The following is a 56,634-nucleotide window of genomic DNA, read 5'->3' on the forward strand; positions in this document are numbered from 1 at the left end:
TCTTTGAGAAAACCACACTAGATCAGGCTTTCGCGGGCGGTGGACAACTCTTAGAACAGACGGACTTTTCTAACCAGCTAAATTTGTTCGACTTTTAACCGGACACTACTGATTCGAAGCCTTGGCTAAACAACGCGGCCTCCATGTGTTCGCGCGCATCGATCATGCGGCAGGCGCGGCCAAAATCGGCAAAACATTGCGTCCTACCCAGGTGATTGTTTTCGGTAACCCGCAAGGCGGCACACCCTTCATGGAATGCGCGCAGACCGTGGGCATCGACCTGCCGCTGAAAGTGCTGGTGTGGGAAGATTCATCCGGACAGGTATGGCTGGGGTACAACGACCCGGAATATCTGGCAACGCGCCATGAAGCAGGGCAGTGCGCCGTGGTCGGCAATCTGCGCAAGGCGCTGGACGGGCTGGCAGGGGCCACGGTCGCGCCTTAAGACGAGGATCGTTGACGCTGTGTCCCCATTATTTTCAAGCCATCGTCGGCACCAGTCATTGAGGGCGGGAATACGGAACCGTCCGCGGTTGTCTCATGGCCTGGCGTTTTTCTGCGTTGGCGGACTCAGTACGCTACCGTATGGGTCGCGCGCGCAGCTCCCGCTCAATTTGATCCAAGGTATCTTCCACCGATACCTCGAGCTGACTGGTGATGTCCAATTGCCGATCTTCAAAGACATCCTCGCCGGGATGTGCCGCCGCCCATGCCCAGACGGTTGTATCGCGCTGTTTGAGCAATGCCTCGATATGCGGGCGAAAGAGCACGAACATCGCGCTAATCCAGCGATTCACCGGCCACGATGGGAATGCATGGTCGATGACGAAGCCATCCAGCATCTGGATCACCTGATCGGCGGGATACCACGCCTCGGCGGTGACCCAGCGATTGGTCGTGAATAGGCCGGTGGGATAACCGAAACGATCCATGGCGATGGCGACCAGATGTGATAGCGCTTCATCGCCTTGTGGCCACGGGTCGGTGGCTGGATAGTCGATGGGTTTTAAACCTTGCGGCATTCCCTGGGGGCGCAGGAAACAATGGAAATGCCCATGCTCGCCCACCTCGCCGCGATGGGCGTGGTAGTAATACTGTGCGTGACTATCTTCGTCATACACATCGTCATTGGGATAGTGATTGAATTCGTAGAATGTTTCGCCCCTGTTCAGGGTGTCGCGCAGAACTTCGCCGACCGGATTCAGACCGGCTTTTTTGAGGATACGGTAAATTTCAAGAATTTCCCGCCCCGCCTGTTGCATGGTTTGCAACTGGAGCAACGAAAGATTTTCAAAGGGCGGAACCGCCACCGGCTCCGTTGCAGAACCGGTGGCGGCGACGGAGGCTGTCCTTACCACTTCTTTCCGGCGCAGGGGTTTTTCATGGCGCAGGGATTCTTCATGGCGCAGGGATTCTTCCCGGCGCAGGGGTTCTTGGCGGCACACGGATTTGACTTATTTTTCTTTTGCTTGGCGCCGCACGGATGCTTGGCCATACAGGGGTTTTTCCCCTCGCACGGATTTTTACCGGCGCAGGGATTGGTGGTGGCGCTCTTGTGCGAACGGGCGGCACAAGGATTGGCGCCACAAGGAGCTGCCATGGCGGCACCGCTCATTGCGGCGGCCAAAGCGCCGGAAGACAGCAGGGTTTTGGCGATCTGATTGAAATTCATGGTGTTTCTCCTTGGTTGAGTGGCATGGCCGAAATGGCGGATGCAGGCCTTGGTCGTGCCAGTTCAGGGCATCTTACAGGCTCGGGAATCTTTTTAGATGCTGCGCCGGGAGCGGCCTGGCGGGTATTTTCAAAACTGGCAGGTGGCCACCGCGTCGGTCGAACCAATTTTGCCGTGTGCTATGCTTCAACGAAGCACATTCCTCCATGTCCCTCATGCCGTTGCTCAAATTTCTGCTGCTGTTGTTGCCGATGCTGGCCTGGGCGGGCGAGGCGGAGGATTTCATGGCCGCACGCGCCGCATTCGTCAATGCGCAAGAGGATAAATTGAGCGTGATTGCGCAGCGTTTGCAGGATTCTCCATTCGAGCCTTATGTGACGTATTACCGTTTGCGCCTGCGTTGGGACGATCCCGACAGCACACTCATCCGCGCATTTTTCGCGCGTGAGGAAGACACGCCGGTCATCGATCAATTCCGGGGCGAATGGTTGAAGCGGATGGCCAAACAGCAACGCTGGGCTGAGTTTGCCTCGGAGTATCCCAATCTGGTCGAGACGGATGCGGAGCTGACCTGTCATGCCTTGCAGTGGCAGCGCCGGGAAGATGAAGACCAGGCGCTGCTCGGCGCGCGTGCATTGTGGTTTACGGATGTCGCGCAGGCCGAAAATTGTCTGCCGCTGTTCGAGGCGGCCATGCAGCGCGGATTCATCACACCAGACAATGTCCAGCAGCGCATGCGGTCAATGCTTGAGGCGGGCAAGTTGACTCAGGCAAAAAAGCTGAATCGTTACCTGACTGCAGCCCAACGCTGGCCGGTTGCCGAGCTGGATGCGGCGGCACGCAATCCGCAACAATACTTGCACAAGACTTCGTTTGTGTCTGCCGGCGATGGCCGTCGTGCGGTGGCGCTGTTTGCCCTGCAACGATTGGCGCGGCGCTCGGTCAATCTGGCGCATGCCGAATGGCAACACATCGTTGCAGAGTTCACGCCAGGCGAGCGCCAGTATGCGTTTGCCCTGCTCGGTTATGCGGCAGCGCTGGAGCATGACGAGCGGGCGTTGGGCTGGTATGAGGCGGCCGGCGATGCCGAACTGAACGAAAAGCAGTTGGCGTGGCGGGTGCGTGCCGCCTTGCGCGTGGAAAACTGGCCCGAAGTGCGGATCGGCATCGAGGCGATGTCGCCGCAGCAGCAGAATGAAGCGGCGTGGCGCTACTGGAAGGCGCGCGCGTTCCAGGCGCTGGGACTGGCCGCCGAAGCGCAGGCGCTGTTCGCTTCGCTCAGCCATGAGTATCACTATTACGGCCAGTTGGCGGCGGACGAACTGGGCATAGCGCCGGACTCTGGCATGGCAGAGGTGAAATACGAGCCCACAGAGCAGGCGGTGGCAGCGATGCAGGCACGACCGGAGGTGCAACGCACCATTTTGCTTTATCGGCTGGGGCTGCGCGTGGAGGCGGCGAAAGAATGGGACTGGGCGCTGCGCGGGCTGGACGATCGCGAACTGCTGGCCGCCGCCGCGGTCGCCCAACGCAACGAAATGTATGACCGCTCGATCAATGCCGCCATGCGCACGGTCGAGCTGCATGATTTCAATCTGCGATATCCCGCGCCCTACCGCGAGGCATTGCAATCGCCGTTGCAGGAACACGCGCTGGAAGAGGCCTGGGTGTATGGCCTGATGCGGCAGGAAAGCCGCTTTGCGACCCATGCGAAATCAGAAGACGGTGCTGCCGGATTGATGCAGGTGATGCCGGAAACGGCACGCTGGGCTGCGCGGCGTCTCGGCCTGAAAGGCTATCGCAAGGGCATGATCCACCAGCTCGACATGAACCTGCGCCTGGGCACCTATTACATGAAAAATGTGTACAGCCGCTTCGACGACAGCCCGGTGCTGGCCTCCGCAGCCTACAACGCGGGCCCGACGCGCGCGCGCAAATGGCGCGCCAGCCGGCCCCTGGAAGGCGCGATTTACATCGAGACCATTCCTTTCGACGAGACCCGCGACTATGTGCGGAAAGTGATGAGCAACACGCTCTATTACGCAAAGCTGTTCGGGCAACGGTCGGAATCGCTCAAGCAGCGACTGGGGGTGATCGACAGCAAAACGCCCGATGTTGCCGCCGATGAAAGATAGTGGCCTGAAAATCTATTGCGTCGGCGGCGCGGTGCGCGACCGCCTGCTCGGACTGCCGGTGCAGGACCACGACTGGGTGGTGGTGGGCAGCACGCCGGAAGCGATGGCGGCGCGCGGTTTCAAGCCGGTCGGCAGCGACTTCCCGGTGTTTCTGCATCCTGAAACGCATGAGGAATACGCGCTGGCGCGCACCGAGCGCAAAACCGCCGCCGGCTACAAGGGTTTCAACATCTACGCTTCACCCGACGTCTCGCTGGAGCAGGACTTGCTGCGCCGCGACTTCACCGTCAACGCCATCGCCGAGGACGCCGACGGGAACCTGATCGACCCCTACGGCGGCCAGGCCGATCTGAAAGCGGGCGTGTTGCGCCATGTGAGCGAAGCCTTCGCCGAAGACCCCGTGCGTATCCTGCGCGGTGCGCGCTTCGCCGCGCGCTTCGGCTTCAGCTTCGCGCCGGAGACGCTGGCGCTGATGCGCAAGATGGTGGACAACGGCGAAGTGGATGCGCTGGTGGCCGAGCGCGTGTGGCAGGAACTGGCGCGAGGCCTGATGGAGCAACAGCCCTCGCGTTTCTTTCTCACCCTGCGCGAATGCGGCGCGCTGAAAAAAATATTGCCGGAAGTGGACGGTCTGTTCGGCGTGCCGCAACCGGCGCACTACCATCCCGAAATCGACTGCGGCGTGCACGTGATGATGGTGCTGGACGATACCGCGAAACTGGAGCGATCGCTCGAAGTGCGCTTTGCCGCTCTCGGCCATGACCTCGGCAAGGCCGCCACGCCGCAAGACACCCTGCCGCGCCATATCGGCCACGAGCAGCGCAGTGTCGATCTGCTGAAAAAACTGTGTGCGCGCCTGCGCGTGCCTGGCGAGTGCCGCGACCTCGCCTTGCTGGTGGCGCAATACCACAGTCACGTACACAAGGTGCGCGAACTGCGCGCCGACACCCTCGTCAAGCTATTCGACCACTGTGACCTGTGGCGCAAACCGGAACGCTTCGGCTTGATTTTGCAAACCTGCGAATCCGATGCCCATGGCCGTACCGGCCACGAGAACGACGCTTACCCGCAATCCCGCTACATGCTGGAATGCGCCCGCGCCGCGCAAGCCGTGAACGCAGGCGACATCGCCCGTGCCTGCGCCGACAAAAGCCTCATCGCAGACCAAGTGCGCAAAGCGCGCATAAATGCGGTCGACACGTTCATCAAACAGCACGCGCTGTCCGATCGCCAATAGCACTGTGAAGGTTGGGTTATCGCCCATTTCTTGCCCGGAGTTGAGGGGTTCGTTCCATGATAAAATGCGCGCCCTTTTCCGTTTCCCCCTTAATTTGGAAGGCTTGTCATGTTCTCGCGTAAAAATACCCTCGCCGTCGTCGATCCCGATCTGTGGGATGCGATTCAAAAAGAAAACGCCCGTCAGGAAGATCATATCGAGCTGATCGCCTCGGAAAACTACACCAGCCCGGCGGTGATGGAAGCGCAGGGCAGCCAGCTCACCAACAAGTATGCCGAGGGGTATCCCGGCAAGCGCTACTACGGCGGCTGCGAATTCGTGGATGTCGCGGAACAGCTCGCGATCGATCGCGCCAAGGCACTGTTTGGCGCGGAGTATGTCAACGTGCAGCCGCACTCCGGTTCGCAGGCCAACCAGGGGGTTTATGTTTCCGTCCTGAAACCCGGTGATACCATTCTCGGCATGAGCCTGGCGCACGGCGGCCATTTGACCCACGGCGCCTCGGTGAATATCAGTGGCAAGCTGTACCACGCGGTGCAGTACGGTCTGAACGACCAGGAAGAGATCGATTACGACCAGGTGCAGAAACTGGCGAACGAACACAAGCCGAAGATGATCGTGGCCGGCGCTTCGGCCTATTCGCTGGTGATCGACTGGAAACGCTTCCGCGAGATCGCCGACAGCGTCGGCGCCTATCTTTTTGTGGACATGGCGCACTACGCCGGGCTGGTGGCGGCGGGCGTCTATCCGAGCCCGGTCGGCATCGCCGACTTCGTCACCACCACCACCCACAAGACCCTGCGCGGCCCGCGCGGCGGCATCATCATGGCCAAGGCGGAGCACGAGAAAGCGCTGAATTCGGCGATCTTTCCCGGCATCCAGGGCGGCCCGCTGATGCACGTCATCGCGGCCAAGGCCGTGGCGTTCAAGGAAGCGGCGAGCAAGGAGTTCAAGGTCTATCAGAAACAGGTGGTGGACAACGCGCGCGTGATGGCCAAAGTGCTGACCGAACGCGGGTTGCGGATCGTTTCCGGGCGCACCGACAGCCATGTGTTCCTCGTCGATCTGCAGGCCAAGCACATCACCGGCAAGGACGCCGAAGCGGCGCTGGGTCGCGCCCACATCACGGTCAACAAGAACGCCATTCCCAACGATCCGCAGAAACCCTTCGTCACCTCCGGCATCCGCATCGGCAGTCCGGCGATGACCACGCGCGGGTTCAAGGAACTGGAGGCGGAGCAACTGGCGCATCTGGTGGCCGACGTGCTGGACGCGCCGAACGACGAGGCCGTGATTGCGCGCGTGGCCGGCGAAGTGAAGAAGCTGACCACCCGGTTCCCGGTGTATGGCTAGGAACCAGGAATCGGGAACCGGGGATAATCCTTTCCAGCGCCCGAATCCTGATTCCAAGATCCCATGAAGTGTCCGTTCTGCAAACATCCCGTCACGCAAGTGGTGGACACGCGCGAGAGCGACGAGGGCGACAGCATCCGCCGCCGCCGCCGCTGCGTTTCGTGCGACAAACGTTTCACCACCTACGAGATCGTGGAGCTGCGCATGCCGCAGGTGGTGAAGCAGAACGGCATGCGCAGCGAGTTCGACCCGGACAAGTTGCGCACCAGTTTCAAGCGGGCGCTGCACAAACGCCCGGTATCCACCGAGATGGTGGATGCGGCCATCGATCATGTCACGCAGAAAGTGTTCGCGTTCGGCGAGCGCGAGATCGGTTCGCGCCAGATCGGCGAGCTGGTGATGAAGGAATTGCTGAAGCTGGACAAGGTCGCCTATATCCGCTTCGCCTCGGTGTATAAAAGTTTTCAGGACGTGGACGATTTCACCGATGCCGTGGACGCGGTGCGCAAGCCCTCGGCCCGCCGGCGCAAGACGGACTGATGGCAGACGCCGCCGACAGCCGCTGGATGGCGCGGGCGCTGCGACTGGCGGCGCACGGCCTAAACACGACTTCGCCCAATCCGCGCGTCGGCTGCGTGCTGGTCGAGGGCGACGAGATCGTCGGCGAAGGCTGGCACGTTCGAGCCGGTGAGCCGCATGCCGAGGTGCATGCCTTGCGCACCGCCGGCCATGCAGCGCGCGGCGCGACGGCATATGTGACGCTGGAACCGTGCAGCCATCACGGGCGCACGCCGCCCTGCGCCGATGCGCTGATCGCAGCCGGCGTGGCGCGCGTGGTGTGCGCGATGCAGGACCCCAATCCGCAAGTGGCCGGGCGCGGCATGGACAATTTGCGTGCCGCCGGTATCACGGTCGAATGCGGGTTGATGGAAGCGGCGGCGCGCGAACTGAACATCGGCTTCGTCTCGCGCATGACGCGCGGAATGCCTTTCGTGCGCAGCAAGATCGCCGCCAGCCTGGACGGGCGCACCGCGCTGGAGAATGGAACGAGCCAATGGATCACCGGCGCGGCGGCGCGGCAGGACGTGCAACACTGGCGCGCGCGTTCCTGCGCGGTACTGACCGGCATCGGCACGGTACTGGCGGATGATCCGCAACTGAATGTGCGCATCGCAACCGGGCGGCAACCGCTGCGCGTGGTGCTGGACAGTGCGCTGCGCATGCCGCCTTCGGCGCGCATGCTGCAAAGCGGCAAGGTGCTGGTCTGTACCGCATCGCAGGATGCGGCCAGACAGGCAACACTGGAACGACAGGGCGCGGAAGTGCTGCGGCTGGCCGATGCGGCCGGGCAGGTCGATCTGCCCGGCGTGCTGCGCGAACTGGCGCGGCGCGGGATCAACGAGGTGCTGTTGGAGGCGGGCAGGACGCTGAACGGCGCGCTGCTGCAGGCCGGTCTGGTGGATGAAGTGCTGCTGTATCTGGCCCCGCAACTGCTGGGCGATGCGGCGCGCGGCATGGCAAACCTGGGCGTGCTGACGCAACTGGAGCAGCGGGTGGAGCTGGTTTGGCAAGAGGTGCGTCATGTGGGGCAGGACCTGCGAATTACAGCGAAAGTAAAACATGTTTAGTGGAATCATTGCCGATGCCGGTCTGATTAAATCCGTGCAGGATCGTGCGGGGGGCTTGCGCCTGACCGTGGCGACCGAAATGCTGGGGATGGACGATGTGAAGCTGGGCGACAGCATCGCGGTGAACGGCGTGTGCCTGACGGTGATCGCGGTTGACGGCAACGATTTCACGGTCGATGTCTCGCGCGAGACGCTGGATTGCACGACCGGTCTGGACAGGCAGGGCGCGCACGTGAACCTGGAAAAAGCGATGCGTCTGTCCGACCGCATCGGCGGCCATCTGGTCAGCGGCCATGTGGACGGCGTGGGCGAGGTGGTGGCGTTCAACGACATCGGAGAAAGCTGGCGTCTGGTGGTGAAGGCGCCGCAGGCGCTCGCCAAATACATCGCCGTGAAAGGCTCCATCACCCTCAACGGCGTGAGCCTGACGGTGAATCATGTGGTCGGAGACGAGTTCGAGGTGAACCTGATCCCGCATACGCTGGAAGTGACGACATTGGATGAACTTAAAAAAGGAGCGCGCGTGAATCTGGAGATCGATCTGATCGCGCGCTATGTGGAACGCATGATGCAGGCAGAGAAAGAACAGAACACATGACAGACGTAGCACCGATCCACGAGATCATCGAAGAGATACGCGCCGGGCGCATGGTCGTGCTGGTGGACGAGGAGGATCGCGAGAACGAGGGCGACCTGGTGTTCGCGGCCGAATTCGCCACGCCGGAAATGGTCAACTTCATGGCGAGGCACGGTCGCGGCCTGATCTGTCTGACGCTGACGCAACCGCATTGCAAACAACTCGACCTGCCGTTGATGGTGCGCGAGAACGGTCTGCCGTTGGCCACCAATTTCACCTTGAGCATCGAGGCAGCCAGCGGTGTCACCACCGGCATCTCCGCGGCCGACCGCGCTCGCACCATCCTCGCCGCCGCGAACAAGGATGCGAGGCCGCAAGACATCGTGCAACCCGGCCACATCTTCCCGCTGATGGCGCGCGAGGGCGGCGTGCTGGTGCGCGCCGGGCATACCGAAGCCGGCTGCGATCTGGCACAACTGGCCGGACTAACCCCCGCCGCGGTGATCTGCGAGATATTGAAAGAGGACGGCGAGATGGCGCGCATGCCCGACCTGATCCCGTTTGCGCAGCAGCATGGCCTCAAGATCGGCACCATCTCCGACCTGATCGAATACCGCTCCCATAACGAGACGCTGGTCGAGCGCGTCGGGCATCGCAGCATTCAGACCGCCTACGGTGAATTCGAATTGTTCGTGTATGCCGACCGGAGCACGCAGCGCACCCATCTGGCGCTGGTGCGCGGCGAGATCGACCCGCAGTTCGAGACGCTGGTGCGCGTGCACGAACCGGTATCCGTGATGGATTTCATGGAGCACAGCAGCTACAGCGGGAGCGTCAGCGTGCATGACGCCCTGCGCCAGATCGGCGCGGCTTCGTGCGGCGTGCTGGTGTTGATGCACCAGGACGAGACTTCCGCCAACCTGCGCGCGCGCGCGCTGGAGCAGGCCGCCACGCACGCCCCGCACAAGTGGGATTCGAAAAGTTACGGCATCGGCGCGCAAATCCTGCGCGATGTCGGCGTCGGCAAGATGTGCCTGATCGGAACGCCGCGCAAGATGCCGAGCATGGCCGGCTTCGGGCTGGAGATCGTGGGTTATTGTTCTGCCAAAACGCATGAATGAACGGTGTCCCGTCGTTCGGCTGGTGCGCTGCCCCCTCCCCAGGGGAGAGGGGGCGACCGGATCGCACCGCGATGATTTTGAATACTGAGGATAAAAAATGAGAGAGATCGAACAGAACCTGAACGGCAGCGGCATGCGCATCGGTATCGTGCAGAGCCGCTTCAACCCGGCCGTGTGCGCAGGATTGCTTGCCGCCTGCCATGCGCAACTGCTCAAGAGCGGCGTGGCGGATGACGACATCGTGCTGGCCACCGTGCCCGGCGCGCTGGAGATTCCGCTGGCGCTGTGGGCAATGGCGGAGAGCCACGATTACGACGCGCTGATCGCACTGGGCGCGGTGATCCGCGGCGACACCTACCACTTCGAGATCGTGTCCAACGAGTCCGCGCGCGGCGTGGGCGAAGTGCAACTGGCGACCGGCATCCCCATCGCCAACGCCATCCTCACCACCGACACCGACCAACAGGCCGAAGCGCGCATGAGCGTCAAGGGCGCGGAAGCGGCGGTGGTCGCCATCGAGATGGTCAATCTGGCGCGGGAACTGGCATGACGGAAGCGAAGAAAAGCGCCGTCAGCCCGCGCCACCGCGCGCGCGAACTGGCCCTGCAGGGACTCTACGAGTGGCGCCTGTCCGGCAGCAGCGCGACGCAGATCGGCCGCAGCACCGGCGACGACAAGAGCCTGGGCCGCTACGACAGCGCGCTGTACCAGCAGTTGCTGCGCGGCGTCATCGCGCAACAGGAAGCGCTGGGCGCGCTGATCGCGCCGCATCTGGATCGCGCGCTGGACGAATTGAGCCCGGTCGAATTTTCCGTGCTGCTGCTCGGCACCTACGAGCTGGTGCACCAGCCGGAAGTGCCCTACCGCGTGGTCATCAACGAGGCCGTGGAACTGGCCAAGACCTTCGGCGGCAGCGACGGGCACAAGTTCGTCAACGGCGTGCTGGACAAGCTGGCGGCGCAAGTGCGCGCGGCTGAAGTTAAGTCAAAATAATTGCAGCCATGGAAGAACGCGGATAACACAGCAGTTTTATCCCGCCTGATCCGTTAGTTGGCGGGAGTTCGATTTATCGGGCTTCCGCACGACACAACGAATGGGAAATTCCGGTTTTATCCGTGAACATCGGTGTCTATCCGTGGCTGTTTTTTGTAGAGCAAACTCCATGTCCGAATTCGATCTCATCGAGCGTTACTTCACCCGTCCCGCACCGAGTGCGGCATTGGGAGTGGGCGACGATGCGGCGCTGGTCGCCGTTGGTGCGGGCAAGGAGCTGGCGGTCTCCAGCGACATGCTGGTATGCGGCACCCACTTCCTGGCGGATGCCGATCCGTTCCTGCTCGGACACAAGACGCTGGCGGTGAATCTGTCTGACATGGCGGCGATGGGTGCCGTCCCGCGCTGGGCGACCCTGTCGCTCGCGCTGCCACAGGCGGACGGGCCGTGGTTGCAGCGTTTCAGCGACGGCTTTTTTGCGCTGGCCGACGCGCACGGGGTGGAACTGGTGGGCGGCGACACCACGCGCGGGCCGCTCAATTTGTGCGTCACGATCATGGGCGAAGTGCCGGCCGGACGCGCCCTGCGCCGCGACGGCGCACAGCCGGATGACGACATCTGGGTATCAGGCACGCTCGGTCGCGCCGCGCTGGGCCTGGCGCATCTGCAGGGCAGGCTCCGGCTCTACGATCAGGTGCGGGAAGACTGCCTGCAGGCGCTGCATCAGCCGATGCCGCGCATCGCGCTGGGTCTGGCCCTGCGCGGCATCGCCCGCAGCGCGATCGACATTTCCGACGGCCTGTATGCCGATCTGGGGCATATCCTGCAACGGTCGGCGGTTGGCGCAGAACTGGAAATCGCGGCCTTGCCCTGCGTCGAGACGGGGGTGGAAGCAGAACGGGCGCAACAGTGCGCGCTGGGCGGCGGCGACGATTACGAACTGTGTTTTACCGCGCCTGCGGCGGCGCGCGATACGCTCACGGCATTGGCCGCGCAACTCGATCTGAACCTGACCCGCATCGGCAAAATCAGGGCGGGGCGCGGCTGTGTCGTGCGCGATGCGGCGGGCATGGAAATGAAAATCGAAAAGGCGGGCTATGACCACTTCGCATGACGAACTGAAGGTGCAACCCGGCTGGCGCTTCCTGTTCAGCCATCCGGCGCATCTGCTGTCGTTTGGTTTCGGCAGCGGGCTGGCGCGCAAGGCACCCGGCACCTTCGGCACGCTGGTCGCTTTCCCGTTCTACTGGTACCTGGCGCCGCGCCTGTCCGACATGCTGTTCCTTCTGGTGCTGATCTGGGCGTTCGCCATCGGCGTATGGGTGTGCGACATCACCGGCCGTGCGCTGGGCGTGGCGGATTACGGCGGCATCGTGTGGGACGAAGTGGTGGCTTTTCTCCTCGTGCTGTTCTTCACGCCGAACGAGCCGGCCTGGCAACTGCTGGCATTCCTGCTGTTCCGTTTCTTCGACATCGTCAAGCCGCCGCCGATCCGCCATTTCGACCAGCACTGGCATGGCGGGCTCGGCGTGATGTTCGACGATCTGCTCGCGGCGGGGTATGCCTTGCTCTGTCTGGCCATTCTCAAGACCGTACTGGCATGAAGAGGTGGTGCGGCCTGTTATTCTGCCTGGTGTTCAGTGCCCAGGCGGAAACCTTCGATGCCAAAGTGATCGCGGTGCTGGACGGCGACACCGTGCTGGTGTTGCGCGATCAACAGAAAATCAAGGCGCGACTGCTTGCCATCGATGCGCCGGAAAAGACCCAGCCCTACGGCAGGCGTTCGCGCCGCTCTTTGTGCGAACTCGTGTGCAAGCGCGATGTGCGGCTTGAGACGCAGGCCGTCGACCAATATAAGCGGCTCCTCGCCACGCTGTATGTGGACGGTCGCAACATCAACCAGGAACAGGTGCGGCGCGGCATGGCGTGGGAATATTCGCACCATCATGCGGATCAGACATACCTCGCCCTGCAACAGGAAGCGCAACAGGCGCGCCGCGGCCTGTGGGCGGATGCCGAACCGACGCCGCCCTGGCAGTGGCGGCGCGCGCATCCGTGGCAACCCAAACCGGCAGCAGGCACCCCATGAAGCTGTCCGGTCTGGCCGAGCGTCGTCTCGCCCGTATCACCGCCGCGCAGCCCATCGAGTATCCCGCTGATCTGCCGGTGGTCGCGCGCCGTGATGAACTGGCAGAGGCGCTCGAAAAAAATCAGGTCGTGATTGTCTGTGGCGAGACTGGCTCCGGCAAGACCACGCAACTGCCAAAGATATGCCTCTCCATCGGGCGCGGGGTCAAAGGCGTGATCGGCCACACGCAACCGCGCCGTGTCGCCGCGCGTTCGGTGGCCGCGCGCATCGCGCAGGAATTGAAGTCGGAGCTGGGCGGGCTGGTCGGCTACAAGGTGCGCTTCAACGACAAGGTGTCGCCCGATTCCGCCATCAAGCTGATGACCGATGGCATCCTGCTGGCCGAGATCCACAGCGACCCGCTGCTGAAACAGTACGACACGCTGATCATCGACGAAGCGCACGAACGCTCGTTGAACATCGATTTCCTGCTTGGCTATTTCAAACAACTGCTGCCCCGACGTCCCGACCTGAAGCTCATCATCACCTCGGCCACGCTGGACGCGGAGCGGTTTGCAAAACACTTCGACACCAGTCCCCTCTCCCAAAGGGGGAGGGCCAAGGAGGGGGAGAAGCTTGAGTTTCATGCCGCACTACCGGAAACGTTGCTCACCCATGCTCGACTCCTGCGCAAGAATGCGACTGATGCCGAGCAGCTGTTATGGAAGCTGCTCAGGGATCGTCAATTGCTGGATGCAAAATTCCGCAGGCAGCATCCATTGGGCGCATACATCCTGGATTTTTATTGCCATGAAGCTAAGCTTGCAGTCGAGCTAGATGGTGGACAGCATGCAGAGGATAAGCAGTCACAACATGATGAGAAACGCAGTGTCTGGCTGAATGCACAAGGCATCACAGTGCTGCGCTTCTGGAATCATGACGTGCTGAAAAATACAGAAGGCGTACTCCAGAAAATATTCGACTGGTTAAGTGAGGCTGCCCTCACCCCAACCCCTCTCCCGAAGGGCGAGGGGCTAGTGACGCAGCGGGGCTCTGGCTCCCTCTCCCCCGGGGAGAGGGGTGGGGTGAGGGAACGCGCTGTTGAGAACAATGCATCGCAACTCGCTCCCGTCATTCAAGTCTCCGGCCGCACCTATCCAGTCGAGATACGCTATCGCCCGCCGCAAAAAGACGAGGAAGGCGAGATGCAGGATGTGCCGCAGGCGATCTGTTCAGCGCTGGATGAACTTTCCATTGGCGGCTTGCGCGGCGATGTGCTGGTGTTCCTGCCGGGCGAGCGCGAGATCCGCGAAACGGCCGAAGCCTTGCGCAAGCATCAGCACAAGGGCATCGAAATCCTGCCGCTGTTCTCGCGCCTGTCCACGGCGGAACAGGATCGCGTGTTCAAGGTCGGCCACCAGCGCCGCGTGGTGCTAGCCACCAACGTTGCCGAGACCTCGCTCACCGTGCCCAACATCGGCTATGTGATCGACACCGGCGTGGCGCGCGTCAACCGCTACAGCATCCGCCAGAAGGTGGAACAGTTGCACATCGAGAAGATCGCGCGCGCGGCGGCAAACCAGCGCGCCGGCCGTTGCGGTCGCGTGATGAGCGGCATCTGCATCCGGCTGTATGACGAGGAGGAGTTCGCGCAGCGTGCCGAGTTCACCGACCCGGAGATTTTCCGCGTGTCACTGGCCACCGTCATTCTGCGCATGAGCGCGCTCGGTCTGGGAGATGTGGCCGAATTCCCGTTCATCGAGCCACCCGGTTCGCGCGCCATCGCCGACGGCTACCAGTTGCTGACAGAGTTGGGGGCCATATCCGAGAGTGTTCCCCCGCCCCAGCCCTCCCCCGGAGGGAGAGGGAGTCGAGCACTGACGCCCATCGGCCATCAACTGGCAAAGCTTCCGCTCGACCCCAAGATCGCGCGCCTGCTGCTCGCCGGCAAGCAATACCACTGCCTGACCGAGATCGTCATCATCGCCAGCGCCCTGTCCTTGCAGGACCCGCGCGACCGCCCGGCGGAGCGACGCGAGGCGGCCGATGCCGCGCACCAGCGCTTCAACGACGAGCGTTCGGATTTCCTGGCCTATCTCAAGTTGTGGGACTGGTTCAAGAAGGGCGTGCAGCACAAGAAGAGCAACAAGCTGTGGGCGACCGAATGCCGCGACCACTTCCTGTCGCCGCTGCGCCTGCGCGAATGGCACGAGCTGCACCAGCAACTGCATGCACAGATGGCGGAGATGAACATGCGCCTTAACGAGCAGCCCGCGAGTTACGAACAGATTCACAAGGCACTGCTCACCGGACTGATCGGCAACATCGGCACGCGCGCGGTGAACGAGCCGCACTACCTCGGCGCGCGCGAGACCAAATTTTTCATCGCGCCCAATTCGGTGCTGGCGAAGAAGGGCGCGAAGTGGGTGCTGGCGGCAGAGCTGGTGGAGACCACGCGCCTGTATGCGCGCTGCGTGGCGCGCATCGAACCGCAATGGCTGGAGGAGGTGGGCGACCACCTGATGAAGCGCAGCTACTTCGATCCGCACTGGGAGAAGAAGGCGGGGCAGGTGGCGGCGTGGGAGCGCAGCACCCTGTTCGGCCTGCTCATCAACCCGAAGAAGCGCGTGCACTACGGGCCGATGAATCCGGAAGAGGCGCGCGCGGTGTTCATCCGCACCGCGCTGGTGGAGGGCGAGTTCAACACCCAGGCGCCATTCTTCGCGCACAACCAGAAACTCATCGCCGACATCGAGGCACTGGAACACAAGGCGCGCCGTCCCGACGTGCTGGTGGACGATGAATTGATCTTCGCCTTCTACGATGCGCGCATTCCGCCCGGTCTGCACAACGCTGCGGATTTCGAGAAATGGCGCAAGGAAGCGGAGCGCGAACAGCCGAAGCTGCTGTACCTGAAGAAGGACGACCTGATGCGCCACGAGGCGGCGGGCATCACCACCGAGCACTTCCCGCCGCAGTTGCAGATGAACAATGTCAGCTACGCGCTGGCCTACAACTTCGCGCCGGGCAAGCACGACGACGGCGTCACGCTGACCGTGCCGCAGGCGCTGCTCAATCAGGTGCAGCCCGCGCGCTGCGAATGGCTGGTGCCGGGCATCCTGGCGGAGAAGGTGGCGCAACTGCTGAAGTCTCTGCCGCAGAAGCTGCGCCGTCATTGTGTGCCGGTGCCGGAGTTTGCCGCCGCGTTCTGTGCGGACGTGAAGCCTTCCGATGTCCCGCTGCTGCAAGCCATCGCGCGCTACCTGCGCGAGCAGAAGCAGGTGGACGTGCCGCTGGACGCGTTCCGTTTGGAACAACTGCCGCCCCATCTGCTGATGAACTTTCGCGTCATTGAAGAACACGGGCGGCAACTCGGCATGGGGCGCAACTTCATGCAGCTGCGCGGCGAGTGGGCGCCGACACTTTCCCTCACCCCAGCCCTCTCCCGGGGGGAGAGGGAGCAAGGGCGGTGCGCTGAATCTAGCCCCTCGCTCTCCGGGAGAGCGGTTGGGGTGAGGGAAGACTTGCAGCGCCACACCACCTGGGATTTCGGCGACTTCGCCGCGACCGCGCAAGTGCCGCGTGCCGGTCAGCAAGTGACGGTGTTCAACGCGCTGCACGACGAAGGCGATGCGGTGACGCTGCAGGCTTTCGATACTGCAGACGAAGCGCAAGCCGTGCACCGTGCCGGCCTGCGCCGCCTGTTCATGCTGGCGCTGAAGGAGCAGGTGAAGTTTCTGGAAAAGAACCTGCCCGACTTGCAGAAGATGGCGATGCTGTTCCTGCCCTTCGGCAGCCAGCAGGACTTGCAGGAGCAAATCCTTTCCGTGACCTTCGACCGCTGCTGCCTGAACGATCCGCTGCCAGACGGCGAGAAGACATTCAGCGCGCGCTGCAAGGACGCCAAGTCGCGCCTCAATCTGGTGGGGCAGGAGATCGCGCGCCTGGTCGGTACGGTACTCACCGAACATCAGACGCTGCAAAAAATCTTGCCTGCCTTCAAGTCGAACGGACAAGCCACGCAGGACATCCGCCAGCAACTGGAAGGGCTGCTGGGCAAAGGCTGGATCGCCCGCACCCCCTACGAGCGCATGCAGCACCTGCCGCGCTACCTGAAGGCGATCAACGTGCGGCTGGAAAAGCTGCGCAGCAATCCGGCGCGCGACGCCACCAGTCTGGCCCAGTTGCTGCCCTTGCAGCAGCAATGGCAACGCCGCCTGCAAGCGCAACAGGGCGCGCGCGACAAGCGGCTGGAGGACTTCGGCTGGATGTTGCAGGAGTTGCGCGTGTCACTGTTCGCGCAGGAGCTGAAGACGCCGGTGATCGTGTCGGCGAAGCGTTTGCAGAAGATACTGGACGAGATGAACCGTTAAACCCCAATCGAGAGAACAGAATGTCGAACAAGAAAGTGGATGTGTTGCTGGTGGGGGCGGGTGTGATGAGCGCCACGCTGGGCAGGTTGCTGGCGCTGCTCGATCCGTCGCGCACGATCATGCTGGTGGAGCAGTTGTCGAAAACGGCGCAGGAATCTTCCCATCCCCTGCACAACGCCGGCACCGGCCATGCCGGTTATTGCGAACTGAACTACACGCCGCAAAAGAAAAACGGCGAGATCGAAATCGCGCGCGCGCTGAAGATCAACGCCGACTTCGAGCAGTCGTTGCAATTCTGGGCGCACCTGGTCGAGCGCGGCGACATTGCCGATCCGGCCCGTTTCATCAACCGCGTGGCGCACCAGAGTTTCGTCGCCGGGGCGGACGATGTGGATTTTCTGCGCCGCCGCCACGCGGCGCTCGCCGCACACCCGCTGTTCGCGGAAATGGAATACAGCACCCGCCATGCGCGCCTGTCCGACTGGATGCCGCTGGTGATGGCGCAGCGCGGCAGCCATGAAAAGCTCGCCGCCACCTATGTCGCGCACGGCGCGGATGTGGATTTCGGCGCACTGACCCGCAAGCTCATCCATGCCACGGCAAAGTCGGACGCCTTCGAGCTTCACCTGTCGCATGCGGTGACCGGCATCAAACGCCATGCCGACGGCTGGCACGTGCGCATCGAGGATGCGCACACCGGCGCGCGGCGCACCGTGGTGGCGCGCTTCGTGTTCATCGGCGCCGGCGGCGCGGCGCTGCCGCTGCTGCAAAAGGCCGGGGTGGAAGAAGCGCGCGGCTATGGCGGATTCCCGGTCAGCGGGCACTGGCTGGTGTCGCGCGCGCCGCATCTGGTCCAACGCCACGCCAGCAAGGTCTATGGCAAGGCGCCGGTCGGCGCACCGCCGATGTCGGTGCCGCACCTCGACCTGCGCGTGATCGGCGGCGACAAGGTGCTGCTGTATGGGCCGTTTGCCGGCATCACCACCAAATTCCTCAAGCAGGGGTCGCGCTTCGATCTGGTCGCTTCGCTGCGCGGGGGCAACCTCGCGCCCATGCTGGCGGTGGCGCGCGACAATCTCGACCTGATGCGTTATCTCGCGGCGCAAGCCATGCAGGGATTCGACGACCGCGTGGATGCCCTGCGCGGTTTCATGCGCGATGCGGACGGCAAGGACTGGCAACTCGCGCCCGCCGGCAAGCGCGTGCAGATCATCAAATCCTGCGCCGAACGCGGCGGGCGGCTGGAGTTCGGCACCGAGATCGTCGCCACCCGCGACGGTTCGCTGGCCACCCTGCTCGGGGCCTCCCCGGGTGCTTCCACCGCGGTCTCGGCCATGCTGGAAGTGTTGCGGCATGCGTTCCCGCAGGAAATGAAATCGGCTGCCTGGCAGCGCGTGCTGCACGAGATGATTCCCGCCCTCGGGGTCAAGCTCGACACGCACCCGCGCGAACTGGACGCGGTGCGCCGACACACCCGCCGCGTGTTGCGGCTGGAGCCGGCCGGTCAAAAATAGTGGTTGAGTAGCAACTGTTCGAACTCGTGCGCGGGAATCGCGCGGGAATGCAGAAATCCCTGGGTGAAGTCGCACCCCATCGCCGTCATGATGTCCAGCTGCGCTTGCGTTTCCACGCCTTCGGCAATCACCTGCAGCCCCAGTCTGTGGGCCATCATGATGATGGCCTCCACCAGCGCCGTATCATTCTCGTTGTGCTCCAAATTGCGAATGAACGACTGGTCGAGCTTGATGTAAGCGACATCCAGTTTTTTCAGATAGTACAAGGCGGAGTAGCCGGTGCCAAAGTCGTCGATGGCGAGCTGGATACCCGCCTCGCGGTAGGCAGACAGTTCCGCCCTGACGGTGGCCGAGTTGCCCAGCAATACGCCTTCGGTGATCTCGATCAACAGGTTGCGACCGAGGGTTTTGTTGGACTCCAGATGGGGCTGCCATTTGCTGTGGTTCATTTTGGACTGGATTTGCAGCGGGGAGGCGTTGACGCTGATCTGGAAGTCGAGGCTGTAGCGCGAGGCCCATTCGCGCGCCTGCCGTGCCGCCTGCGCAAACACCCACGCTCCGATCTCGTGGATCAGCCCGGATTCTTCCGCCTGCGGGATAAATTCCGCCGGGTTGATCAGACCGCGCTGGGGATGGAACCAGCGCAGCAAGGCTTCCGCCTTGTGAATCCGGCCGCTGCGGGTCTCCACAATCGGCTGGTAATGCACCTGGAACTGCTGTTCGGACAGTGCGGTGCGCAAATCGTGCTGGATTTGCAGGCGAAACAGCGCGGCATCCTGCATGGCGCTGGTGAAATAGCTGAAACGGTTGCGCCCCGCGTTTTTGGCGACATACATTGCCTGGTCGGCATTCTTCAGCATGTCGTCGAGACTGACGGCATCCTCCGGGAAGAGCGTAATGCCGATACTGGCGGAGACATAGGCGACCGCCCCATCCAGCTTGAATGGGCGTGCCAGCGCGGTCAGGATCGCGATTGCGATTCGCTCGGCAATGGTGCGATCCTCCAGTTCGGACAGAATGAGCGTGAATTCGTCGCCGCCCAAACGGGCGACCGTGTCGGATTCGCGCACGCAGGTGGTGATGCGCTGCGCCGCTTCAACCAATAGCGCATCGCCCTGGCCGTGGCCCAGCGTATCGTTCACCTCCTTGAAGTGATCGAGGTCAAGGAACATCAGCGCCAGTTTCGTCTGGCCGCGGTGTGCCTTTTTGATGTCTTGCGCCAGACGATCGTAGAACATGCGGCGGTTGGGCAGGCCGGTCAGCTGATCGAAGTTGGCTTGCTTCCAGATCAAATCTTCCGATGCTTTTCTTTCGGTGATGTCCTGCGCCGTTCCCATCGACCGGACGGGATTCCCTTCCGGATCAAAGTGGGTTTCGCACTGTTCTTCAACATACTTGATTGTCCCATCGGGCATGCGTGCGCGGTGGGTGATGCGACACGGTTCTCGCGCTTCCATGGCGCGCATGAAGGTGTCATGCACCGCGGCACGATCCTCCGGGAAAATGGCCGCCATGAATTCTTCGTACGTTTCCGGCGGGCTGGCCGCGTCCCATTGAAAAATGTTGAAGACTTCATCCGACCATGACATTTTGTTGGTGCCCAGTTCGAGTTCCCAGTGGCCGATCCGGGCAATGCGCTGGGCATTGTTCAGGCGCGCCTGATGGCGGCGCAGTTCTTCTTCAGTCGTTTTGTATGGGGTGATGTCATGGATCACCGCGACCACTTTCTGCGGGCGGCCGTCCGCGTCCAATTTGACCTGGCCACGGTCCTCGATCCAGCACACCGTTGCGTTGATCCGCACCCGGTAGATGGCATGGTAGTCATGGCCGCCGGTTAGCGCCTGTTGCAGCGCGCGTAACGGGATCTCAGCGTCTTCCGCCACAATGGACTGCAGGAAAAATTCTTTGCTGGCCTGCCCGGCCTCGAGACCGAGGTAGCGGAAGATTTCTTCCGACCAATGCATCCTGTTCGTCGCGAAGTCGTATTCCCACACCCCCATATGCGCAGCCTCCAACGCCAGGCGGAGGCGTTGATCGCTGCTGCGCAGTGCGTCCTGCAATTGTTTTTGCTGGGTGATATCGCGCATTGTGCTGATCACGTGCGCTGCGCCGTTCAACCGGGTGACCACCGCGAACAGCGATCCGCGAACGGTTTGGCCGGCGCGGGTCTGGAACGTGGTCTCCAGGTTTTCGCAGCGGCCCCGGCGGGTCAGCTCGTGCACCATGCGTTCGCGGTCGGCCCCGTTCGTCCACAGGTTCAGATTGAGCGTGGTGTTGCCGATGGCTTCTGCGCGGCTGAAGCCGGAAATTCGCACGAACGCCTCGTTCACGTCGGTGATGCGGCCGTCGGCGAGGCGGCTGATCAGCATCAGATCGGGATTGGCCTCGAAGATCTGCTGCAGGCGCGCGGAGGTTTCCTGTACCTCAATTTCGGCTTGCTTCTGCGGGTTGATGTTGAGCGTGCCGCCCTCGGCGAGCAACGGCGTCCCTGCCGCATCGCGCCGGGTGATGCGCCCCCGGGTTCTGACCCAGCCCCAGCCGCCGGTGTGCTGTGCGATCCGGTAGGCCAGGTTGAAATCGGGTGCGCCGGGCGGGAGTGCGGCCTGGAACTGTTGCAAAAACGGGCCTCGGTCGTCCGGGTGGACCAGTTTCAGCCAGTCGTCAACGCTATGCGCTTCGATCAAATCCGCGCCGAGCCAGGCCATCGCTCGCCCGTCGTAACGCAGTTGCCCGCTGCTCAGGTCGAGTTGCCAGAACACCATCTGTGCTGTGTCAATGGCGGAGGTCAGGTCGTTTTTCAGGGCTTGTTGTTCGATGCGGGCGAGTTCCGCCAGCAGGCGTTCTACGAAGTAAAGGCTGGCGGGGGCGGCCAGGCCGGCGGCGACGAGCCCGGTCAGCAGGTACTCGGCACTGACCTGTCCGTTCAGCAACAGGTCCATGCCGGACACGATCAGCTCGACGGCAAGCAGGACGGCCAGCGAGACCGGTACGATCAGGCGCCAGCCGCGCAATCGACGCAAGGTAAGCAGAAGACTGTCATTCACGACAGGCTTCGGGCAAGCGAACGGATGAACGAGGGGCACACATTTTCTTTCTGCGTTAATTTTGTGAAAGATGCAGCCGGGCCGCGTCATTCTCCCAGACTTCCACGGGAGGCGCCAACGGTTGCTGCTTCGCGCCTCGGCAAGCAGGGCGCTGGTCTATAATCGGCACCGTTTTTACAAACTTTAGAGGTCATCGTCATGGATACCCAGATTCGCGAAGCGGCCCTGCAATATCACCGCCAATCCCCGGCGGGCAAGATCACGGTCAATGCCAGCAAGCCGCTGCATACCGCGCGCGACCTGGCGCTGGCGTATTCGCCCGGCGTGGCGGCCGCCTGCGAGCTGATCGTGGCGAATCCAGCCGAGGTGCGCAACATGACGTCGCGCAGCAATCTGGTCGCGGTCATCAGCAACGGCACGGCGGTGCTGGGGCTGGGCAATATCGGCCCGTTGGCGGCGAAGCCGGTGATGGAGGGCAAGGCGGTGCTGTTCAAGAAGTTCGCCGGCATCGACGTGTTCGACATTGAGATCGCCGAGAACGATCCGGACAAGCTGGTGGAGATCATCGCCGCGCTGGAGCCGACCTTCGGCGGCATCAATCTGGAAGACATCAAGGCGCCCGAGTGTTTCTATGTCGAGCGCAAGCTGCGCGAGCGCATGCGCATCCCGGTGTTCCACGACGACCAGCACGGCACGTCCATCATCGTCGGCGCGGCGCTGATCAACGGGCTGAAAGTCGTCGGCAAGAAAATCGAAGAGGTCAAGCTGGTGGCGAGCGGGGCAGGCGCAGCGGCGCTGGCCTGTCTGGACATGGCGGTGGCGCTCGGGGTGCGGATGGAAAACATCATCGTCACCGACATCAAGGGCGTGGTCTATACCGGCCGCACCGAAGAGATGGATGACAACAAGGCGCGTTATGCGAAGGACACCCGGGCGCGCACGCTGGGCGAGGTGATCGCGGATGCGGATATTTTCCTGGGGCTGTCGGCCGGCAACGTGCTGAAACCGGAGATGGTGAAACAGATGGCGCGGCAGCCGCTGATTTTTGCGCTGGCAAACCCGGTGCCGGAGATTTTGCCGCAACTGGCGCTGGCAGCCAGGCCGGATGCCATCCTGGCGACGGGGCGCTCCGATTTCCCCAACCAGGTGAACAATGTGCTGTGTTTCCCCTATATCTTCCGCGGCGCGCTGGATGTGGGGGCGACCACCATCAACGAGGCGATGAAGAAAGCCGCGGTGTATGCCATTGCGGCGCTGGCCGAGGCGGAGCAGTCGGAAGAAGTCGCCGCCGTGTACAGCGAGGAGAGCCTGAGTTTCGGGACGCAGTATCTGATTCCGAAACCGTTTGATCCGCGCCTGATCTCCAAGGTCGCGCCCGCCGTGGCGCAGGCGGCCATGGACAGCGGCGTGGCGACGCGCCCGATCGGCGACATGCACGCCTATGTCGAACAGCTTTCCGGTTTCGTCTATCACTCCAATCTGCTGATGAAGCCCGTGTTCGAGATGGCGAAGAAGCTGCCGCACCGGCTGGCCTACGCCGAGGGCGAGGACGAGCGCGTGCTGCACGCGGTGCAGACCGTGGTGGACGAGGGCATCGCGCGGCCGATTCTGGTGGGCCGGCCCGCCGTGATCGAGGCGCGTATCGCCCGGCTCGGGCTGCGTATCCGCGCCGGCCATGATTTCGAGCTGGTCAATCCGGACGACGATCCGCGCTACCGCGAATACTGGACGGAATATCACCGCCTGATGGCGCGCAAAGGGGTGACGCCGGAAGTGGCGAAGCGCGAGATGCGCCGCCGCAGCACGCTGATCGCCGCGATGCTGGTGCGCATGGGGGCGGCGGATGCGATGCTGTGCGGCACGGTGGATCAGCCGCTGTATCACCTGCGCTATATCGACGAGGTGATCGGGCACCGCCCCGGTGGGAGCGTGTACGGCGCCATGAACATTCTGCTGCTGCCCAAGCACACCCTGTTCATCTGCGACACGCACGTGAACCTCGACCCCGGCGCGGAAGAGATCGCCGAGATGACCTTGCTGGCGGCGGAGGAGGTGCGTTACTTCGGCATCACGCCGAAGGTGGCGCTGCTTTCGCATTCCAACTTCGGCAGCCATCGGGATGCCTCGGCGCGCAAGATGGCGCGCGCGCGGGAGTTGCTTGAGTTGCAGGCGCCCGAGCTGGAAGTCGAGGGCGAGATCCACGGCGATGCGGCGCTGTCGGAAACGATGCGCGGCGGGATATTTCCGGCGGCGCGCCTGAAGGGACAGGCGAACCTGCTGGTGATGCCGAATCTGGATGCGGCCAACATCGCCTACAATCTCCTCAAGATGACGGCGGGCGATGGCATCACCATCGGCAGCATCCTGCTGGGGGCGAACAAGTCGGCGCATATTCTGACTTCGACCGCGACGGCACGCCGCATCGTGAACATGAGCGCGCTGGCAGTCGCCGGCGTCAAGACAAGGAGCGAGTGATGAACAAGCAGGAAGTCGAGTTGTTGAGCCAGGAGATCGAGCTGCTGATGGCGGAGCGCGCGCGCCTGCTCCGGGTGGTGGGGGCCGCGGCGGTGCTGGTGGCCAATGTCGAAGTCGGCCTGTTGCAGCCGAAAGCGGTGGAGCCCGCAGAGAAGATCTCCGAGTACCTCAATGCCTTGCCCGAGGAAACCCTGCGCGATGCGCTCGAAGCGGTAAAGGCGCGCGGATAAACCAGCGGCATGGACGATGTCTAAACAGAAGATCGGACTCATCCTCACCGGCGGCGGCGCGCGCGCCGCCTATCAGGTCGGGGTGCTGAAGGGGCTGACCGAGTTCACGTCGTATCGCGCCAGGCTGCCGTTCGATGTGGTCTGCGGCACGTCTGCCGGCGCCTTGAATGCAGTGACGCTGGCGGTCAATGCGCGCCATTTTCGCAAGGGCGTGCGCTACCTGCTCAACATCTGGAACAACGCGCGCGTGACCGACATCTATCGCGCCGACACGCTGGGGGTGCTCGACAATAGCGTGCGCTGGCTGCTGGGTCTCCTGTTGAGCATGTTCGGCAGCAATCGTCTGAACCGTGTTTCGCTGCTGGACAATTCGCCCATGCGCACGTTCCTGGAACGCGTCCTGCCGTGCGAGCTGATCCAGCGCCAGATCGACGACGGCGTGTTGCATGCGCTGGGGATCACGGCGTCCGGCTACGGTTCTGGGCATTCGGTGACGTTTTATCAGGGAGTGCCGGAGATTGCGCCGTGGAAGCGCGCCCGCCGGGTCGGCGTCCCGACCCACATCGATATCCAGCATCTGCTCGCCTCTTCGGCCATCCCGTTCATCTTCCCGGCAGTGCATGTCAATCGCGAATTTTTCGGCGACGGATCGATGCGCCAGGTCGCGCCGATCAGCTCGGCCCTGCATCTGGGGGCGGAGCGGGTGCTGGTGGTCGGGGTCGGCCAGCGCGCGGCGGACGAGGGCGACCAACGCACCAAGATCGAGCACTATCCGTCGCTGGCCGAGATTGCCGGACATGCGCTGGACAGTATTTTTCTCGACGGGCTGGGGGTGGATCTGGAGCGTCTGCAGCGCATCAACCATACCGTGAGCGCGATTCCGGAGGCGCTGCGTTCGCAGTTCACGCTGCGCAAAATCGATGCGCTGGTGATCACGCCCAGTCAGCCGCTGGAAAAAATCGCTGAGCGCCATGTTGCGCATCTGCCGTGGACGATCCGGGTGCTGTTGCGCCTGCTCGGGGTGCGGCGCGGTTCCGGTGCCAATCTGGTCAGCTATCTGCTGTTCGAGAAGGAGTATTGCCGTGCGCTGATTGAACTGGGGTATCAGGACACGCTGCAACGGCGCGCCGAAATTACCGAGTTCCTGCAACAGGGCGGGGCGCCGCTCTGTACCGATCTGGCGCAATGAATCCCGTGCCGCAAAATCCGCTGCGCCCGAGGACCTTCGCCCTGCTGAGATGTCTGGCCGACGGCGAATTCCATTCCGGCGAGGCGATGGCCGGACAGCTGGGCCTGTCGCGGGCTAGTGTGCATAACGCCTTGCAGGAAGTCGGCGCGTACGGCCTGGACTTGCATCGCGTGCGCGGACGCGGGTACCGCCTGGCGCGTCCCTTGTACTGGCTGGATGCGGCCGCCATCAAAGAACAGATGGCCGGGGCGGGGGCACTGCAACTGGAGATCATCGATCATGCGACGTCAACCAATGCCATGCTGTTGCAGCGCGCGGCACTGGGCGCGCCATCGGGCAGCGTGCTGGCGGCGGAATGGCAGAGCGCCGGTCGCGGGCGTCTGGGGCGGGCATGGCATGCCGCGCTGGGCGATGCGCTGACCTTTTCCGTGCTCTGGCGCTTTGCCTGCGGCCTTGGTGCGCTGTCGGGCTTGAGCCTGGCGGTTGGGGTTGCTGTGTTGCGCGCGCTGCACGAATTGGGGGTGGGGGAGGCCAGCCTGAAATGGCCCAACGACATCCTGTTGCCCGAGGGGAAATTGGCCGGTATTTTGCTTGAGGCACAGGGCGATATGCTGGGGCCAAGCGCGGTTGTGATCGGCGTCGGACTCAATCTGAACTTGAGCGAAACCGCCCGCGCGGCGATCGATCAGCCGGCGGGCGCGCTTGCCGCCGTGCCATTGCGTGATCGCAGCCGCGTGCTGGGCATCCTGTTGCGCCATTTGTGGCAGGTGTTGCACCTATTCACGGCGCACAGCTTCGCCGCGCTGAAAGCCGAATGGGAACGCGGCCACGCGTTTCAGCAGCGCGAGGTCAGGCTGTCGTTGCCGGATGGGACGACCTGCGCGGGGCGGGTGCTGGGGGTGACCGACGAAGGGGCGTTGCGCGTGGCAACGGCAGCGGGCGAACGCGTGTTTCACGCGGGCGAGATCAGTTTGAGGGGAGGCTGAATGTTGCTGCTGGACGTGGGAAACAGCCGCTGCAAATGGGCGCATGTCGTGGCCGGACACTGGGCGCAACGCGGCGTGATCGAGAATGCCGCCGTCGAATCGCTGCTACCGGTATTCGCCGGCTTGCCGCCACCGTCACGGGTGCTGGTGTCCAACGTGGCGGGCGCCAGCATGACCGCACGCCTGCGCACGCTGCTGTCACTCTGGTCATGCGAACCCGCCTTCATCACGGCTGCGGCGGAACAGTGCGGCGTGCGCAATGGCTATCGGTCGCCGCAGCAGCTCGGCAGCGACCGCTGGGCGGCGCTCGTCGGCGCATGGCAGCAAGAGCGCGGGGCCTGTCTGGTGGTCAATTGCGGCACTGCCACCACCCTGGATTCCCTCTCCGGCGAGGGCGAATTCATGGGCGGGGTGATCGTGCCTGGCATGGCCCTGATGTGCGAAAGCCTGTCGAACCGCGCGGCGCAATTGCAGGCCGGTGACGGAGCGGTGCGCGATTTTCCACTGAATACCGCAGATGCGATTGCCAGCGGCGCACTGCGCGCAACTCAGGGCGCGATCATGCAGCAGTTCGGCCTGCTGCAGCAGCGCTGCGGGCTTGCACGCTGCATCGTCAGCGGCGGCGCCGCCGAGCCGGCCGTGGCGCAACTGACCGTACCCTATCTGTGGGTGGATGAACTGGTCCTGCGCGGTTTGCAGGTGATGGGAGAAAACGAAGCATGAGCCGCGTATGGTTGATCCTGTTGTTGCTGGTCAATGTACTGTTCTTTGCCCTGCTGCGCTGGGGGGCGTTGCTGGCCGAGGTGCCGGACGTCTTGTTGGCGCAGGCAGAGCTCAATGCCGAAAAGATCACGTTGCTGGATACGACGGCCTTGCGCCTGCAGGCCGAGTCTGAAGCCGCCAGCGCTGCTGCGGTCAGCGCGCAGGACGCGCGCGCCGAGATCGTTGCCGCGCCGGCCTCGCGCCTGAGTCCGGAGTTGGCCGCTCCCCCCCGAGCGGCCCGCTGCCTGGCGTGGGGCGAGTTCTCCGGCGAGAATCTGGCACGGATAAACGCTGCACTGGAGGCGTTGCAGCTGGGCGACAGGTTGCAGCGGCGCACGGTTGAATATGCCGGCGGCTACTGGGTGTACATGCCGCCACAGAAGAATATCGATGGGGTAAATAAGAAAATTGATCAGCTCAGGAAACTGGGGGTGAATGACTATTTTGTGGTGCAGGAAGCAGGCGAGTGGCTGCATGCCATTTCGCTCGGCGTGTTCCGCACCGAGCAGGCTGCCCGCAATTTCCTGGAAGTGCTTAAAACAAAAGGGGTGCGCACCGCCAAAGTGGGGGAACGGCAGAGCAAACTCAAATTTACCGTGTTTGAAATGGGCGGGATTGATGCGGCAACCGAAGAAAAACTGCACCAGATGCAGCGCGATTTTCCCGATAGCGAGCTGAAATCCGCAGACTGCAATTGACAGATGTCCCCTAAATCAGCAAAATGCCGCCCTCTTTTTGACCGGACGCTGTCCCGTCGAAACGCTTCCTGGTGATATAGCTCAGTTGGTTAGAGCACAGCACTCATAATGCTGGGGTCGGTGGTTCAAGTCCACCTATCACCACCAATCAATCCTCTCGAAAATTCCGAAGATGTATGAAACTTCGCAGAGTTAACCCCCGATTGTCAACGAGCAATATCATTCCCCGCTAATGGATCATCCGGGTTGAATTTGAGGTTCTCATGTTAGACATACAAGCTTTGCGCAACGATCTGGCCGCGACGGCCACACGCCTGGCGACCCGCGGTTTTACCCTGGATACGGCCAGATTCGAGCAATTCGAAGCCGAGCGCAAGACCCTCCAGACGCGCGCGCAGGAGTTGCAGGCCAAGCGCAACGCCACTTCCAAACTGATCGGCCAGGCCAAGGCCAGGGGTGAGGATACGACAGCCATCATGGCGGAGGTGGGCGCGCTGGGCGAGGAGTTGAAGCAGCTCGAAGCCAAGCTGCCGCAAGTGCTGGCCGACATGGACGCCTTCCTCGCCGTGATCCCCAATGTGCCACACGCCAGCGTGCCGGTCGGCAAGTCCGAGGCGGATAACGTGGAGATGCACAAGTTCGGCGAGCCGCGTCAGTTCGACTTCGAGGTGCAGGACCATGTCAGTATCGGCGAAGGTCTGGGCGGACTGGATTTCGAGACCGCGACCAAAATTACTGGGGCTCGCTTCTCGTTGTTAAAGGGGCCGTTGGCGCGCATGCATCGTGCACTTGCACAGTTCATGCTGGATACGCATACCGACAAGCATGGTTACACCGAGACCTATGTGCCATACATCGTGAACTCGAAGTCGATGCGAGGCACAGGTCAATTGCCTAAATTTGAAAAAGATTTATTCCAAGTTAGCTTTGGCGGTGTCCAAGGGAAGGCGGCCGAAGTAAACATTTACACTAATGAGGAAGAAACCGAGTTTAAGACCGAGTTTGAAAATTGGTATCTGATTCCAACGGCCGAAGTCCCGGTGACAAACATGGTGCGCGACGAGATCGTGCCGCTGGAAAAGCTGCCGCTGAAGTTCGTGGCGCATACGCCGTGCTTCCGCAGCGAGGCGGGTTCCTACGGGCGCGACACGCGCGGCATGATCCGCCAGCACCAGTTCGACAAGGTGGAACTGGTGCAGATGGTGCATCCCGACACCTCCTACCAGGCGTTGGAACAATTGCTCGGCCACGCCGAAACGATTTTGAAAAAACTGGGCTTGCCCTACCGCGTGGTGAAGTTGTGCACCGGCGACATGGGTTTCTCGTCCGCCACCACCTATGACATCGAGGTGTGGCTGCCGGCGCAGAATACCTACCGCGAAATTTCTTCCTGCTCCAACTTCGAGGCATTTCAGGCGCGGCGCATGCAGGCGCGTTTCCGCAACGCGCAAGGCAAGCCCGAGTTGCTGCATACGCTGAACGGCTCCGGTCTGGCGGTGGGCCGCACGCTGGTCGCGGTGCTGGAGAATTACCAGAACGCCGACGGCAGCGTGACCATCCCCGACGTGCTGCGCCCGTACATGGGCGGCATGGAGAAGTTGTCCAAGTAAGGTGCGCAGATGAGTGTCGTCCATCTGCTCGGTATCGCCGGCGTCGCGGAGCGCGAGACCGCTACCGCCCGGCACTGGGCGCGCCGCCTGGAATGGCCGATGGTCGGCGTGGCGCTGTGGATCGTGCTGCAGTGGTATCTGGAAGAGACTGGCGGCCTCTCCCACGGCGTCGCACGCATCGCCGACTGGCTGGTGTGGCTGGCCTTTCTGCTGGAGACCCTCATCCTCACCGTGCAGGTGCGCGACAAGCGCGCTTACCTGTTCGGCAACTGGCTAAACCTGCTCATCATCACTGCGGGCTTTCCGTATTTCTGGCAGTTCGCGCCGCTCATCGGCATGCTGCGCAGCGTGCGGCTGCTGCTGGTGGTGGCGCTGCTGTTGCGCATGTCAAAATCCGCACGCAAGCTGCTGTCGCAGCACAGGCTGGGTACCACCCTCATCGTCGCCTTCGTCGCCATGGTGCTGTCCGGCATCATCATGTCGCGCGTCGATCCCTCGATCGGCGACGTGTGGGACGGCATGTGGTGGGCCTGGGTCACCATGGCCACCGTCGGTTACGGCGACGTGGTACCGCATACCGGCGCGGGCCGTCTGTTCGCCTCGCTGGTGGTGCTGTTCGGGGTGGTGCTGATCTCCTTGCTCACCGCCAATCTGGCCGCCTTCTTCATCGGCGGCGATGTGGAGAAGATTGAAGTGGAAGAGCGCGAATCCGACCGGCTGCTGAAGGATATCTCGGCGCGGCTGGAGCGCGTCGAACAGATGCTGCAGGAGCAACGCGGGCGCGACTGAATGCCGGGCGTGCCAGGCGGTCGGAGGGGTGCGGTCAGTTGGCAGAGAGGAAGGGAAAAAGCAGTGCATCCGGCAGTTTCCCCTCCGCATCAAGCCGCTTCAGCATGTCGTGATAGAGCCGCACCGTCTCGACGTGCACCACCGCTTCGCCGCCGCGCGCCCGGCCGAATTTGGTGTTCTGGGCATATTCCGGGCGCGAGAGCAGCGGCATTACGCGCTTTACGTCCGCCCACACATCCGGGTCCAGTCCGCGCTGCAGAGTCATGATGCGCGCGTCTTCCAGATGTCCCATGCCCTGGTTGTAGGCCGCGAGTGCCATCCACAAACGGTTTTGTTCGGTGATGCGCAGGGGCAACTGTTCTTTCAGCAATTGCAGGTAGCGCGCGCCGGCCATGATGCTTTCGCGCGGATCCAGCCGGTTCGCCACGCCCATGCGGTCGGCGGTCGATTCGGTCAGCATCATCATGCCGCGCACATTGGTATAGGAGGTGGCGTTGGGATCCCAGCGCGATTCCCGATAGGCCAGGGCGGCGAGCAGACGCCAGTCGATCCCGGTCAGACCGCCCGCATCCTCGAACCATTGCCGATAGCGGGACAGCACATCGCGCACATCGGCGATGAAGGCGGTGATGTCGATGGCGTTAAGGCGGTCGTTATGGCCATAGTAGCGGTCGATTGCATGCTGCAGTTCCCGGCTGTTGCGGATTCCCGCGAAAAAGGCGTTGGCCTCTTCCAGCAGGGACTGGTCGCCCTCCGCGCTGATGGCCCAACTCAATTCGGAATCGCTGTTCAGGCTCAAGCCGCTGCCGAGATCGGGGAAATAGTTGCGCAAGGTGGCGAGCTGTTCATCGTTGGCGACGGTGCAATCGATCTCTCCTTCCGCCAAAGCCTGCAACAATTGGGTGGCCGTGGTTTCCCTGCGCGATTCCCACACCAGTTCGTCGTACTCCTCGCGCACCTTGCGCAAGGCCCACTCCTGCGCCGATTCGCGGGCAACCACCAGTTGCCGGGCATACAGCCCGCCGATGCTTCTCGGCGTGCGTTCATCGCACACCACGCGTTCATCCAGCCGCTGGTAGGACGTGCTGTAGCGCAGCGAGGGATTGGAATGCGAGCGGAACCCCGCGGCCAGGTGCGCGCGCCCCGCGAGCAGGGCGGCGACCGCCTCGTCGGGCGGCAACTTGAGCAGTTTGACGCGAAGATTGAGATGCTTGCCAAACAGCGCCAGCAAATCCGACTCGAAGGCCGAATCGGTGACCATGCTCTTGTCCGGTACCACCGCCACCAGTTCGCCGCTGCGCCAGTCCGGCACGGGGGGCGAGCTCATGGCCTTGATCGCCAGCCAGGCAAACAGGCCGATCAGCACGATCACTCGCAAGGGGTACAGGCTGCGCATTGTGGGCTGTCATGCAGTTCCGGATGAAGGTGAGCAACATTCTGCCCGAAATCGCAACCTTGCTGGTAAAATGCGCGCCCTTCGCGGATGGCAAGGCGCAACTGGCGCGACTTGAAGCGAAGCGAGTCTCGGAGAGGTGGCAGAGTGGTCGACAACACGGCTGCGAAGCGGACGTGTTGCGGTGAGGCTAACCTGCTTGCAGGTTAAGTCGCGAAGCGACGGCCGGAACCAATGTACCTGACCAGGTACATCTCGGGACAAAGCAGCAAATATTGCATCATCAGCAGTACCGAGTTACGGAGAGGTGGCAGAGTGGTCGAATGTACCTGACTCGAAATCAGGCGTACGGTAACCCCGTACCGAGGGTTCGAATCCCTCCCTCTCCGCCAAACACAAACCGCCCCGCGTGGGCGGTTTTTCAGTCGCAAGAATGTGGGTTTCCCAGGGCGCGGCAAACCGCTTGCGTTCGAAAAGATGAGATGGGTGTTGCCAGCACTGGAAATGCAAAGCAAACGGGGCGGTTGCCGGTCAATGCGGGCGCAGCGGGATGCGCGAGCGGTCTGGAAGCTTCTCCCCTGTCTTGTCTGCGATGCGGTGCGTCATCGCGCCGGTCATTCAGTGGTACATCGCTCCTGTCACAACCGAGTTCCGTTCATTCCATGCCCGCCGGCTTTGCCCGCATCTTGGCCGTGATGTAATCGGCCTGCGAGAGGTGCAGCAGTTCGGTCATCCGGCGCATCAGGTGGTTTTCGTGGGCGCCGAGGTGGCGGTCGGCATAGGCGACTTGCCACATGTATTCGGCGATGCGGACCTTTTCTTCGCGAGACAGTTCGCGGTTGAGCAGCGAGGTGAACTGGTAAAGATCGCTGGCGTGCCGCGCGGTCTCTTGGCCCAGCGCAGAGAGTCGCTGCCCTTCACTATCGCTGAGCTGGAATCGTTCCTTGAGGGCGCGCATGACGGTGGCCAGCTCGGCCTCGCTGCTCGCGGCATCTGCGCGCATGACTTCTACCAGCAGTACGGCGGTGGCGAGTTGCAGGGTGTGGGTGGGTTGCTGCGCATCCTGGTTCGGGGTGATCAAGTGGGCGAAGAATTCGTTCAGTTTGCTGAGCATGATGTTTGAGTTGCGATGTTGAAACGAGTACGCGTTGGTTAATAGTGGGGCGGTCTTTCGTTAGCGGTGGGGCCTGTGTTGCCGGCTTCTGCAAGCGCGCGGAACTGGGCGGCGAGCTCGCGGCAGCAGTCTTCCAGTCGTTCGATCTTTTGTTGTTGCTGGTAGATCGTCTTGTTCAGTTCTTCGATCAGGTCTTCCTGGAAGGTGATCTTTTCTTCGATGTGGATGAGGCGTTCGTCAGTCATGTGCGTGTTCGGGATATGAAGCAGTGGGTCGGGGCGCATTGTAGCGCGGTACGGCGGTCTGCAATTTGGGTATGATTGCGCGCGTTATGCGGTTGCAGGGTTCGTCAGGCAACCACGATGGATTTTTTCACACTCACTATGTCACCAGCGCGGCACCTTTCCATCCGTCTGCTTGCTGCCCACCTCAAACACGGCGGGCTGGTCGCTTATCCCACCGAGTCCTGCTACGGCATCGGCTGTGATCCACGCAATCGGCGGGCGGTGCAGCGCATCCTGAAGTTGAAGCAGCGGCCGCAGCACAGGGGGCTGATTCTCGTCGCGTCGCACTATCATCAAGTCGCCTCTTTCATCCAGCCGCTCAAGGCTGCGGAGCAGTTGCGTTTGCAGCAGGAAGGCGCGCAGGCGGTGACGTATCTGATGCCGGCGAAATCTTCCTGCCCGCGCTGGTTGCGCGGGGGGCATGACACGCTGGCGGTGCGGCTGACGGGTCATCCTTTCGCCAGGCAGTTGTGCCGCAGCGCGGGCAGCGCGCTGGTTTCCACCAGCGCCAACCGCAGCGGCATGCGTCCCGCAAAGACCTATGCCGAATGCCGGCGCCTGTTCGGAAAAAAAGTGTGGGTTCTGCGCGGGCGCGTGGGAAAACGCAGGCAACCTTCGACGATTCGCGCATGGGGCGATGGTAGAATCCTGCGAAAATAATTTTTAACTCATCATTCCCGTGCGCAGGTATGTAGGTCGGGTTTCAAACCGACATGTCGGACTGAAGTCCGACCTACAAGTGTCTGCGCGGGAAGGACGGCAACACCGGAGAGCATATGAGCGACATCGATTCAAACCCCGTCAAGACCTTTTTGCTCGACTTGCAGGATCGTATCGTGCAAGGGCTGGAGGCCGTGGATGGCAAAAAATTCCTGCGCGACAAGTGGACGCGCGCCACGGGCAGCGGCGGCATCGGCAAGGGTGAGGGCATCAGCTGCATCATCGAAGAGGGCAATGTGCTGGAGCGCGGCGGCGTGGCGTTCTCGCATGTGCAGGGCGACAAGATGCCGGCTTCGGCCACGGCGCACCGCCCCGAGTTGGCGGGATGCCGTTGGGAGGCGCTGGGCGTGTCGCTGGTGATGCATCCGCGCAATCCTTACGCGCCGACCTCGCATGCCAACGTGCGCATGTTCATGGCGCACAAACCGAATGGCGAGAAGGTGTTCTGGTTCGGCGGCGGCATGGACCTCACGCCGTATTACGGCTTCGAGGAAGACGCCGTTCACTTCCATCAGACCTGCAAGAACGCGCTCGCACCTTTCGGCGGCGATCATCACGCGCGTTACAAGAAATGGTGCGACGAATACTTCTTCCTCAAGCATCGCAACGAGCCGCGCGGGGTGGGCGGCATTTTCTTTGACGACTTGAGCGAACCGGATTTCGAGACGGCGTTTGCCATCCAGCAGAGCGTGGGCAACCACTATCTTGAAGCCTATTTGCCGCTGCTGGAGAAACGAAAAGACACCCCCTACGGCGAACGCGAGCGCGATTTCCAACTGTATCGGCGCGGGCGTTACGTCGAGTTCAATCTGGTCATCGACCGTGGCACCATCTTCGGCCTGCAATCGAACGGCCGTACCGAATCCATCCTGCTGTCGATGCCACCCGTGTGCACTTGGCGCTACGACTGGCATCCTGCGGCGGGCACGCCGGAAGCGGAGTTGTACGAGAAGTTTCTGGTGCCCAAGGACTGGGTGTAAGGGGCGTGCGGGTCGGGTTCCAACCCGACAGGCGTCTGTGAATCGACAGCCATCGTCGGACTGAAGTCCGACCCACAGAGGATGACTAACCTTTCTGCATGAACTTTTCCAGATGTTCGAGGAACACCCGCGTCTTGTAAGGCGGGTAGCGGCGCATCGGCATCACCGCCCACGCGGGTACGCTGGGCAAAGTCCATTTCGACAGCACCCGCACCAGGCGTTTTTGCCGCACGTCGTCGGACACAAAACTTTCGGGCAGGGCGCCAATGCCCGCGCCATCCAGCAGCAACTGCTGGATCATGTCGGGTGAATTCAACGACAGTCTGCCGGGGGGGATTCCCTCCCACACGTCCTTGCCACGGGTCAGATGCCACGGCACGGCGCTGCCGTTGGCCGCAAGCAGGCGCACGGCGACATGGTGCGCGAGGTCGTCCGGGTGGCGCGGTGCGGGATGCAGGGCGAGATAGATGGGGCTGGCATAGAGTTCGAAGCGCTGGTCATCAATCTTGCGCGCGACCAGCGTCGCATCATCCTCCAGCGTCCCCATGCGGATTGCCAGATCGAAACGCTCGCCGAGCAGATCGACGCGGCGCGCGCCCAGATCGAGATCGAGCTCGATTTCGGGATAGGTCTCGATAAAGGTGGCGATGGCGCGAGAGCAATGCTGCCGGGCGTAATCGCCCGGCATCGAGACGCGCAGGTGGCCGCGCGGCGCCAGTTCCCGGCTGTGCACGAAGTCATGCAGATTGCCGACTTCCTCGCTCACGCGGCGGCAGTGGTCGAGGAATTCCTGCCCGTATTCGGTCAGGGCCAGACGGCGCGTGGTGCGCAACAGCAGGCGTTGCCCGAGTGCGGATTCCAGATTCGCCAGGCGGCGCGAGACCGTTGCCTTCGGCATGCCCAAGTGTTCGGCGGCGCGCGCCAGACCGCGCTGTTCAACGATGCTGGCAAACAGGATCATGTCATCGGCGGAGAGGTTATTCTGTTCCATTTATGGAACAGTGTATCCCGAAAAAAGGTCTTTATCTATTTTCGGACAAACCCTACCATGCAACTCAAGTTAGTGATTGCAGGAGGTCGTCCATGAACACAGCCATTATCAGTCAGGAATCGCGCAGCGTCGAACGCATCGTCCAGGGGGTTGCCACCTCGGACGGAGCCGGGGTCAGTCTGACGCGGGTGCTGGCCGGCAAGCTGCAGCACCGCCTCGACCCTTTCCTCATGCTGGATGCGTTCGGCAGCGACGATCCGGACGACTACATCGCCGGCTTCCCCGATCATCCGCATCGCGGCTTCGAGACCATCACCTACATGCTCGCCGGGCGCATGCGGCATCGCGACAGTGCGGGGCACGAGGGGCTGCTGGGCGACGGCGGCGTGCAGTGGATGACGGCGGGGCGCGGGGTGATCCATTCCGAAATCCCGGAACAGAAAGACGGCGTGATGGAAGGATTCCAGCTTTGGCTCAACCTGCCTGCGCGGAACAAGATGAGCGAGCCCTGGTACAAGGATTTCTCCAGTGCCGACATTCCCGAATATGTAACGGCAGAAGGCGTGACCGTGCGCGTGATTGCCGGGACGAGCAACGGCGTGGCGGGCGCGGTCACGCGCGAAGTGACCGAACCGATCTATCTCGACATTCATCTGCCTGCCGGCACGTCGTTCTCGACCGCCATTCCGGCCACACATAACGCTTTCATTTACACCTATCGCGGGACGGCGCGGGTGGGTGAAACGCAGGTTGGGGCACAGCGCATGGGCATCTTGAGCAATACGGAAAGTGCGGGTGGCTTCACCGTTTCCGCGGCCGACCCGACCCGGCTCATCCTGGTCGCGGGCAAGCCGCTGCATGAACCCATCGTGCAATACGGGCCGTTCGTGATGAACACACAAGAAGAGATTCACCAGGCGCTGGATGATTTTCGTGGCGGCCGTCTGGCTTAAGGAGTGGATATGAGTACATCGCCGATAGCGCGCTACAACACCACCGCCATGGCCTTGCACTGGCTGGTGGCGCTGCTGGTCTTCGCCGCCTTCCCGCTCGGCGTGTACATGCACGACCTGCCCTTGTCGCCGGCCAAATTGCAGTATTACAGTTATCACAAGTGGACCGGCGTCACGATATTCCTGCTGGCCGTGACCCGCGTGGTGTGGCGCTTCACCCACACGCCGCCGCCGTTGCCCGCCGCGACCCCGCGCTGGGAAGTGGTCGTGAGCCATATCACGCATCTCGCCCTGTATGGCTTGCTGCTGGCGATTCCGCTCTCGGGTTGGCTGATGAGCTCCGCCAAAGGCTTCCAGACCGTGTGGTTCGGCGTGTTACCGCTGCCGGATTTGATCGGCAAGGATAAAGCGTTGGGCGAGTTGCTTACGACGGTGCATCAGGGCTTGAACCTGGCCTTGTTCGGGCTCGTCGGCATGCATATCGCCGCCGTGATCAAACACAAATTCATCGACCATGACCAGATACTGGAGCGCATGTTGCCGAAAGGAAAGAGCAAATGAAATTACTGATTGCAGTGTTGTCCCTGGTTGTTGCGAGCAACAGCGCCCTTGCGGCCGGATTCGATGAGGTGCTGCGGCAAGAGAGCACGATCACGTTCACCTATCAGCAGATGGGGGTGAACATGGACGGCACGTTCGGCAAATTTAGCGCGCAAGCCGCTTTCGATCCCGCCAGGCTGGACAAGGCACAGGCGCGCATCGAGATCGATCTTGCCAGCATCGACACCGGCGTCGATGAAGCGAATGACGAAGTAGCAGGCAAACTGTGGTTCGATACAAAAAATTTTCCCGCCGCGAGCTTCGTTGCAACCGGCGTCAAGACCCTGGGGGGCAACCACTATGAAGCGATTGGAAAGCTCACGATCAAAGGCAGGACACAGGATGTCGTCGCCCCATTCACTTTTCAGCCAGGTGCCACCCGCGGGGTATTCGATGGCGTATTCACCATCAAGCGCCTCGACTTCAACATCGGCGAAGGGCTATGGGCCGATGTCAGCGCTGTCGCCAACGAAATTCAGATCAAGTTTCACCTTGTCGTAGCCGCAGCACCCCGCAAGAAATAGTCCCAACCCAACCCCCACAGGAGAACACCATGAAAAACATCATTGCTTTCACCCTCACCGCTTCGCTGGCTTCGGTCGCGTTCGCCGCGCCGGAGACTTATGTGATCGATCCGACGCATACCCTGCCGCGTTTCGAATACAGCCATTTCGGCTACTCCACCCAGCTTTCCCGTTTCGACAAGACGTCCGGCACCATCGTGCTCGACCGTGCGGCCAAAAGAGGTTCGGTCGATGTGGTAATCGACGCGACCTCGGTCAACACCGGCTATGCCCTGTTCACCCAGCACCTCCAGGCGGCGGATTTTTTTGATACCGAGAAGTTCCCCACCATCACCTTCAAATCGGACAAACTGAAATTCAAAGGCGATAAACTGGCCGCAGTGGACGGGGTGCTGACCATCAAGGGGGTCAGCAAGCCGGTCACGCTCACCCTCAATTCCTTCCTGTGCATGCCGCATCCGATGGTGAAGAAGGATGCCTGCGGCGCGACCGCCACTGCCAAGATCAAACGCTCCGACTTCAACATGGGCAAGCACGTGCCTTACGTCAGCGATGAAGTGACGTTGACCCTCCCGGTCGAAGCGATCAAACAATAATCCACGAGGAACATGCAATGACCGACATCCTGTACACCCAGACCACCCTCGGCAAGCTGCAACTGAAGAACCGCATCGTGATGGCGCCGATGACCCGCTCGCGGGCCACCGGCAATGTGCCGAACGAGCTGATGGTCAAGTATTACAGCCTGCGCGCTGCCGCCGGTCTCATCATCACCGAAGGCACTTCGCCCTCGCCCAACGGCCTGGGCTACGCGCGCATCCCCGGCGTATTTTCGGACGAACAGGTGGCGGGATGGCGCAAGGTGACCGATGCCGTGCACGCGGCGGGTGGCAAGATATTCGTGCAATTGATGCACACCGGCCGCGTCAGTCATCTCGCCAACATGCCGTCCGGCAGTCGGGTGCTGGCACCCTCCGCGCTCGCCACGCCGGGCGAGATGTGGACCGACAGCAGCGGCATGCAACCTTATCCGGTGCCGGAAGCGATGAGCGCAGCCGACATCGCGGCGACCATCGCCGAATATGCGAACGCTTCCAGGCATGCCATCGCAGCCGGATTCGACGGGGTCGAACTGCACGCGGCGAACGGCTACCTGATCGACCAATTCCTCAACACCGCCACCAACCAGCGCACGGATGAATGGGGCGGCAGCGTGGAGAACCGCATCCGTTTCGCGGTTGAAATCGCCAAGGCTTCGGCTGCCGCCATTGGCGCGGAGCGCATCGGCATGCGTATCTCGCCTTATGGTGTTTTCAACGGCACCGCACCCGATGCCAAGATGGATGCACTCTATCTGCGCCTGGTGGAAGAGTTGAATAAGCTCGGGCTGGCCTATATCCATGTCGTCGATCACAGCTCGATGGGCGCGCCGGAAGTCAACCCTGAATTGAAAGCGAAAATTCGCGCCAATTTCAAGGGCAAGTACATCCTGTCCGGCGGTTACGATGCGGCGCGGGCGAATGCCGATCTCGTTGCACAGCGCGGCGACCTGGTGGCATTCGGTCGTCCGTTCATCTCCAACCCTGATCTGGTGCAGAAGCTGCAGCGCGGCGCAACACTGGCCCCGCCCGACATGAGCACCTTCTATACGCCGGGCGAAAAAGGCTATACCGACTACTGATTCCGGGCTGGAAAAACCAAAACCAGAAAAAACAGCCTCACGCGGAGACGCCTCCGCGTGAGGCTGTTTTTTTCAAGTTGCGCGATCAGCCGTGCAGGGCTAATCTGCTTCCATCGCAGAGGCCCAAAAAGATTCATCTTCCCGCACTATCTTCTGCCGCCTTTTCCCAATCCTCGATCGACAACCGCCATGACTACGCAAACCCAACCTTTATCGCCCGATGAAGCGAGCCGTATCGATGCCTACTGGCGCGCCTGCAATTATCTTGCGGCCGGCATGATCTATTTGCGCGACAACCCCTTGCTCAGGCAGCCGCTCGCGCCCGAACACATCAAGCGCCGTCTGCTCGGCCACTGGGGCTCCAGTCCCGGCCTGGCGTTCACCTACATTCACATGAACCGCCTGATCAAAAAGTACGATCTGAACGCGATCTTCATGGCGGGGCCGGGACATGGCGCGCCGGGCGTGCTGGGCCCGGTCTATCTGGAAGGGCGCTACAGCGAGGTGTATCCGAACAAGGGCGAGAACCTGGAGGGCATGCGCGAGTTCTTCAAGGAATTTTCTTTTCCCGGCGGCATCGGAAGCCATTGCACTCCGGAAACCCCCGGCTCGATCCACGAAGGCGGCGAACTCGGTTACAGCGTGTCGCATGCCTTCGGTGCCGCGTATGACAATCCGGATCTGCTGGTGACGGTGGCGGTGGGAGACGGCGAATCCGAAACCGCGCCGCTGGCGACTTCGTGGCATTCCAACAAATTCCTCAATCCGATCCGCGATGGTGCGGTGCTGCCGATCCTGCATTTGAACGGTTACAAGATCAACAACCCGACGATTCTTTCGCGCATCTCGCACGAGGAACTGGAGAATCTGTTCAAGGGCTACGGCTGGACACCGCATTTCGTCGAAGGCGGCGATCCGGAGACGATGCACCAGGCGATGGCCGCGACGATGGAACAGTGTGTCCTGGAGATTCGCCGTATCCAGCAGGAAGCGCGCAGCAGCGGGAAGCCCGTTCGCCCGCGCTGGCCGATGATCGTGCTGCGTTCACCCAAAGGCTGGACGGGGCCGAAGGAAGTCGATGGCAGAAAGGTGGAAGGTTTCTGGCGCGCGCACCAGGTACCGATTGGCGACATGAAGACGCCGGAACATTTCGCCAAGCTGGAAGCGTGGCTCAAGAGCTACCGGACGGAAGAGTTGTTCGATGAGAGCGGAGCGCTGTTGCCCGTGCTGAAAGCGCTGGCGCCGCAGGGCGAGCGGCGCATGAGCGCGAACCCGCATGCCAATGGCGGGCTGCTGCGCAAGGCCTTGCGCCTGCCGGACAGCAAGGATTACGCGGTGGAAGTCAACAAACCGGGCACGACGGTGGCGGAGAACACGCGTCCGCTGGGCAAATTCCTGCGCGACACCATGCGCGACAACATGCACAACTTCAGGGTGTTCGGGCCGGACGAAAACAGCTCGAACAAGCTGGACAACATCTATGAAGTGAGCAAGAAAACCTGGCTTGCCGATTATTTGCCGGAAGACGCGGGCGGCGGCGAGTTATCGCCGGACGGGCGGGTGATGGAGATGCTGTCCGAGCACACGCTGGAAGGCTGGCTGGAAGGTTATCTGCTCACGGGCAGGCACGGCTTTTTCTCCACTTACGAGGCATTCGTGCATGTCATCGACTCCATGTTCAACCAGCACGCGAAGTGGCTGGCGATGTCGAAGGAAGTGCCTTGGCGCGCGCCGGTTTCGTCGTTGAATCTGCTCATCACTTCCACCGTGTGGCGGCAGGACCACAACGGCTTTACCCACCAGGACCCCGGCTTTCTCGACGTGGTGGTGAATAAGAGCCCGAGTGTCACGCGCATCTATCTGCCGCCCGACGTGAACTGCCTGCTGACCGTTGCCGAGCATTGTCTGAAGAGCACCAACTACATCAATGTCATCGTCTGCGACAAACAGAAGCATTTGCAATATCTCGACATGGATGCCGCCATCAAGCATTGCACCAAAGGCATCGGCATCTGGGACTGGGCCAGCAACGACGAGGGCGGCGAGCCGGATGTGGTGATGGCCAGCGCGGGCGATATTCCGACCAAGGAGGCGCTGGCTGCGGTGGTGATGCTGCGCGAGCATTTCCCGGCGCTGAAAATTCGCTTCATCAACGTCGTCGACCTGTACAAGCTCACGCCGTCGAGCGAACACCCGCACGGCCTGAGCGACCGCGATTTCGACAGCCTGTTCACCCTGGACAAGCCGGTGATGTTCAACTTCCACGGCTATCCGTGGCTGATCCACCGCCTTGCCTATCGCCGTGCCAATCAACAGAATTTCCACGTTCGCGGCTACAAGGAAAAGGGCAGCATCAACACCCCGCTGGAACTGGCGATCCAGAACCAGATCGACCGTTTCAGCCTGGTCATCGACGTGATCGACCGCATTCCGTCTTTGCACGTCGCGGGCGCGCATGTGAAAGAACAGATGCTCAACCGCCAGATCGAATGCCGCAACTACGCTTACGAGAACGGGGTGGACTTGCCCGAGGCGGATGGCTGGACGTGGCCGTATTGATGCCAACCATCCTCACCCTCAACAGCGGTTCATCCTCGGTCAAGGCCAGCCTGTTTGAAGCGGACGGCACGCGGCGGGATTTTTTTACGGCCACCTGCGTGATCCGCGCAGCGGATTTGATCAGCTGTTGCGCGATCTGCACGGCCATGCGCCGACGATCGTCGGCCACCGCTTCGTGCATGGCGGCGACATCAGCGATGCGGCGCGCCTCGTGGACGAAGCGGAATTGGCGCGCCTGCGAACCCTCGTGCCGCTCGCGCCGCTGCATCTGCCGGGAAATCTGCTGGGCATCGAACTGTGCCGCGAGCGTTTTTCCGTGCCGCAGATCGCCTGTTTCGACACCGCCTTTCATGCGACCCTGCCGCCCCTGGCCAGCCGCCTGCCGATTCCTGTTGCGTGCGGGATGCGGCGCTACGGTTTTCACGGCCTGAACTATGCGCATGTCGCTTCAGTGTTGCCGGAAATATTGGGCGACACCGCGCGCGGCAAGGTGGTTGTCGCGCATCTGGGCAGCGGCGCCAGCCTGTGTCTGCTCGACGATCTAAAGTCGCGGGACACCAGCATGGGCTACACCCCCGCCGGCGGCATCGTCATGGGCACCCGCAGCGGCGACCTTGATCCCGGCGTGATGCTGGCGCTGGCGGAGCGGCATGACGCGGAGACCTTGCGCGACCTCGTGTTTCATCAGATGGGACTGCTCGCCCTCTCCGGCGGCGAGAGCAGCGAGATGCGCGATCTGCTTGCCAGCGACAGCGATGCCGCGAAATTCGCCGTGAACTACTTCTGCCGCCAAGTGAGTGGGGCTATCGGCAACTTTGCGGCCAAAGCCGGTGGCATCGATGCGCTTGTTTTCACCGCCGGCATCGGCGAACACAGCGCGCGGGTCCGCGCAAAGATTTGCGGCACGCTCGGCTTCATGGGCATTCGCCTCGACCCCGCCGCCAATCAGGCTCACGCTGCGCGCATCGACTCGGCGGGAACGATTCCCGTCTGCATCGTTCCGGCCGACGAAGAAAGCATGATTCGGCAACTATGCCTGCAACAGTGAAATTGCTGCTTTATGGCACGACATACTGCCACCTGTGCGCGCAGGCAGAAGCTGTTTTGCAAGCGGCCGGTTGGGTTGCCGAACCTGTCGATATTGCACAGGACGATGCGTTGCTACAAAGATACGGCGCCCGCATTCCGGTTGTCCGGCGGCTTGATAATGACACCGAGATCGGCTGGCCGTTCGATGAATCCGCCCTGCGCGAATTCATCGGTTGAGACTCACGCAGTTCGCTTGCGGGGATGGAACGCCAGCGGCATCCCGGTCGGCGGGGGCATCTTCAGGATGTGCTTCTTCATCTTTCCCATCACGCGCATCTCGCACGACTTGCAGTCGAATTCCAATCTCAATCTTTCGTTGCCGTTGACCCGCGTCATCGGCTCCGCACGCACCTGACCCTGCACCCCGATCACGCCTTTCGCCTGTTTCGGACACAGGCTCAGCGAATAGCGGATGCAGTGGCGCGTGATCATCAGCGGCACTTCGCCGGCTTCCTGGTGCGCTTCATATGCGGCGGCGATGAATTGCCCGCCTTGTCGCGCGCGCCGAACGACGGCTCGCTGATATACACCGCATCCGCGCCGGGACTAATTCCGGTTTGCCAGCCACTCGATCAGGGCATCCTGCGCATCCTGTCCGCGCTGGGCATAAGGATGGTTGATGAAGAACACGAGAACCCATTCCTTGCCCGACTTCGAGCGCACATAACCCGCGAGGGTCTTGACGCCGGTCAAAGTGCCGGTCTTGAGGTGGGCGTGGCGGGCGGCGGGACTGTCCCGCAGGCGTTTCTTGACCGACCCGTCCACCCCGAGGATGGGGAGCGAGGCCAGCAGTTCGGCATTGAGCGGATGCGCGTAGGCGCTCTGCAGCAGCTGGGCCATGTGCGTTGCGCTGATGCGTTCGTCGCGCGACAGTCCGGCGCCGTTTTCCAGCACCAGTTCGGAAAAACGCAGATTGTTTTTCAGCAGCCAGTTCTGCACGGCGAAGATGCTGCGCTCCACGCTCATGCGCCGTCCGGTCTCCGTGCCTGTATCGCTTTCGTTTTTCAGCGGCAGGGCCTCGCCCAGGGTCAGGAACACCTGGCGCGCCATCACGTTGTTGCTGAATTTGTTGATGTCGCGGATGAGGTTGCTCAAAGGGTCGGAGCGATGCACTGAAAAAAGCGTTGCCGTCGCGCCCGCGTTGCCCTCGCGTTGCCGGCCGTGCAGCGTGCCGCCGAGATTCTTCCACATGGTGCGGAATACCGCCTCGATATAGCGGGTGTGCGGCATCACGCTCAGATTCTGTTCGCGCTCCCCGCAGCCGATGGGATAGTCGCCCTGCAGCACAACGCTGTCGCCGCTGGGCTGCACGCTGAAGCGGTCGTCCCAGTTGTCGCAATTCCCGTTCGTGTCATTGGGGGTGAGCTGGTTGTCCAGACGCATGCCGTCCAGCGGCGGTTCACTGACGACTTTCAGACCGGTGCTGTCCGGCAGGTAGCGCAAGCGCAGGGTGTTGAAATTGAGCAGCATCGCATCGGGGCCGACGTTGTAGGCGCGCACCGGATCGTTGTCGAACTCGGCCGGGTCGTGCTGCGGCAGATCGAAATAGCTGCGATCAATCACCAGGTCGCCGCGAATGTCGCGCAGGCCGCGCGCGCGCAGTTCCGACAGCCACAGCCAGAATTGCTCGATGGTGAATTTCGGGTCGCCATAACCTTTCAGGATCAGATCGCCCTGCAGCAAGCCGTCTTTCAGTTCGCCGTCGAGGTAGGCTTCGGTCTTCCAGGTGTAGGCCGGGCCGAGCAGGTCGAGCGCGGCGTAAGTGGTCAGCAGCTTCATGGTGGAAGCCGGGTTCATCGGACGCCGGGGGTTGATGCTGATGAGCGGGGCGTGCTTGCCCACCTCGCGCACTTCGATGGCGATGGCGGAAGACGGGATGCCGGCTTTTTTCAGTTCCTGTGCGACCGTTGCCGGCAGCGGGGCGGCGGGTGCGGCGAAGACGATGCAGGACAGCAGGGCAGGGAGCAGGCGTTTCATATCAAGGCGTCGATGATTTCCAGAGTGCGCGTGACGAGCATCTGCATCTCGTCCTCGCTGATGATGTAAGGCGGCATGAAATAGACCGTGTTGCCCATCGGGCGCAACAGCAATCCACGCCGCAGTCCGAGGCTGAAACAGCGCTGGGCGAAATCGGCGTGTGGCGTTTCCACCTCGAATGCCCAGACCATGCCGGTGTGGCGGAAGTTCCGCACGTTCGGGTGTTCGCGCAAAGGCTGCGCGATGCGGTTGAGGAAGGCGGCCTTGCCGCGATTCACGTTGAGCGTATCGTCCTGCGCAAAAATGTCCAGCGTGGCGAGTGCGGCGCGGCAGGCCAGCGGGTTGCCGGTGTAGGAATGCGAATGCAGGAAGCCGCGCGCAGTCTCGTCGGCGTAGAAGGCCTGGTAGATATCTTCCGTCGTCATCACGATGGACAGCGGCAAATAGCCGCCGGTGATGCCTTTCGAGAGCAACAGGAAATCGGGCGTGAGACCACCTGCTCCCAACGCTTCTTCAGAGAGGGGAAGCGCAACTGCCGCCGCACCACCAGTGGAGCGGGCTTTTGTATCCCCTGCCTGCTCGCAGGCGAACATCGTTCCGCTGCGCCCCATGCCCACCGCAATCTCGTCGGCAATCAGATGCACCCCGTATTGAGCGCACAGTTCGCGCGCCCGTTGCAAATAGACCGGGTGGTACATCGCCATGCCTGCCGCCCCCTGGATCAGGGGTTCGACGATGAAGGCGGCGAGCCGGGCGTGGTGCTGTTGCAGATGATCTTCCAGCGCATTGGCACAGCGCAGCGCAAAATCGGCCGCGCTTTCTCCCGCTTCCGCTTCGCGCCAGTCCGGGCTCATCACGGTCGCGTTCTGCCGGATCAGCGCTCCATAGGCGTCGCGGAACAGCGCGACATCGGTGACGGACAATGCCCCCAGCGTTTCGCCGTGGTAACTGTTTTTCAGGCTGATGAATTGGGTTTTTTCCGGCTTGCCGCTGTTGCGCCAGTAGTGAGCGCTCATTTTTAACGCAATCTCGGTGGCCGAGGCGCCATCCGAACCGAAGAAGCAGTGCCCCAGACCGGCCGGCGCGAGTTCGCGCAATCGTTCTGATAGCAGCACCACCGGCTCATGGGTGAAACCGGCCAGCATCACATGTTCCAGTTTGCCGAGCTGGTCGGCGAGGGCGGCATTGATGCGCGGATTGCAGTGACCAAACAGGTTCACCCACCAGGAGCTGACCGTGTCCAGATAGCGTGTGCCGTCGAAGTCATACAGCCACACTCCTTCGGCGCGCGCAATGGGCACGAGCGGCAGCGTCTCGTGGCGCTTCATCTGGGTGCACGGATGCCACACGGCGGACAGGCTGCGGGTGAGGAGATCGCGGTTGGATGTCATGCGCGTCATCATAACGTAAGATGCGGGCATCACATCGGTCGGAGGGGCAGCATGCGCATTTTCATCACGGGCGGGACTGGCTTGATCGGACGCGCGTTGTGCCGGGCATTGCGCGCGGAAGGGCATGAGCTGACGGTATTGAGCCGGCATCCCGAACGCGTGGCGGCAAAGTGCGGCGCGGGCGTGCAAGCCGTGGCATCGCTCGCCGCGTGGACTCCGCACATGGCTTTCGATGCAGTGATCAATCTAGCGGGGGAACCCATCGTCGATGCAAGGTGGTCGGCGCGGCGCAAACAGGTGCTGTGGGACAGCCGCGTCACCCTGACCGACGAGTTGGTGCGCCGCATCAACCTCGCCGAGCACAAGCCGGCGGTGCTGTTGAGCGGTTCGGCGGTGGGGTTCTACGGCGACCGCGGCGACACCGTGCTGGACGAAAACGCCAGCGCGGGTACCGGTTTCTCCGCGGAACTGTGCCAGGCATGGGAACAGGCGGCACTGGTGGCAGAAAAAAACAGGGTGCGCGTCTGTCTGTTGCGCACGGCACCTGTGTTGAGCCGCGAGGGCGGACTGCTGGGCAAAATGTTGCTCCCGTTCAAACTGGGAATGGGCGCGCGCCTCGGCGACGGGCGGCAATGGATGAGCTGGATCCATATCGACGATCATGTTGCGCTGACGGTGCGTCTGTTGCATGACCCGCAGGCGCATGGCGTATTCAATCTGGCCGCACCGGAGCCTGCAACCAATCGCGCATTCACCGCCGCCCTTGCACAGGCGGTGCGGCGCCCGGCCTGGTTCGTCGCACCGGCATGGCTGTTGCGCCTGGGCATGGGCGAGCGCGCCAGCCTGCTCCTGGAAGGGCAGCGTGTCGTGCCGGGAAAATTCGTCGCCGCCGGACATCCCTTCCGATTTCCCAGCCTGGGGGATGCTTTGCGCGATGTGATTGGCTAAAGAAATTCGCGGAAGCTCGCCCCACTGAAACGTGCAAAGGGGGCGCGCCTTATGTGGAACAGACATGGGGCACATCAAGGTCGAAGCAGGCGCGTTAAATATCGTCATTCCGCGCAGGCGGGACCAAATCAAACAAGGAGCGCAGATGGCAAACCAACCCGAGATCACCAACATGGCGCTGTTCTGCGACTTTGAGAACGTCGCGCTGGGCGTGCGCGACGCCAAATACGCGCCGTTCGAAATCAAAAAAGTGCTGGAACGCCTGCTGCTCAAAGGCAGCATCGTGGTCAAGAAAGCCTATTGCGACTGGGAACGCTACAAGGAATTCAAGGCCACCATGCACGAGGCCAACTTCGAATTGATCGAGATCCCGCATGTGCGGCAGAGCGGCAAGAATTCCGCCGACATCCGCCTGGTCGTCGATGCGCTCGATCTTTGCTACACCAAATCCCACGTCGATACCTTCGTCATCATCAGCGGCGATTCGGACTTCTCGCCGCTGGTCTCCAAGCTGCGCGAGAACAACAAATACGTCATCGGCATCGGCGTGAAGGATTCCACCTCCGACTTGCTCAGCGCCAACTGCGACGAGTTCATTTTTTACGACGACCTGGTGCGCGTGCAGGAAGCGAAGAAGAAACAGGCCGCCAAGAAAGCGCCGGCCAAGGCCAAAGCCGAGGCCGCAAAACCGGCAGCCCCCAAGGGCGACGAAGACAAGAAACAGGAAGCGATGGATTTTTTGCTTGAAACTGTCGAGGGTCTTATTTCGGAACGCGGCTCGGACGAGAAGCTCTGGTACTCGATGGTCAAACCCACCATGCAACGGCGCAAACCCGGGTTCACCGAATCCTATTATGGCTACCGCTCATTCAAGGAATTGATGGAAGACGCGCAGCAACACAAACTGGTCGTGCTGGCGAAGGATGAGAAGTCGGGGCAATACACGATTCGGTTGCCGGCGGCGGAGTGATGGCGGGTTGCTAACACGTGCCATGACGCCGTGTTCAGCATTTCCCCGGGTACAATGCCGCGACACTCTCTTGCTTGATGCCCAAAGCCCTTTTTCTGTTAGCCTGTACAAATCTTGAAAACGCATTGCCGGTCACGGCGAGGTCCGCACCCCGCCGTAGAGGGTCGATGCCATGCTCGGCCCATTAAGGACAAATCGGAGTGCCTCGATTCGCGCCTCTCTGAAACCGGCTATGGCACCTGGTCCAATCTGCGCAAGGTGGACAAGGGCGACTATGCCAGGACGGTCAGCTTCAAGAGCCGTCTGTACACCGCCTGATGCTGCGGGTGTTTGTGTCACATGAAGAAGGGGCGACCGAAGAAGCCACTTTTTTGCTGGCCTGTTTATTGCTTAAACTTGCAAACGCATGGCAATATGCCAACGTGCAATCCGGCGTAGAGAAACGCTTTATATCAAGGAGAAAACCATGGGTTCATTCAGTATCTGGCATTGGCTGATCGTGTTGCTGGTCGTCGTCCTGATCTTCGGCACCAAGAAACTGCGCAATATCGGCAGCGATTTGGGCGGAGCGGTCAAGGGCTTCAAGGAAGGCATGAAGACTGATGATGACGCGGCGAAACAACTGCAGGCCGACGACAAGGTGATCGAAGGCGAAGTCAAGAGCAAGACGCATAGTCGCGCGTGATGCCGCGCGGCTGCATTTGAAAGGCGGAAGCAAACGTGTTCGATATCGGCTTCAGTGAGATCATGGTCATCATGCTGGTGGCACTGGTGGTGATCGGCCCCGAACGTCTGCCCAAAGTGGCGCGCACGCTGGGGCAGCTGTGGGGGCGGGTGCAGCGTTATGTCAACAGCGTCAAGCGTGATATTGGCAGCAGTGTGGAACTGGAGGAGTTGCGTGAGGTGGAGCGGCAAGTCAAAGCGGAAGCCGAGGCGCTTGAACGCTCGGTGCAGCAGGCCGGCCACGATATCGAGCGCGATCTTGGCCAACTGGAGCGCGAACTGGAGCAGCCCGTGCAGACGATAAAGCAGGCGGCCGTGCCAGATCTGCCTAATAAAGCATGAGCACCCAACAAGCCCTCATCGCGCATCTGATCGAGTTGCGCGTCCGCGTCACCCATGCCCTGATCGCGATGTTGCTGGTCTTTGTCTGTCTGTTCCCATGGGCCGCCGACCTGTATGCCGTGCTGGCGCAACCGCTGCTGGCGAAGCTGCCGCAGGGCGGGCAGATGATTGCCACCGATGTCACCACGCCTTTCTTCGTGCCGGTCAAACTGGCCATGATGCTGGCCTTTCTTATCGCGCTGCCCTACATCCTGTTGCAAGCTTGGAAATTCGTCGCGCCCGGCCTGTACGCACACGAGAAGCGCCTGCTGTTGCCGCTCATCGTTGCCAGCGTGTTGCTGTTCCTGACCGGGATGGCCTTCGTGTATTTTGCCGTGCTGCCGGCCGTGTTTGGTTTCGTCACGGCTGCCGCACCGCAGGGCGTGGCGGTGATGACCGACATCGACAAGTACTTGAGCTTCGTGCTCGGCATGTTCATGGCATTCGGATTCGCGTTTCAGGTGCCGGTCGCCGTGGTCGTGATGGTGCATATGGGCTGGGTGGGTACGGCAAAATTGCGCGAGGCGCGCCCCTACGTCATCGTGGGCGCGTTCGTTGTCGGCGCCATTCTTACCCCGCCCGACATCATTTCTCAATTCATGCTGGCCGTGCCGATGTGGCTGCTGTATGAAGCTGGCATCCTCGTTGCGCATCGCATGGCTCGCCCGGTCGCCAAGGTGGTTTCATGAAAATCTATCGCATCTGTGGTTACGGCAGCGGGCGCAGCGAACTGGTGGTGAAGCTGGTGGAAGAGTTCGCCTTTCGCCGTATTGACACCGCCGTCATCAAGCACGCGCACAAACCGTTCGATATGGACAAGTCCGGTTCGGACACCGCCAACCTGCGCGCCAGCGGCTGCCCGCAAACCCTCATTGCGCACCGCGACCGCTGGGGTCTGCTGTGCGAAACGCCGCACGGTGGCGAACCCGATCCGATTGCCCTGGCGCGCCATCTGGCACCGTGCGACCTGGTGCTGGCCGTGGGATTTGATGATGCACCGCTGCCCGGGCTGGAAGTGCGGCGCAGCGATGACGGCAGCGAGCCGCTGTATCGCCGCGATACCCGTCTTCATGCCGTGGTGATGGACGGCGCATCCGGGACGGAAGTGCCGTTCTGCTTTGCACGCGACCAGATCGAAGCGATCGCCACGCATATTTTCGACCATGCGGAGGCATCGACGTGCTGAAAAGTCTGGCGCGAAACTTGCTGGAATCCGACTATTTGGATTTTGTGCGAAAGATATGAGCCCGATCACCATTCCCATCCTCCCGAGCGGCACGATCGCCGACTACCGCGCGTTCGATGTGCCGCGCGACCATGCCGGGGAGATATTGGACACGCTGCAGCGCCCGTTGCGCGACCTGCGCATCTCCGTTACCGACCGCTGCAACCTGCGCTGTACCTACTGCATGCCGCGCGAAATTTATGACGAAAGTCATCACTTCCTGCCGCGCGCCGACCTGCTCAATTTTGAGGAAATCGAGCGGCTGGCGCAGGTGTTCATCCGGCTGGGCGTGCAAAAACTGCGCATCACCGGCGGCGAACCCTTGTTGCGCAAGGGGGTGGAGCACTTGATCGAAAAGTTGGCCGTGCTGCAAACCAACGAAGGCAAGCCGGTCGAGATCGCGCTCACCACCAACGGCGTGTTGTTGGCCAAGAAAGCGCAAAGCCTCAAGGATGCCGGCCTGGCGCGCGTTACCGTCAGTCTGGATGGGTTGAGCCAGGAGACTTTCCGCCTGATGAGCGATACCGATGTGGCGGCCGAAACCGTGCTGGACGGCATCGCCACCGCGCAGGCGGTGGGGCTGGCACCGGTCAAGGTCAACATGGTAGTCAAGCGCGGCGCGAACGAACATGAGATCGTGCAGATGGCGGAGCACTTCCGCCACAGCGGTGTCGTGCTGCGTTTCATCGAATACATGGATGTGGGTTGCAGCAATGGCTGGCGCATGGACGAGGTGGTGCCGGCGCGCGCAATACTCGACCGCATTGCCGCGCACTATCCGCTGCAACAGGTTGATCCCAACTATCACGGCGAAGTCGCCGAGCGCTGGCGTTACGCCGACGGTGCGGGCGAGATCGGCGTGATCGCCTCGGTCACCCAGGCGTTCTGCCATGAATGCACCCGCGCGCGTCTGTCCACCGACGGCAAGCTTTATACCTGCCTGTTCGCGGGCGACGGGCTGGACCTGCGCGCGCCCCTCCGCCAGCAAGTCTCCGATCGCGTCCTGACCAACCTGATTGCAGACCAATGGGGGCGGCGTGCCGACCGCTATTCGCTACAACGTCACTTGTTAACGAGCTATATGCAGAACAAGGTGGAAATGTCGTACATTGGCGGGTGATTTTTGTTTATTACCAAACCGTAATGCTCTTCATTTAATTCTGCCACTCGTTGGTAATGCTTGGATGCCGGTACAGCCCTTTTAATCATCTTTTCTTGAGATGATGCGCTTTACCTCGGTCAAGTTGGGTTAATTTTGTGCTTGGCACGTGATTTGCTTAATGGTTTTGGACAGCTAAATTTTCGCTGTTCTCGTTAATTTGAAAAGGGGGTAAAAGCATGAACAAGAAACTTATCAGTATTGCCGTGGCGGCAGCTCTGGCGCCGGCCGTTGCAATGGCTGACGACGTAACCGTGTATGGTCGTGTACACGTGTCCGTTGATTCGGTGACCGGATCTACGGCTGCCGGTAAGAGTGACACTGCCTTGAATTCGAATTCTTCGCGTTTCGGCGTCAAGGGGCAACATGATTTGGAATATGGATTGAAGGGGGTGTTTCAGCTTGAATCGGGGGTCAATGCGGTTGGCCGGAGCGGGGTATCTGATGGTAACGGCGGCACGACCTCAGGGCAGGTGTTTAGCAATGCGCGCGATATGTTTATCGGTGTGGACAGCGATTTTGGTTCCATCAAGGCCGGTCGTATGGGGGGGGCTAACCAGTGGGTATATGACTCCGACCTCTTCGCCGATCAAATGGGTGATGCGGGTAACTTTAACCAAGGACGGGGTGTGGGCGGCCGTTTAAGTGGCGTATTGGTGTATCAAACGCCAACCGTGAGTGGTTTCAATGCCAGCCTGACTTATATTCCCGGCTCAACGCTGGATTCCGTGGCGGTCAGTGGTCATGATAGTTACGGCGTCAAGTTTGATTATGCCAATATGGGCATCAACGTGCACGGTGTTTACTTTAAGACCCTCACGACTGATAAGGATAGCAAGAATGGCTCTCTTGCCGCCAGCTACAGTCTCGGTGATGCCATGGTGACGGCGCAGTGGGTCAACAGCAAGCAGAAGGCCACCGCCAGCGCTTCTACCACGCAAAATGTCTACAACATCGGAGCGGCCTATAATCTCGGCGAAAACGATGTGATCAAGGCTCAATATTCCAGTGCGGATAATTTGAGTCGCGCTCCACAGTCAGGCGGCAGTCAAATCGCGATCGGGTATGACCATAATCTTTCCAAGAAGATGGCCCTCCATGCCGTTTGGGCAAGAACCAACAACGACGCTAATGCCGCGTTCACCGTCGATGGTTATGGCCATGGCGGCGGAAGTTCGAATGTCGCTGGTAAAAATCATAATGGCGCAAGTATTGGGATGAGCTACAACTTCTGATTCCAGTCTTGGCTTGAAGTAGCGTACGTAAAACGGGCATCTTCGGATGCCCGTTTTTTCATGTAGACACACGGTCAGGCAACGTTCGCTGGATCGCCCATCCTGCTCAATGCTCGATTTCCATGTCGGCATGAATATCCAGCTTCTTCATTTTCTCCCAGAGATTCTTGCGGCTGATGCCAAGCGCTTCGGCGGTGTGGCCGAAATGCCAGCGGTGTTGCTCCAGTGAGCGCAGGATGAATCCGCGTTCGCAGGATTTCAGGTAATCGGCGAGCGTGCCCGGTGCCGCGCTGAACGGCGCGTCCGTCGGGGATGCGAGCGCCACGTTGTCGAAGAAGGTATCGGCCTCAAGCATGGGGTTGTGCGACAGGATGCAGGCGCGTTCCACGCTGTGCTTGAGCTCGCGCAGGTTGCCCGGCCATTCGTAGTTGAGCAGAGCCTGCTCGGCGGCGGGCGAGATGACATGTTGTTCGCCGTTCGCCTCGACGCATTGCTGCAGGAACAGGCGGGCGAACCACAGGATGTCCTCCTTGCGCTCGTGCAGCGGCGGGATGCGCAGGCGGATGACGTGGATGCGGTAATACAGGTCTTCGCGGAAGGTGCCGTCTTCCACCATTTTCTTCAGGTCGCGATTGGTGGCGCAGATCAGGCGCACGTCCACCGGGATCGTGCTTTCCCCGCCGACGCGCACGATGACGCGTTCCTGGATGGCGCGCAGCAGCTTGACCTGCATGGCGAGGGTCATCTCGCCAATCTCGTCGAGGAACAGGGTGCCGCCGTGCGCCTGTTCGAACACGCCTTTGCGTGCCCTGGCCGCGCCGGTGAAGGAGCCCTTTTCGTGGCCGAACAGTTCGGATTCGAGCAGGCTCTCGGTCACGGCACCGCAGTTGATGGCGACGAAAGGCGTGTCGTCGCCGCTGCGCGCATGCTGATGGATAAGTTGCGCCACATGTTCCTTGCCCACGCCGGAATCGCCGGTGACGAGGATGGTATTGGCGAGTCGGGCGAGGCGCGGGATCGATTGCTCGATCTCCACCATGACGTGGGAAATGCCGAGTGCGTTGCTGCCGGCCATGGCGGTAGCCGGTTCGGCCGCCGCCAACGGACACAGCTGGTGGACTTTTTCCACGAGGCTGTCCAGATCGAAGGGTTTGCTGATGTAGTCGGCGGCACCCAGCTTGAGCAGGCGCACGGCACGGTCGATGGAGCCGTAGCCGGTGATGAACAGGAAGGGCGGCAATGCCATTTTCTGTTCTTTAAGCAATTGCGCGTATAACTCTTCGCCGTTCAGATCGGGCAGATGGATGTCGCTGACGACCAGGCAGTAGGGTTTGTTGCTGACAGCACGCTGGCCTTCCAGGCCGGTTTGCAGCCAGTCCACCTGGAAGCCTTCCAGGGCGAAGCGGTCACACAGGGATTCACCCATGATTTCGTCATCTTCGATCAGGCAGATGCGGGATTGGCGGGGCTTGCTCACGTTATTTTTTCCAGGGGAAGTTGTACGGTGAATTGCGTATTGTCGGGTTCGCTCTGTACGGTGATGAGGCCGCCCAGTTGCTGCACGATCTGGTAGATGACCCACAGGCCGAGCCCGTTGCCATTCTCGCTCAAGGAGGTGAAGGGTTCAAACAGGAAGGCGACGCGCTCCGGCGGGATGTAGGAACCGTTGTTCTGCACCACGATGAAGAGAGATTGCGCATCGCCGTAGAGGTGCAGATGGATATGACCGTGCGCGGGAGTGGCCTGGATGGCGTTCAGCAGCAGGTTGATGATGACCTGCCGCGCCAGCGTGGAGGGCACGGTCTGCGCATCGGCGATGTCGATCTGGCGTGTGAAATGAACCGGTTTTTTTTCGACGTCCGGGTGGATCAGGGTGCAGATGTCTGCCACGTCGTTGAGGTCGAACGGGCGCGTCTGCGCCTTGGCTTCGACCAGCAGCGCGGCGACGGTTTCCTTGATCTGTAGCAGGCCGCGCTCAAGCAGCGACAGCGTCTTCTGCGTCAGGGGATCTTGTGCGCCGTGGCGCTTGAAGGTGCTGATGGCGTTGAGCATGCCGCCCAGCGGGTTGTTGATTTCGTGCGCGATGCCGGCGGACAGGCGGCCGATGGCGGCCAGCCGGTCGGCGGCGATCACCTGTTGCTGCAATTGTTCTTTTTCTTTCAGTTCAGCCAGCATGGTCTTGAAGGACTTGGCCAGTTGCCCGATCTCGTCGTGCGACTCCTCGACCGACAGTTCGTCAGGATCCGGCAAAGCGGGGCCGGAGCGGTTCATGGCCTGAGACAGGTGCAGCAGGGGATCAGCCATGCGCCGTCCCCAGTAGATGCCGAGCGGCAGCAGCACGGCCAGCACCAGCAGGGTGATGAGCATGGCGGAGCGGATCAGGCTATAGAAACGCTGGTCGAAGGGTTCCCGGGAATAGCTCATGAGCAGCGTGCCCAGATGCACGCCATCCGACTGGATGTCGGCGATCAAGAAGAAGCGGCCGGAATGGGAAGTGTGAACCACCAAGAGAGGCGCATGCCCGTTCTTCGTGATGACGGGCAGCAGTTCGCCCAGTTCGGCATCGGCCGCGAGCGGATCGCCCAGGATGGGGAAGCGTTCGGGCAGGGTCGATACATAAGTCCGATTGTGTGCATCCAGAACCAGCGTATATTCGGCGCCCTGCAAAGTTGCCTGTCTCGCCGAGGCGACGAAGGGCGACTTGATGATTTCGAAGGCGCGCCAGACGTCATCGTGTAACAGGGGTTCAACCAGGGTGTTGTCCAGGATGCGACCGATGCTCTCGGCGTTGAGCATCATGGTGTCGCGCAGGTCGTTGACGCTGCGGTACACCAGCACCGAGGCAAGCAGGCTGGCGGTCGAGATGACCAGAGCCGCCACCCGCAGCGGAATCTTGTAGTTGAGGCTAACGTCCTTGAGATGCAGCATTGCGTTGTTTCTCTATCGCACGGGACATTTCCGCGATGCTGTCGAACAGGGCCGGGCCGCCATAGACGAAACCGTCGAGGTTGAGGTTGTCGAGCATCGGCCCGCCCTGCGGGTCGTGCGTCATGTGGAACAGGGCCTGTTGCAGATCGCCGATCATTTTGCCCGTGGCGCTGGGTCCGGCCACGAAAGGCGGGTGTCCGAACTGGGGCGACTCCTGAATGATCCGCGTGTTTCGGGTGAGCTCCGGATGCAGCAGATTGAGCGTATCCCACACATACCCATCCACGGCGCCGCCTTGCGCGAGACCACTGGCGACGGCTTCAACCACTTTGCGGTGCGCCCAGGTATAGAACGT

Annotated in this window: 54 protein-coding genes and 2 tRNA genes (1 of these 56 only partly in view); 44 read left to right on the forward strand and 12 right to left on the reverse strand. The window is 61.7% G+C overall.

The window, feature by feature from the left end; genetic code table 11:
* Window positions 1-121 precede the first annotated feature (121 nt).
* Window positions 122-445: a DUF302 domain-containing protein gene (locus tag ACKTSJ_RS07985; RefSeq protein WP_407899093.1), complete on the forward strand. Its 324-nt coding sequence runs from the start codon at window positions 122-124 to the stop codon at window positions 443-445.
* Window positions 446-578: 133 nt separating this feature from the next.
* On the opposite strand, the gene ACKTSJ_RS07990 is transcribed toward ACKTSJ_RS07985, so the two are convergent.
* A complete protein-coding gene (locus tag ACKTSJ_RS07990; protein WP_407899095.1) occupies window positions 579-1,445 on the reverse strand; it encodes a DUF6969 family protein in 867 nt (288 codons plus the stop codon).
* 433 nt (window positions 1,446-1,878) lie between these two features.
* On the opposite strand from ACKTSJ_RS07990, the gene ACKTSJ_RS07995 reads away from it, so the two are divergent.
* The 14 genes from ACKTSJ_RS07995 to mqo all read left to right on the forward strand — a co-directional run bounded on the left by ACKTSJ_RS07995 (window position 1,879) and on the right by mqo (window position 18,671).
* Window positions 1,879-3,807 carry a transglycosylase SLT domain-containing protein gene (locus tag ACKTSJ_RS07995; RefSeq protein ID WP_407899097.1) on the forward strand — a complete coding sequence of 643 codons (1,929 nt, stop codon included), beginning with the start codon at window positions 1,879-1,881 and terminating at the stop codon, window positions 3,805-3,807.
* Window positions 3,808-3,811: 4 nt separating this feature from the next.
* Window positions 3,812-5,044, forward strand: coding sequence for a multifunctional CCA addition/repair protein (locus ACKTSJ_RS08000; protein WP_407899195.1), 1,233 nt, complete (start codon window positions 3,812-3,814; stop codon window positions 5,042-5,044).
* 108 nt (window positions 5,045-5,152) lie between these two features.
* Window positions 5,153-6,397: a serine hydroxymethyltransferase gene (glyA, locus tag ACKTSJ_RS08005; RefSeq protein ID WP_407899099.1), complete on the forward strand. Its 1,245-nt coding sequence runs from the start codon at window positions 5,153-5,155 to the stop codon at window positions 6,395-6,397.
* A gap of 63 nt (window positions 6,398-6,460) precedes the next feature.
* A complete protein-coding gene (gene nrdR / locus ACKTSJ_RS08010; protein WP_407899101.1) occupies window positions 6,461-6,937 on the forward strand; it encodes a transcriptional regulator NrdR in 477 nt (158 codons plus the stop codon).
* On the forward strand, window positions 6,937-8,025 hold the full coding sequence (gene ribD / locus ACKTSJ_RS08015) for a bifunctional diaminohydroxyphosphoribosylaminopyrimidine deaminase/5-amino-6-(5-phosphoribosylamino)uracil reductase RibD (RefSeq protein WP_407899103.1): 1,089 nt from the start codon (window positions 6,937-6,939) through the stop codon (window positions 8,023-8,025). The genes nrdR and ribD overlap by 1 nt, the downstream gene beginning before the upstream one ends.
* A complete protein-coding gene (locus ACKTSJ_RS08020) occupies window positions 8,018-8,623 on the forward strand; it encodes a riboflavin synthase (protein ID WP_407899105.1) in 606 nt (201 codons plus the stop codon). Before ribD ends, ACKTSJ_RS08020 begins: the two co-directional genes overlap by 8 nt.
* The gene (ribBA, locus tag ACKTSJ_RS08025) at window positions 8,620-9,723 is read left to right on the forward strand and encodes a bifunctional 3,4-dihydroxy-2-butanone-4-phosphate synthase/GTP cyclohydrolase II (protein WP_407899106.1); all 1,104 of its coding nucleotides are present in this window, start codon (window positions 8,620-8,622) and stop codon (window positions 9,721-9,723) included. Before ACKTSJ_RS08020 ends, ribBA begins: the two co-directional genes overlap by 4 nt.
* Window positions 9,724-9,820: 97 nt before the next feature.
* Window positions 9,821-10,273, forward strand: coding sequence for a 6,7-dimethyl-8-ribityllumazine synthase (ribH, locus tag ACKTSJ_RS08030; protein ID WP_407899108.1), 453 nt, complete (start codon window positions 9,821-9,823; stop codon window positions 10,271-10,273).
* Window positions 10,270-10,716, forward strand: a complete 447-nt coding sequence (gene nusB, locus ACKTSJ_RS08035; RefSeq protein ID WP_407899110.1) for a transcription antitermination factor NusB — start codon at window positions 10,270-10,272, stop codon at window positions 10,714-10,716. Before ribH ends, nusB begins: the two co-directional genes overlap by 4 nt.
* A 169-nt stretch (window positions 10,717-10,885) precedes the next feature.
* On the forward strand, window positions 10,886-11,830 hold the full coding sequence (gene thiL / locus ACKTSJ_RS08040) for a thiamine-phosphate kinase (RefSeq protein ID WP_407899112.1): 945 nt from the start codon (window positions 10,886-10,888) through the stop codon (window positions 11,828-11,830).
* Complete coding sequence (locus ACKTSJ_RS08045) at window positions 11,814-12,320, forward strand: phosphatidylglycerophosphatase A (protein ID WP_407899114.1); 507 nt, start codon at window positions 11,814-11,816, stop codon at window positions 12,318-12,320. Before thiL ends, ACKTSJ_RS08045 begins: the two co-directional genes overlap by 17 nt.
* Entirely contained in the window at window positions 12,317-12,805 is a 489-nt protein-coding gene (locus tag ACKTSJ_RS08050) for a thermonuclease family protein (RefSeq protein WP_407899116.1), read from the forward strand. The genes ACKTSJ_RS08045 and ACKTSJ_RS08050 overlap by 4 nt, the downstream gene beginning before the upstream one ends.
* Entirely contained in the window at window positions 12,802-17,157 is a 4,356-nt protein-coding gene (hrpA, locus tag ACKTSJ_RS08055) for an ATP-dependent RNA helicase HrpA (protein WP_407899118.1), read from the forward strand. The genes ACKTSJ_RS08050 and hrpA overlap by 4 nt, the downstream gene beginning before the upstream one ends.
* A gap of 20 nt (window positions 17,158-17,177) precedes the next feature.
* On the forward strand, window positions 17,178-18,671 hold the full coding sequence (gene mqo, locus ACKTSJ_RS08060) for a malate dehydrogenase (quinone) (RefSeq protein ID WP_407899120.1): 1,494 nt from the start codon (window positions 17,178-17,180) through the stop codon (window positions 18,669-18,671).
* Here the strand turns inward: mqo and ACKTSJ_RS08065 are convergent.
* The gene (locus ACKTSJ_RS08065; RefSeq protein WP_407899122.1) at window positions 18,662-21,715 is read right to left on the reverse strand and encodes an EAL domain-containing protein; all 3,054 of its coding nucleotides are present in this window, start codon (window positions 21,713-21,715) and stop codon (window positions 18,662-18,664) included. The two genes, mqo and ACKTSJ_RS08065, sit on opposite strands and share 10 nt — an antisense overlap.
* A 198-nt stretch (window positions 21,716-21,913) precedes the next feature.
* Between ACKTSJ_RS08065 and ACKTSJ_RS08070 the strand changes: the two genes are divergently transcribed.
* The 9 genes from ACKTSJ_RS08070 to ACKTSJ_RS08110 all read left to right on the forward strand — a co-directional run bounded on the left by ACKTSJ_RS08070 (window position 21,914) and on the right by ACKTSJ_RS08110 (window position 30,454).
* Window positions 21,914-24,190, forward strand: a complete 2,277-nt coding sequence (locus tag ACKTSJ_RS08070) for an NADP-dependent malic enzyme (protein ID WP_407899124.1) — start codon at window positions 21,914-21,916, stop codon at window positions 24,188-24,190.
* Window positions 24,190-24,420: a hypothetical protein gene (locus ACKTSJ_RS08075; RefSeq protein WP_407899126.1), complete on the forward strand. Its 231-nt coding sequence runs from the start codon at window positions 24,190-24,192 to the stop codon at window positions 24,418-24,420. The genes ACKTSJ_RS08070 and ACKTSJ_RS08075 overlap by 1 nt, the downstream gene beginning before the upstream one ends.
* 16 nt (window positions 24,421-24,436) lie before the next feature.
* Window positions 24,437-25,609: a patatin-like phospholipase family protein gene (locus ACKTSJ_RS08080; RefSeq protein WP_407899128.1), complete on the forward strand. Its 1,173-nt coding sequence runs from the start codon at window positions 24,437-24,439 to the stop codon at window positions 25,607-25,609.
* A complete protein-coding gene (locus ACKTSJ_RS08085) occupies window positions 25,606-26,595 on the forward strand; it encodes a biotin--[acetyl-CoA-carboxylase] ligase (protein ID WP_407899130.1) in 990 nt (329 codons plus the stop codon). The genes ACKTSJ_RS08080 and ACKTSJ_RS08085 overlap by 4 nt, the downstream gene beginning before the upstream one ends.
* On the forward strand, window positions 26,596-27,318 hold the full coding sequence (locus tag ACKTSJ_RS08090; RefSeq protein WP_407899132.1) for a type III pantothenate kinase: 723 nt from the start codon (window positions 26,596-26,598) through the stop codon (window positions 27,316-27,318).
* Window positions 27,315-28,055, forward strand: a complete 741-nt coding sequence (locus tag ACKTSJ_RS08095; RefSeq protein ID WP_407899134.1) for an SPOR domain-containing protein — start codon at window positions 27,315-27,317, stop codon at window positions 28,053-28,055. Before ACKTSJ_RS08090 ends, ACKTSJ_RS08095 begins: the two co-directional genes overlap by 4 nt.
* A 70-nt stretch (window positions 28,056-28,125) precedes the next feature.
* A tRNA-Met gene (locus ACKTSJ_RS08100) sits at window positions 28,126-28,202 on the forward strand.
* Between the two features lie 116 nt (window positions 28,203-28,318).
* Window positions 28,319-29,665 (forward strand): serine--tRNA ligase, encoded by a 1,347-nt coding sequence (gene serS / locus ACKTSJ_RS08105; RefSeq protein ID WP_407899136.1) that lies wholly within the window; start codon window positions 28,319-28,321, stop codon window positions 29,663-29,665.
* 9 nt (window positions 29,666-29,674) lie between these two features.
* Window positions 29,675-30,454, forward strand: coding sequence for a potassium channel family protein (locus tag ACKTSJ_RS08110; protein WP_407899138.1), 780 nt, complete (start codon window positions 29,675-29,677; stop codon window positions 30,452-30,454).
* A gap of 34 nt (window positions 30,455-30,488) precedes the next feature.
* Here the strand turns inward: ACKTSJ_RS08110 and mltF are convergent, their stop codons facing one another.
* Window positions 30,489-31,850 carry a membrane-bound lytic murein transglycosylase MltF gene (gene mltF / locus ACKTSJ_RS08115; protein WP_407899140.1) on the reverse strand — a complete coding sequence of 454 codons (1,362 nt, stop codon included), beginning with the start codon at window positions 31,848-31,850 and terminating at the stop codon, window positions 30,489-30,491.
* Window positions 31,851-31,861: 11 nt separating this feature from the next.
* Between mltF and ACKTSJ_RS08120 the strand changes: the two genes are divergently transcribed.
* Window positions 31,862-32,035 (forward strand): hypothetical protein, encoded by a 174-nt coding sequence (locus tag ACKTSJ_RS08120; protein ID WP_407899142.1) that lies wholly within the window; start codon window positions 31,862-31,864, stop codon window positions 32,033-32,035.
* A 113-nt stretch (window positions 32,036-32,148) separates the two neighbouring features.
* Window positions 32,149-32,239 (forward strand) — tRNA-Ser (locus ACKTSJ_RS08125).
* Window positions 32,240-32,502: 263 nt separating this feature from the next.
* On the opposite strand, the gene ACKTSJ_RS08130 is transcribed toward ACKTSJ_RS08125, so the two are convergent.
* Together ACKTSJ_RS08130 and ACKTSJ_RS08135 are read right to left on the reverse strand one after the other, a co-directional pair.
* Window positions 32,503-32,961, reverse strand: coding sequence for a TerB family tellurite resistance protein (locus ACKTSJ_RS08130; RefSeq protein ID WP_407899144.1), 459 nt, complete (start codon window positions 32,959-32,961; stop codon window positions 32,503-32,505).
* Between the two features lie 38 nt (window positions 32,962-32,999).
* Complete coding sequence (locus ACKTSJ_RS08135; protein ID WP_407899146.1) at window positions 33,000-33,206, reverse strand: SlyX family protein; 207 nt, start codon at window positions 33,204-33,206, stop codon at window positions 33,000-33,002.
* Window positions 33,207-33,323: 117 nt separating this feature from the next.
* Here ACKTSJ_RS08135 and ACKTSJ_RS08140 point away from each other — a divergent pair, with 117 nt between their 5' ends.
* Together ACKTSJ_RS08140 and hemF are read left to right on the forward strand one after the other, a co-directional pair.
* Window positions 33,324-33,905 carry an L-threonylcarbamoyladenylate synthase gene (locus tag ACKTSJ_RS08140; protein ID WP_407899147.1) on the forward strand — a complete coding sequence of 194 codons (582 nt, stop codon included), beginning with the start codon at window positions 33,324-33,326 and terminating at the stop codon, window positions 33,903-33,905.
* Between the two features lie 125 nt (window positions 33,906-34,030).
* Window positions 34,031-34,945: an oxygen-dependent coproporphyrinogen oxidase gene (hemF, locus tag ACKTSJ_RS08145; protein ID WP_407899197.1), complete on the forward strand. Its 915-nt coding sequence runs from the start codon at window positions 34,031-34,033 to the stop codon at window positions 34,943-34,945.
* A gap of 85 nt (window positions 34,946-35,030) precedes the next feature.
* Here hemF and ACKTSJ_RS08150 read toward each other — a convergent pair whose 3' ends face one another.
* Entirely contained in the window at window positions 35,031-35,936 is a 906-nt protein-coding gene (locus tag ACKTSJ_RS08150; protein ID WP_407899149.1) for a LysR family transcriptional regulator, read from the reverse strand.
* 92 nt (window positions 35,937-36,028) lie between these two features.
* Between ACKTSJ_RS08150 and ACKTSJ_RS08155 the strand changes: the two genes are divergently transcribed.
* The 8 genes from ACKTSJ_RS08155 to ACKTSJ_RS08190 all read left to right on the forward strand — a co-directional run bounded on the left by ACKTSJ_RS08155 (window position 36,029) and on the right by ACKTSJ_RS08190 (window position 43,519).
* Window positions 36,029-36,889, forward strand: a complete 861-nt coding sequence (locus ACKTSJ_RS08155; protein ID WP_407899151.1) for a pirin family protein — start codon at window positions 36,029-36,031, stop codon at window positions 36,887-36,889.
* Between the two features lie 9 nt (window positions 36,890-36,898).
* Window positions 36,899-37,450, forward strand: a complete 552-nt coding sequence (locus ACKTSJ_RS08160; protein ID WP_407899153.1) for a cytochrome b — start codon at window positions 36,899-36,901, stop codon at window positions 37,448-37,450.
* Complete coding sequence (locus ACKTSJ_RS08165) at window positions 37,447-38,013, forward strand: YceI family protein (RefSeq protein WP_407899155.1); 567 nt, start codon at window positions 37,447-37,449, stop codon at window positions 38,011-38,013. Before ACKTSJ_RS08160 ends, ACKTSJ_RS08165 begins: the two co-directional genes overlap by 4 nt.
* 29 nt (window positions 38,014-38,042) lie before the next feature.
* Window positions 38,043-38,609, forward strand: a complete 567-nt coding sequence (locus tag ACKTSJ_RS08170; protein ID WP_407899157.1) for a YceI family protein — start codon at window positions 38,043-38,045, stop codon at window positions 38,607-38,609.
* A 17-nt stretch (window positions 38,610-38,626) separates the two neighbouring features.
* A complete protein-coding gene (locus ACKTSJ_RS08175; protein ID WP_407899158.1) occupies window positions 38,627-39,694 on the forward strand; it encodes an alkene reductase in 1,068 nt (355 codons plus the stop codon).
* A 189-nt stretch (window positions 39,695-39,883) separates the two neighbouring features.
* On the forward strand, window positions 39,884-42,253 hold the full coding sequence (locus tag ACKTSJ_RS08180; RefSeq protein ID WP_407899160.1) for a phosphoketolase: 2,370 nt from the start codon (window positions 39,884-39,886) through the stop codon (window positions 42,251-42,253).
* A 127-nt stretch (window positions 42,254-42,380) separates the two neighbouring features.
* Window positions 42,381-43,301, forward strand: a complete 921-nt coding sequence (locus tag ACKTSJ_RS08185) for an acetate/propionate family kinase (protein WP_407899162.1) — start codon at window positions 42,381-42,383, stop codon at window positions 43,299-43,301.
* Window positions 43,286-43,519 (forward strand): glutaredoxin family protein, encoded by a 234-nt coding sequence (locus ACKTSJ_RS08190; protein ID WP_407899164.1) that lies wholly within the window; start codon window positions 43,286-43,288, stop codon window positions 43,517-43,519. The genes ACKTSJ_RS08185 and ACKTSJ_RS08190 overlap by 16 nt, the downstream gene beginning before the upstream one ends.
* A 3-nt stretch (window positions 43,520-43,522) precedes the next feature.
* On the opposite strand, the gene ACKTSJ_RS08195 is transcribed toward ACKTSJ_RS08190, so the two are convergent.
* The 3 genes from ACKTSJ_RS08195 to ACKTSJ_RS08205 form a co-directional block, all read right to left on the reverse strand.
* Window positions 43,523-43,783: a hypothetical protein gene (locus ACKTSJ_RS08195; protein WP_407899166.1), complete on the reverse strand. Its 261-nt coding sequence runs from the start codon at window positions 43,781-43,783 to the stop codon at window positions 43,523-43,525.
* Window positions 43,784-43,888: 105 nt separating this feature from the next.
* Window positions 43,889-45,319, reverse strand: a complete 1,431-nt coding sequence (gene dacB / locus ACKTSJ_RS08200) for a D-alanyl-D-alanine carboxypeptidase/D-alanyl-D-alanine-endopeptidase (protein ID WP_407899167.1) — start codon at window positions 45,317-45,319, stop codon at window positions 43,889-43,891.
* A complete protein-coding gene (locus ACKTSJ_RS08205) occupies window positions 45,316-46,719 on the reverse strand; it encodes an aminotransferase class III-fold pyridoxal phosphate-dependent enzyme (protein ID WP_407899169.1) in 1,404 nt (467 codons plus the stop codon). Before ACKTSJ_RS08205 ends, dacB begins: the two co-directional genes overlap by 4 nt.
* A gap of 42 nt (window positions 46,720-46,761) precedes the next feature.
* Here ACKTSJ_RS08205 and ACKTSJ_RS08210 point away from each other — a divergent pair, with 42 nt between their 5' ends.
* From ACKTSJ_RS08210 to ACKTSJ_RS08245, 8 genes are all read left to right on the forward strand, one after another.
* Complete coding sequence (locus ACKTSJ_RS08210; RefSeq protein WP_407899171.1) at window positions 46,762-47,658, forward strand: TIGR01777 family oxidoreductase; 897 nt, start codon at window positions 46,762-46,764, stop codon at window positions 47,656-47,658.
* 145 nt (window positions 47,659-47,803) lie between these two features.
* Entirely contained in the window at window positions 47,804-48,628 is an 825-nt protein-coding gene (locus tag ACKTSJ_RS08215; protein ID WP_407899173.1) for an NYN domain-containing protein, read from the forward strand.
* 466 nt (window positions 48,629-49,094) lie between these two features.
* Window positions 49,095-49,313, forward strand: coding sequence for a Sec-independent protein translocase subunit TatA (tatA, locus tag ACKTSJ_RS08220; protein ID WP_407899175.1), 219 nt, complete (start codon window positions 49,095-49,097; stop codon window positions 49,311-49,313).
* A gap of 35 nt (window positions 49,314-49,348) precedes the next feature.
* Window positions 49,349-49,693 (forward strand): Sec-independent protein translocase protein TatB, encoded by a 345-nt coding sequence (gene tatB / locus ACKTSJ_RS08225; protein WP_407899177.1) that lies wholly within the window; start codon window positions 49,349-49,351, stop codon window positions 49,691-49,693.
* Window positions 49,690-50,421, forward strand: coding sequence for a twin-arginine translocase subunit TatC (gene tatC / locus ACKTSJ_RS08230; RefSeq protein ID WP_407899179.1), 732 nt, complete (start codon window positions 49,690-49,692; stop codon window positions 50,419-50,421). The genes tatB and tatC overlap by 4 nt, the downstream gene beginning before the upstream one ends.
* The gene (locus ACKTSJ_RS08235) at window positions 50,418-50,918 is read left to right on the forward strand and encodes a molybdopterin-guanine dinucleotide biosynthesis protein B (RefSeq protein WP_407899181.1); all 501 of its coding nucleotides are present in this window, start codon (window positions 50,418-50,420) and stop codon (window positions 50,916-50,918) included. The genes tatC and ACKTSJ_RS08235 overlap by 4 nt, the downstream gene beginning before the upstream one ends.
* A 55-nt stretch (window positions 50,919-50,973) precedes the next feature.
* Window positions 50,974-52,077, forward strand: coding sequence for a GTP 3',8-cyclase MoaA (gene moaA, locus ACKTSJ_RS08240; RefSeq protein WP_407899183.1), 1,104 nt, complete (start codon window positions 50,974-50,976; stop codon window positions 52,075-52,077).
* Between the two features lie 218 nt (window positions 52,078-52,295).
* Window positions 52,296-53,351, forward strand: coding sequence for a porin (locus ACKTSJ_RS08245; protein WP_407899185.1), 1,056 nt, complete (start codon window positions 52,296-52,298; stop codon window positions 53,349-53,351).
* 106 nt (window positions 53,352-53,457) lie between these two features.
* On the opposite strand, the gene ACKTSJ_RS08250 is transcribed toward ACKTSJ_RS08245, so the two are convergent.
* The 3 genes in view from ACKTSJ_RS08250 to ACKTSJ_RS08260 are tightly spaced (each overlapping or abutting the next) and all read right to left on the reverse strand, a layout consistent with a single transcriptional unit that may run on beyond the window.
* Window positions 53,458-54,828 (reverse strand): sigma-54-dependent transcriptional regulator, encoded by a 1,371-nt coding sequence (locus ACKTSJ_RS08250; protein WP_407899187.1) that lies wholly within the window; start codon window positions 54,826-54,828, stop codon window positions 53,458-53,460.
* Window positions 54,825-56,279 carry a sensor histidine kinase gene (locus tag ACKTSJ_RS08255; protein ID WP_407899189.1) on the reverse strand — a complete coding sequence of 485 codons (1,455 nt, stop codon included), beginning with the start codon at window positions 56,277-56,279 and terminating at the stop codon, window positions 54,825-54,827. Before ACKTSJ_RS08255 ends, ACKTSJ_RS08250 begins: the two co-directional genes overlap by 4 nt.
* Window positions 56,257-56,634, reverse strand: the 3' portion of a protein-coding gene (locus ACKTSJ_RS08260; RefSeq protein WP_407899191.1) for a PhnD/SsuA/transferrin family substrate-binding protein. The gene runs 498 nt beyond the window's last position; only the last 378 of its 876 coding nucleotides appear in the window; the start codon falls outside the window, past its right edge; its stop codon occupies window positions 56,257-56,259. Before ACKTSJ_RS08260 ends, ACKTSJ_RS08255 begins: the two co-directional genes overlap by 23 nt.

The organism is Ferrigenium sp. UT5 (assembly GCF_045866295.1).
Classification (GTDB): domain Bacteria; phylum Pseudomonadota; class Gammaproteobacteria; order Burkholderiales; family Gallionellaceae; genus Sideroxyarcus.

Coding starts and splice junctions, on each gene's coding strand:
- nusB (WP_407899110.1), top strand. CDS start 10,270: ATGACGGAAGCGAAGAAAAGCGCCGTCAGCCCGCGCCACCGCGCGCGC.
- ACKTSJ_RS07995 (WP_407899097.1), top strand. CDS start 1,879: ATGTCCCTCATGCCGTTGCTCAAATTTCTGCTGCTGTTGTTGCCGATG.
- ACKTSJ_RS08020 (WP_407899105.1), top strand. CDS start 8,018: ATGTTTAGTGGAATCATTGCCGATGCCGGTCTGATTAAATCCGTGCAG.
- ACKTSJ_RS08160 (WP_407899153.1), top strand. CDS start 36,899: ATGAGTACATCGCCGATAGCGCGCTACAACACCACCGCCATGGCCTTG.
- ACKTSJ_RS08155 (WP_407899151.1), top strand. CDS start 36,029: ATGAACACAGCCATTATCAGTCAGGAATCGCGCAGCGTCGAACGCATC.
- ribBA (WP_407899106.1), top strand. CDS start 8,620: ATGACAGACGTAGCACCGATCCACGAGATCATCGAAGAGATACGCGCC.
- ACKTSJ_RS08205 (WP_407899169.1), bottom strand. CDS start 46,719: ATGACGCGCATGACATCCAACCGCGATCTCCTCACCCGCAGCCTGTCC.
- ACKTSJ_RS08255 (WP_407899189.1), bottom strand. CDS start 56,279: ATGCTGCATCTCAAGGACGTTAGCCTCAACTACAAGATTCCGCTGCGG.
- mltF (WP_407899140.1), bottom strand. CDS start 31,850: ATGCGCAGCCTGTACCCCTTGCGAGTGATCGTGCTGATCGGCCTGTTT.
- thiL (WP_407899112.1), top strand. CDS start 10,886: ATGTCCGAATTCGATCTCATCGAGCGTTACTTCACCCGTCCCGCACCG.
- ACKTSJ_RS08045 (WP_407899114.1), top strand. CDS start 11,814: ATGACCACTTCGCATGACGAACTGAAGGTGCAACCCGGCTGGCGCTTC.
- mqo (WP_407899120.1), top strand. CDS start 17,178: ATGTCGAACAAGAAAGTGGATGTGTTGCTGGTGGGGGCGGGTGTGATG.
- ACKTSJ_RS08080 (WP_407899128.1), top strand. CDS start 24,437: ATGTCTAAACAGAAGATCGGACTCATCCTCACCGGCGGCGGCGCGCGC.
- ACKTSJ_RS08165 (WP_407899155.1), top strand. CDS start 37,447: ATGAAATTACTGATTGCAGTGTTGTCCCTGGTTGTTGCGAGCAACAGC.
- ACKTSJ_RS08050 (WP_407899116.1), top strand. CDS start 12,317: ATGAAGAGGTGGTGCGGCCTGTTATTCTGCCTGGTGTTCAGTGCCCAG.
- ACKTSJ_RS08235 (WP_407899181.1), top strand. CDS start 50,418: ATGAAAATCTATCGCATCTGTGGTTACGGCAGCGGGCGCAGCGAACTG.
- ACKTSJ_RS08215 (WP_407899173.1), top strand. CDS start 47,804: ATGGCAAACCAACCCGAGATCACCAACATGGCGCTGTTCTGCGACTTT.
- ACKTSJ_RS08120 (WP_407899142.1), top strand. CDS start 31,862: ATGCAGTTCCGGATGAAGGTGAGCAACATTCTGCCCGAAATCGCAACC.
- ACKTSJ_RS08170 (WP_407899157.1), top strand. CDS start 38,043: ATGAAAAACATCATTGCTTTCACCCTCACCGCTTCGCTGGCTTCGGTC.
- ACKTSJ_RS08075 (WP_407899126.1), top strand. CDS start 24,190: ATGAACAAGCAGGAAGTCGAGTTGTTGAGCCAGGAGATCGAGCTGCTG.
- ACKTSJ_RS08095 (WP_407899134.1), top strand. CDS start 27,315: ATGAGCCGCGTATGGTTGATCCTGTTGTTGCTGGTCAATGTACTGTTC.
- ACKTSJ_RS08070 (WP_407899124.1), top strand. CDS start 21,914: ATGGATACCCAGATTCGCGAAGCGGCCCTGCAATATCACCGCCAATCC.
- ACKTSJ_RS08110 (WP_407899138.1), top strand. CDS start 29,675: ATGAGTGTCGTCCATCTGCTCGGTATCGCCGGCGTCGCGGAGCGCGAG.
- ACKTSJ_RS08175 (WP_407899158.1), top strand. CDS start 38,627: ATGACCGACATCCTGTACACCCAGACCACCCTCGGCAAGCTGCAACTG.
- ACKTSJ_RS08140 (WP_407899147.1), top strand. CDS start 33,324: ATGGATTTTTTCACACTCACTATGTCACCAGCGCGGCACCTTTCCATC.
- tatC (WP_407899179.1), top strand. CDS start 49,690: ATGAGCACCCAACAAGCCCTCATCGCGCATCTGATCGAGTTGCGCGTC.
- serS (WP_407899136.1), top strand. CDS start 28,319: ATGTTAGACATACAAGCTTTGCGCAACGATCTGGCCGCGACGGCCACA.
- nrdR (WP_407899101.1), top strand. CDS start 6,461: ATGAAGTGTCCGTTCTGCAAACATCCCGTCACGCAAGTGGTGGACACG.
- hrpA (WP_407899118.1), top strand. CDS start 12,802: ATGAAGCTGTCCGGTCTGGCCGAGCGTCGTCTCGCCCGTATCACCGCC.
- ACKTSJ_RS08210 (WP_407899171.1), top strand. CDS start 46,762: ATGCGCATTTTCATCACGGGCGGGACTGGCTTGATCGGACGCGCGTTG.
- ACKTSJ_RS08090 (WP_407899132.1), top strand. CDS start 26,596: ATGTTGCTGCTGGACGTGGGAAACAGCCGCTGCAAATGGGCGCATGTC.
- ACKTSJ_RS08245 (WP_407899185.1), top strand. CDS start 52,296: ATGAACAAGAAACTTATCAGTATTGCCGTGGCGGCAGCTCTGGCGCCG.
- ribH (WP_407899108.1), top strand. CDS start 9,821: ATGAGAGAGATCGAACAGAACCTGAACGGCAGCGGCATGCGCATCGGT.
- glyA (WP_407899099.1), top strand. CDS start 5,153: ATGTTCTCGCGTAAAAATACCCTCGCCGTCGTCGATCCCGATCTGTGG.
- ACKTSJ_RS08135 (WP_407899146.1), bottom strand. CDS start 33,206: ATGACTGACGAACGCCTCATCCACATCGAAGAAAAGATCACCTTCCAG.
- tatA (WP_407899175.1), top strand. CDS start 49,095: ATGGGTTCATTCAGTATCTGGCATTGGCTGATCGTGTTGCTGGTCGTC.
- ACKTSJ_RS08130 (WP_407899144.1), bottom strand. CDS start 32,961: ATGCTCAGCAAACTGAACGAATTCTTCGCCCACTTGATCACCCCGAAC.
- ACKTSJ_RS08085 (WP_407899130.1), top strand. CDS start 25,606: ATGAATCCCGTGCCGCAAAATCCGCTGCGCCCGAGGACCTTCGCCCTG.
- moaA (WP_407899183.1), top strand. CDS start 50,974: ATGAGCCCGATCACCATTCCCATCCTCCCGAGCGGCACGATCGCCGAC.
- ACKTSJ_RS08180 (WP_407899160.1), top strand. CDS start 39,884: ATGACTACGCAAACCCAACCTTTATCGCCCGATGAAGCGAGCCGTATC.
- dacB (WP_407899167.1), bottom strand. CDS start 45,319: ATGAAACGCCTGCTCCCTGCCCTGCTGTCCTGCATCGTCTTCGCCGCA.
- ACKTSJ_RS08190 (WP_407899164.1), top strand. CDS start 43,286: ATGCCTGCAACAGTGAAATTGCTGCTTTATGGCACGACATACTGCCAC.
- ribD (WP_407899103.1), top strand. CDS start 6,937: ATGGCAGACGCCGCCGACAGCCGCTGGATGGCGCGGGCGCTGCGACTG.
- ACKTSJ_RS08150 (WP_407899149.1), bottom strand. CDS start 35,936: ATGGAACAGAATAACCTCTCCGCCGATGACATGATCCTGTTTGCCAGC.